The organism is Chryseobacterium taeanense, assembly GCF_900099685.1.
Lineage (GTDB): Bacteria > Bacteroidota > Bacteroidia > Flavobacteriales > Weeksellaceae > Chryseobacterium > Chryseobacterium taeanense.
Genome location: NZ_FNDW01000009.1, coordinates 115,344 through 161,652, shown reverse-complemented (window position 1 = coordinate 161,652; position 46,309 = coordinate 115,344). Strand labels below are relative to the sequence as shown.

Annotated in this window: 36 protein-coding genes (1 of these 36 running past the window's edge); 16 read left to right on the top strand and 20 right to left on the bottom strand. The window is 36.8% G+C overall.

Annotated features, from left to right (window positions below):
* Nucleotides 1–216: 216 nt before the first annotated feature.
* The 3 genes from BLR30_RS13195 to BLR30_RS13185 all read left to right on the top strand — a co-directional run bounded on the left by BLR30_RS13195 (nt 217) and on the right by BLR30_RS13185 (nt 5,499).
* On the top strand, nt 217–2,673 hold the full coding sequence (locus BLR30_RS13195) for a DUF5686 family protein (protein ID WP_089859671.1): 2,457 nt from the start codon (nt 217–219) through the stop codon (nt 2,671–2,673).
* 350 nt (nt 2,674–3,023) lie between these two features.
* On the top strand, nt 3,024–5,231 hold the full coding sequence (locus BLR30_RS13190; protein WP_089859668.1) for a hypothetical protein: 2,208 nt from the start codon (nt 3,024–3,026) through the stop codon (nt 5,229–5,231).
* A 31-nt stretch (nt 5,232–5,262) separates the two neighbouring features.
* Nucleotides 5,263–5,499 carry a hypothetical protein gene (locus BLR30_RS13185; RefSeq protein WP_089859666.1) on the top strand — a complete coding sequence of 79 codons (237 nt, stop codon included), beginning with the start codon at nt 5,263–5,265 and terminating at the stop codon, nt 5,497–5,499.
* A gap of 114 nt (nt 5,500–5,613) precedes the next feature.
* Here BLR30_RS13185 and folP read toward each other — a convergent pair whose 3' ends face one another.
* A complete protein-coding gene (gene folP, locus BLR30_RS13180; RefSeq protein ID WP_089859696.1) occupies nt 5,614–6,387 on the bottom strand; it encodes a dihydropteroate synthase in 774 nt (257 codons plus the stop codon).
* Nucleotides 6,388–6,691: 304 nt separating this feature from the next.
* Here folP and BLR30_RS13175 point away from each other — a divergent pair, with 304 nt between their 5' ends.
* From BLR30_RS13175 to tpiA, 4 genes are read left to right on the top strand one after another with little or no spacing between them, the layout of a single operon-like run.
* Nucleotides 6,692–7,255: a DUF1599 domain-containing protein gene (locus BLR30_RS13175; protein ID WP_089859663.1), complete on the top strand. Its 564-nt coding sequence runs from the start codon at nt 6,692–6,694 to the stop codon at nt 7,253–7,255.
* A gap of 4 nt (nt 7,256–7,259) precedes the next feature.
* Entirely contained in the window at nt 7,260–8,369 is a 1,110-nt protein-coding gene (locus BLR30_RS13170; protein WP_089859693.1) for a BT_3928 family protein, read from the top strand.
* A gap of 47 nt (nt 8,370–8,416) precedes the next feature.
* Nucleotides 8,417–8,767, top strand: coding sequence for a tellurite resistance TerB family protein (locus BLR30_RS13165; RefSeq protein ID WP_089859660.1), 351 nt, complete (start codon nt 8,417–8,419; stop codon nt 8,765–8,767).
* Between the two features lie 56 nt (nt 8,768–8,823).
* Entirely contained in the window at nt 8,824–9,582 is a 759-nt protein-coding gene (gene tpiA, locus BLR30_RS13160) for a triose-phosphate isomerase (RefSeq protein ID WP_089859657.1), read from the top strand.
* A 359-nt stretch (nt 9,583–9,941) separates the two neighbouring features.
* On the opposite strand, the gene BLR30_RS13150 is transcribed toward tpiA, so the two are convergent.
* The 3 genes from BLR30_RS13150 to dnaG all read right to left on the bottom strand — a co-directional run bounded on the left by BLR30_RS13150 (nt 9,942) and on the right by dnaG (nt 13,635).
* Entirely contained in the window at nt 9,942–10,490 is a 549-nt protein-coding gene (locus tag BLR30_RS13150; protein WP_089859651.1) for a type 1 glutamine amidotransferase domain-containing protein, read from the bottom strand.
* 367 nt (nt 10,491–10,857) lie between these two features.
* A complete protein-coding gene (gene clpP / locus BLR30_RS13145; protein WP_089859648.1) occupies nt 10,858–11,544 on the bottom strand; it encodes an ATP-dependent Clp endopeptidase proteolytic subunit ClpP in 687 nt (228 codons plus the stop codon).
* 111 nt (nt 11,545–11,655) lie between these two features.
* Entirely contained in the window at nt 11,656–13,635 is a 1,980-nt protein-coding gene (gene dnaG / locus BLR30_RS13140; RefSeq protein WP_089859645.1) for a DNA primase, read from the bottom strand.
* A 125-nt stretch (nt 13,636–13,760) separates the two neighbouring features.
* Here dnaG and tsaE point away from each other — a divergent pair, with 125 nt between their 5' ends.
* From tsaE to BLR30_RS13120, 4 genes are all read left to right on the top strand, one after another.
* Nucleotides 13,761–14,168 carry a tRNA (adenosine(37)-N6)-threonylcarbamoyltransferase complex ATPase subunit type 1 TsaE gene (gene tsaE / locus BLR30_RS13135; RefSeq protein ID WP_089859642.1) on the top strand — a complete coding sequence of 136 codons (408 nt, stop codon included), beginning with the start codon at nt 13,761–13,763 and terminating at the stop codon, nt 14,166–14,168.
* Between the two features lie 68 nt (nt 14,169–14,236).
* Entirely contained in the window at nt 14,237–15,430 is a 1,194-nt protein-coding gene (locus BLR30_RS13130; protein WP_089859639.1) for an alanine dehydrogenase, read from the top strand.
* Nucleotides 15,430–15,801: a hypothetical protein gene (locus BLR30_RS13125; protein ID WP_089859637.1), complete on the top strand. Its 372-nt coding sequence runs from the start codon at nt 15,430–15,432 to the stop codon at nt 15,799–15,801. Before BLR30_RS13130 ends, BLR30_RS13125 begins: the two co-directional genes overlap by 1 nt.
* A 305-nt stretch (nt 15,802–16,106) precedes the next feature.
* Entirely contained in the window at nt 16,107–16,952 is an 846-nt protein-coding gene (locus BLR30_RS13120) for a prephenate dehydrogenase (protein ID WP_089859634.1), read from the top strand.
* 433 nt (nt 16,953–17,385) lie between these two features.
* Here BLR30_RS13120 and BLR30_RS13115 read toward each other — a convergent pair whose 3' ends face one another.
* The 7 genes from BLR30_RS13115 to BLR30_RS13085 all read right to left on the bottom strand — a co-directional run bounded on the left by BLR30_RS13115 (nt 17,386) and on the right by BLR30_RS13085 (nt 24,435).
* The gene (locus BLR30_RS13115; RefSeq protein ID WP_089859631.1) at nt 17,386–18,804 is read right to left on the bottom strand and encodes an L-serine ammonia-lyase; all 1,419 of its coding nucleotides are present in this window, start codon (nt 18,802–18,804) and stop codon (nt 17,386–17,388) included.
* 315 nt (nt 18,805–19,119) lie between these two features.
* Nucleotides 19,120–20,463 carry an ammonium transporter gene (locus BLR30_RS13110; protein WP_089859629.1) on the bottom strand — a complete coding sequence of 448 codons (1,344 nt, stop codon included), beginning with the start codon at nt 20,461–20,463 and terminating at the stop codon, nt 19,120–19,122.
* Nucleotides 20,464–20,571: 108 nt separating this feature from the next.
* Nucleotides 20,572–21,213 carry an alpha/beta hydrolase gene (locus BLR30_RS13105; RefSeq protein ID WP_089859625.1) on the bottom strand — a complete coding sequence of 214 codons (642 nt, stop codon included), beginning with the start codon at nt 21,211–21,213 and terminating at the stop codon, nt 20,572–20,574.
* An 82-nt stretch (nt 21,214–21,295) separates the two neighbouring features.
* Nucleotides 21,296–21,931, bottom strand: coding sequence for a YceI family protein (locus tag BLR30_RS13100; RefSeq protein ID WP_089859622.1), 636 nt, complete (start codon nt 21,929–21,931; stop codon nt 21,296–21,298).
* A gap of 78 nt (nt 21,932–22,009) precedes the next feature.
* A complete protein-coding gene (locus BLR30_RS13095) occupies nt 22,010–22,576 on the bottom strand; it encodes a YceI family protein (RefSeq protein WP_089859619.1) in 567 nt (188 codons plus the stop codon).
* A gap of 131 nt (nt 22,577–22,707) precedes the next feature.
* Complete coding sequence (locus BLR30_RS13090) at nt 22,708–23,757, bottom strand: glucokinase (protein WP_089859616.1); 1,050 nt, start codon at nt 23,755–23,757, stop codon at nt 22,708–22,710.
* 114 nt (nt 23,758–23,871) lie between these two features.
* Nucleotides 23,872–24,435, bottom strand: a complete 564-nt coding sequence (locus BLR30_RS13085; protein WP_089859613.1) for a hypothetical protein — start codon at nt 24,433–24,435, stop codon at nt 23,872–23,874.
* Nucleotides 24,436–24,675: 240 nt separating this feature from the next.
* Between BLR30_RS13085 and BLR30_RS13080 the strand changes: the two genes are divergently transcribed.
* Together BLR30_RS13080 and BLR30_RS13075 are read left to right on the top strand one after the other, a co-directional pair.
* Nucleotides 24,676–26,055, top strand: coding sequence for a DUF1800 domain-containing protein (locus BLR30_RS13080; protein WP_089859691.1), 1,380 nt, complete (start codon nt 24,676–24,678; stop codon nt 26,053–26,055).
* A 46-nt stretch (nt 26,056–26,101) separates the two neighbouring features.
* On the top strand, nt 26,102–27,286 hold the full coding sequence (locus tag BLR30_RS13075; RefSeq protein ID WP_089859610.1) for a DUF1501 domain-containing protein: 1,185 nt from the start codon (nt 26,102–26,104) through the stop codon (nt 27,284–27,286).
* A gap of 58 nt (nt 27,287–27,344) precedes the next feature.
* Here BLR30_RS13075 and BLR30_RS18005 read toward each other — a convergent pair whose 3' ends face one another.
* The 3 genes from BLR30_RS18005 to BLR30_RS13065 all read right to left on the bottom strand — a co-directional run bounded on the left by BLR30_RS18005 (nt 27,345) and on the right by BLR30_RS13065 (nt 29,178).
* Nucleotides 27,345–27,473: a hypothetical protein gene (locus BLR30_RS18005; RefSeq protein WP_262484111.1), complete on the bottom strand. Its 129-nt coding sequence runs from the start codon at nt 27,471–27,473 to the stop codon at nt 27,345–27,347.
* A 47-nt stretch (nt 27,474–27,520) separates the two neighbouring features.
* Nucleotides 27,521–28,546, bottom strand: coding sequence for a helix-turn-helix transcriptional regulator (locus BLR30_RS13070; RefSeq protein WP_089859607.1), 1,026 nt, complete (start codon nt 28,544–28,546; stop codon nt 27,521–27,523).
* 299 nt (nt 28,547–28,845) lie between these two features.
* Nucleotides 28,846–29,178 (bottom strand): HopJ type III effector protein, encoded by a 333-nt coding sequence (locus BLR30_RS13065; RefSeq protein WP_089859604.1) that lies wholly within the window; start codon nt 29,176–29,178, stop codon nt 28,846–28,848.
* A 96-nt stretch (nt 29,179–29,274) separates the two neighbouring features.
* Between BLR30_RS13065 and BLR30_RS13060 the strand changes: the two genes are divergently transcribed.
* Nucleotides 29,275–30,657 carry an RtcB family protein gene (locus BLR30_RS13060; protein WP_089859601.1) on the top strand — a complete coding sequence of 461 codons (1,383 nt, stop codon included), beginning with the start codon at nt 29,275–29,277 and terminating at the stop codon, nt 30,655–30,657.
* A gap of 207 nt (nt 30,658–30,864) precedes the next feature.
* Here the strand turns inward: BLR30_RS13060 and BLR30_RS13055 are convergent, their stop codons facing one another.
* Complete coding sequence (locus BLR30_RS13055) at nt 30,865–31,641, bottom strand: zinc ribbon domain-containing protein (protein WP_089859598.1); 777 nt, start codon at nt 31,639–31,641, stop codon at nt 30,865–30,867.
* Between the two features lie 3 nt (nt 31,642–31,644).
* Nucleotides 31,645–32,742: a Nif3-like dinuclear metal center hexameric protein gene (locus BLR30_RS13050; RefSeq protein ID WP_089859596.1), complete on the bottom strand. Its 1,098-nt coding sequence runs from the start codon at nt 32,740–32,742 to the stop codon at nt 31,645–31,647.
* A gap of 61 nt (nt 32,743–32,803) precedes the next feature.
* On the opposite strand from BLR30_RS13050, the gene BLR30_RS13045 reads away from it, so the two are divergent.
* Both BLR30_RS13045 and BLR30_RS17790 read left to right on the top strand, forming a co-directional pair.
* The gene (locus BLR30_RS13045) at nt 32,804–33,631 is read left to right on the top strand and encodes an ion transporter (protein WP_089859593.1); all 828 of its coding nucleotides are present in this window, start codon (nt 32,804–32,806) and stop codon (nt 33,629–33,631) included.
* 40 nt (nt 33,632–33,671) lie between these two features.
* On the top strand, nt 33,672–33,830 hold the full coding sequence (locus tag BLR30_RS17790; RefSeq protein ID WP_175443665.1) for a hypothetical protein: 159 nt from the start codon (nt 33,672–33,674) through the stop codon (nt 33,828–33,830).
* Nucleotides 33,831–33,903: 73 nt separating this feature from the next.
* On the opposite strand, the gene BLR30_RS13040 is transcribed toward BLR30_RS17790, so the two are convergent.
* The 4 genes from BLR30_RS13040 to dnaE all read right to left on the bottom strand — a co-directional run.
* A complete protein-coding gene (locus BLR30_RS13040) occupies nt 33,904–35,874 on the bottom strand; it encodes a T9SS type A sorting domain-containing protein (RefSeq protein WP_089859590.1) in 1,971 nt (656 codons plus the stop codon).
* A 214-nt stretch (nt 35,875–36,088) separates the two neighbouring features.
* Nucleotides 36,089–39,295 carry a fibronectin type III domain-containing protein gene (locus tag BLR30_RS13035; RefSeq protein ID WP_089859587.1) on the bottom strand — a complete coding sequence of 1,069 codons (3,207 nt, stop codon included), beginning with the start codon at nt 39,293–39,295 and terminating at the stop codon, nt 36,089–36,091.
* A 312-nt stretch (nt 39,296–39,607) separates the two neighbouring features.
* Nucleotides 39,608–42,910, bottom strand: coding sequence for a fibronectin type III domain-containing protein (locus BLR30_RS13030; RefSeq protein ID WP_089859584.1), 3,303 nt, complete (start codon nt 42,908–42,910; stop codon nt 39,608–39,610).
* Nucleotides 42,911–43,251: 341 nt separating this feature from the next.
* A protein-coding gene (gene dnaE / locus BLR30_RS13025) for a DNA polymerase III subunit alpha (protein ID WP_089859580.1) crosses the window boundary here: on the bottom strand, nt 43,252–46,309 show its 3' portion. The gene runs 1,619 nt beyond the window's last position; 3,058 of the gene's 4,677 nt are visible here — the last part of the coding sequence; its start codon lies beyond the right edge, outside the window; the stop codon is at nt 43,252–43,254.

The following is a 46,309-nucleotide window of genomic DNA, read 5'->3' as shown; positions in this document are numbered from 1 at the left end:
TAAATGCAATTAGAAATAAAATCATACACAGAGTTTATGCTTTGATAAAAAATAATTCTGTGTATGAAAATAACTTGCAGATGTCATAGAAATCGTACTGACTGAGGTCGTACATTGGGATACAGCTGATTTTATTTTTAACAAAAGATTATATTTTCTTCAGTCGTTTTGTAACTTTCTTATCAATAGTTTTGTCTTACTATTAAAAAAGGACTAATGACAAAATTTTTATCGCCACTGTTTTTATTCTTTACAGCAATGGTTTTCGGACAGACTCAATTGAAGGTTTTCAATAAAGCCGACAAGCAACCGATCTATAATGCAGCCGTCTATTGTGATGATGCCCTGTTAGGGAAAACGGATCTCAATGGAGCGTTGTCCTTTAAAACGAAATGTAAAAAAGTAGAAATCCTGGCCAGCAATTTTGAAGATGTAACGGCAGATGTAAAGAAAAATATGGAAATTTCCATGCAGCCTTTATCAGAGAAAAGAGGAAATATTGACCGTGTGGTGATTAATGATAAAAGTGATCCGAGGGCACTGAAAATTCTTGATGAAGTCAATAAAAGAGCTAAAGAGAATTCTCCCAAATCCCTGGAATCTTACAATTTTAAGTCGTACGCAAAATATTCTATTGATCTGGATAAAGATTCCATTGATATTTACAAAAACTTTTTAGCCACAAGAAAAGACTCCCTTTCAAAGGTCGATCATAAAGATTTTAAGCAAAAAGAAAGCGATAAAAAGGATTCTCTGATTGCAGAAGATTTCATTGAAGCGTCGACGGAGGGACAAATGTTTCTTTGGGAAAAAGCCACGGAATACAAATATTCAAAAAAATACGGTGAGAAAACCAATATCATCGACAACCGAATGTCTGGATTTAAAAATCCGATCTATGAAGCGCTGGCTCTCAACGTTTCGAATCTCGACAGAACCCCGAGACAGCTGAGACCGGAAAACAGAAAGCTGTTTAATTATTACCTCACCGACACCATACAGCTTGACGGAAGAAAAACATACGTCATCAAGTTTAAAGAGATTACCGACAAAAAGAAGCAGAACCCGAGGAAATTCAACGGCAAAATCTATGTGGATGCCGACAGCTATGCTCTTAAAAAATTTGAAAGTATCAGCAAAAAGATCAATGAGGGAAATATTGTCTCGGTCTGGAAACCCATCAATAACAAATGGTTCCTGGATTATGAAGACCTGAAACTTAAAATGGGCAACACAAGCTTTGATACCTCGAAGAAAGACAGCCTAAAACCGGGAGACACCAAAAAATACAATCAGAAGAAATTCGGAAATTATCTGTACGTCAAAAACAGGTTCTTTGATTTTGAAATCGACCAACCGCAGAAAGCTTCCGATTTTAAAGGCTATTCCCTGGAAATGAAAAACTCCGACGGAAGCTTGCTACAGCAATACAGAACCGACAGTCTGACTACAAGGGAAAGCAATACCTATACGAAAATCGACAGTTTTGTTCAGAAACATGATTTCGAGAAAAAACTCAATACTTTGACGCAGCTTTTAAGAGGAAACATTCGCTATAAAATGATTGATTTTGACATTACCAAATTCATCAAGTATGACAACTACCAGGGCATCCGTCTGGGAGCCGGCTTAAAGCTCAATGAAAAGTTCAGTAAAACGTTTTCTCCTGACGGATATTTCGGATACGGATTTAAAGATCACCGCTGGAAATACGGGCTTGGACTGGATGTAAAGCTGTCTGACAAAAGAACTTCCATCTTCCGTGTTGAATACGTAGATGATGTTTTTGCGGCGGGAAGATTCAGCAACCATATGTGGGATATGATGATGAAAATATCGGATATTAATCTTGATCTTCATAATTCGACGTTCTACAGGAATCAGCGATACGGAGCTTCTTTCCTATATGATATTTCCAATTCATTAAGCATGAAAATTGCCCTAAACAAAGAGAAACAAAATGCTCTTTTTGACTACCAGTATAAAAACATGGGCAATGCCTTTGACAATACGAATGCGATTTTATCTTTAAAGTTTGCGCCTAATGACAAAAATATCATGACACCTTCCGGAAAATACACGTATGAAAAAGGATATCCGCAGGTATTTTTAAATTATGAAAAAGGATTTAAAACCTTAGGCGGAGATTTGGATTACAACAGACTTGACGCGTTAATTATCCATCAGTTCAGATCAAAATTGGGCTATACCAACATTAAGCTTTTCGGGGGAATTTCTTCGGGAACAGCTCCTATCTGGAAAAACTTTGAAATTGCGGGACAAAATGATGCCAATATCGACCACTGGTATTCCAATATAAGTACGCCTTCTAATTTCGGATTTGCTACCATGCCTTCGGGAACTTTCTTTGCGGATAAATTTGCAGGGTTTAAAATTTCACAAAGTCTTCCTTTCAGATTCAAAACTTTGGGTAAAAGATATTCAGATATCGAACTTGAATACCAGTCGGCTATCGGTGATTTTAAAAATGCAGCAGATCATCAGTTCCAGTTCCGTGCGTTGGATCATTATTACCAGGAAGCCGGTGTGATGTGGAACAGATTCTTAGGCACCGGATTCGGTGTAGGTTTTTCCTACAGGCTGGGCTATTATCAGACCTCAGAATTCAAAGAAAATATGGGGATCAAGATAAAGTTTAATCTTTTAAACTAAATTCCGTAATATTAAACTTGTTTAAAGTAATTTCAGAATTAACCACAAAAGTTAATTATAGCACAATGATTAGTATATTCAAAGTTCTCAAAATAATAAAAATCGGAGATTTTTAAGCTATTGTGATCTTTTCATTCATAGTCATCAACTTTAAATATAAATTAAACTCATCTTTTGCGACTTTTGTGGTTATATAAAAAGCTTAAACATCTTATTTAAAAAATGAAATACCAGATCCCGGAAATTCCGGGATTTTTTTGTGATTGATAATTCTTATGAAATAGGCAGTGAATATCAATGGATAAAAACTTTTACAGGAGAATAAATATTATTAATTTTGACCTGTTTTTATGAAAGGTGTTGTATTGATTATATGTTTCTGTATGGGTGTTTTTGGTTTTTCACAATCAAAAGTTACTTCTATTGAGGCTGTAGTCATCGAAGATAAAAGTGATCCCCGAGCGCTGGAAATTTTGAAAAAGGTCAATCAGCAGTTCAGGGAGAATTCTCCTAAAACACTGGATTCCTATTCTTATAAATCGTACGAAAAAATTTCTCTGGATATTGATGAAGACAGTATTTCCCAATACAAGCAGTTTTTTGAAAACTCTGAATTTTTCAGAAAAAAAAGAGAGAAAGATTCTTTGAACAACGTCTCAGCCAGAAAGATATTTTCAAAGAGTAAATTATTTTTATGGGAAAGGGCTCAGGAATTTTTGTACTCAAAAAAATACGGCGAAAAAATCAATATTCTTGACAACAGAATTTCCGGGCTGAAGCAGCCAATCTATGAACTAATAGCCCTTCAGCAAAGTAACCGCGATCAGCTCCCGGCTCAGCTCAAAAAAGAGAACAGAGGATTATACCGGTTCTTTTTAACCGATACTATTGACATAGACGGAAGGAAGAATTTTGTGATCCGTTTCAGGGAGGTTAATTACAAAAACCCTGATAAGAAGAGAAAATATCACGGTGCGATTTATATTGATACTGACACTTACGGTATTAAGAAAATCGAAAATTTCAGCAAAAATAAAAACGACGGCATCATTACCAGCACCTGGATCTATTTCAACAACAAATGGTTTCTCGCCCATGAAACTGTAAAGCTCAAAATGAGTAATATGGTGATGGAAGAAGATAAAAAAGAAGATCCTGACGAAAAACGTGAGAAAAATAAGAAACAGAGTTTTGGCACTTATGCCTTTCTGACTTCCCGTTACTTTGATTACCAGTCACCTGCTGAAAATGATAAAAAAGATTTTAAAGGGTACACTTTTTCTGTAAGAAATATTGGCGGAAAAACACTGGATCAATACAGAACAGATCCTCTGACAGAAAGAGAAAGAAACACCTACAAAACCATCGACAGTCTTGGAAAAATATACAATATTGACCGGAAAGCGAGAGTCTTGGGAGGCTTGCTGTTAAACGGACAGATAAAAGTAGGTGTTGTGGATTTTGCGGTGGATGAAATCGTTAATTACAATTTATACGAAGGCTTCCGGGTTGGTTTGAAAGCTAAACTTAATGAAAGCTTCAATCCGTATTTTTCTCCTGATTATACTTTTGCCTATGGTTTTAAAGATGACAAATGGAAATACAGAATCGGGCTCGATATTAAAACGACATTGGAAAAAGATTCCTATTTCAGGGCTGATTATTATGATGATGTAACCGCTTCCGGGGAATTTTACAGAAGACTCTGGAATTTCAAGATGAGAATGGCCAACTATGGAAATAATTTGAATAACGACCGCTATTACCGTTATAGAGGTGGTTCTGTTTCGTATTTAAATGATGTAACAAACGGATTAACATTGGTATTTGCGGCCAGAAAAAATCTTGAAGAAGCGATGTTCGATTATTCTTTCCGCGGAAGAGGCCCTTCTTTTGGAAATTTCAATACCTTATTTACGTTAAAATATTCTCCGAATTCTACCAATATCATGACTCCTCAGGGAAAATCCCTCATTGACCAGAAGTATCCCGAACTGTATTTTAATTATGAACAGAGCTATAAATTGTTGGGAGGAGACTTTAATTACACCAGATTTGATGCGCTTTTTATACATAATTTTAAGACGATGGCAGGTACAACCGGTTTTCGTCTCTATGGCGGAATGGTGTTCGGAGATGCCCCGATCTGGAAAAACTTTACCATGAACGGACTGGCTTCGCCAAGAAGAGATTTTAATTTTAACCTGACTTCATTTCTCGGATTTGCCACGCTGGAAGGCGGGAAATATTACAATGACCGATTTGTAGCATATTATTTTACGCATAAACTTCCTTTGTATTTCAAAAGTTTCGGACAAAATATCTCAAGTTTTGATTTCGTACTGAGAGGAACTATCGGAAATATGAAACATCCTGAATATCATCAATTCATGTTTCGCCCGCTCAATCATCTCTATCAGGAAGTCGGCCTTGAATGGAACAATTTCCTTTCAACTTATTTTAACCTGGGATTATTTTACAGGGTGGGTTATTATACCACCCGGAATTTTAAGCAGAACTTTGCCGTTCAGTTTAAATTAAAACTTTTGGAATTTTAAATATTTTAATCAAAAACAATACTACACCTACATGCAAAAAATCGAAATAAAAGCAGAGCAATTTTTCGAATTATTAAAATTAAAAGACACTTCGATGTGGGAAATTTTCGCCCAGATGATTGACGGAAATGAAAAGGAAATCATTTTCCTGGATAACGAAGACAAAATACTTTTCAACTATATTCTTCCTCAGAATCAGGAAAAGCTGGAAGAAGACCGTAAAGAATTTTCAAAGCAGTTTGCGGATAAACTTGCGAACCTGAATTGAGTTTGAGAGTGGGAGAGTTTGAGGGTCTTAGCGCATGCGAAAGAGCCCAACAGTTGTGGTATCTATACTACTTTTTGATAATAGATTAACGCTTCTACACTAAAACCTAAGACTCTAAAACGATCCACTTTTAAAAAGATCAACGGTTTTCCTGGCTTCTGCCACATCATGTACACGTAGGATTTTCGCACCCTGCTGCAATACTTTCAGGTGAAGCTTCTGGGTTTCTTCATTGATGTCAAGAGGAGATTTTCCTAAAGGTTTATAAATAAAAGATTTCCTTGAAATTCCGATCAATAAAGGAAATTTACCAAATCCAAGATATTTTACTTCATCGATCATCTTCATCTGATCTTCAACCGTTTTTCCAAAGCCAAAACCAGGATCAAGAATAATATCTTTAACGCCTTTACTTAATAACTCGTTGGTTTTTTCAGAAAAATATTGGTTAACTGAAAGAAGAATATCAGCGAATTTTATTTTATCATGCATCATTTCATACGAAGGATTTACGTGCATCAGAATATAAGGAAGTTTTGTTTCTGCCGCGATATCAAACATATTGGCATCATAATGCCCTCCGGAAATATCGTTAATGATATCAATACCTTCATTAAAGCCAAATCTTACCGTTTCAGCGTAGAAAGTATCAAGAGAAATCAGCGCTTCGGGAAACTCTTTTTTAATTGAAGAGATCATACCTCCTATCCTTTTGATTTCCTCTTCTGCACTCAGAAATTCAGCGTTCGGGCGTGTCGATTGTGGGCCGATATCTATAATTTCAGCACCTTCTTTCAACATTTTATATGTCTGCTCCAACGCCGATTTCTCGGTATTGAATTTTCCACCATCAGAAAATGAATCCGGCGTGAGGTTAAGAATTCCCATAATTTTCGGAAACGAAAGGTCTACCAATCTTCCATTGCAGTTGATTGAGTTAAAAGTTTGGAGGTTTAAAGTGTCCGAAAGTGAAGAAACCTGCGAGCCGGATAAATTATGATTAGACATGACGATATAAGCTGAAATTTATGGTACAAAAATAAAACAAAAATTCCTTCTTGTTTAAAAATTCTATAACGCTAAACCTACACTCTCAAACGTATATACTTTCCTACTTTTATACTCTAAACTCTCCAGTTCCAAAACCCTGCAACACACAAAAATTCGTATATTTGAAAGATTAAGAGAATTTATGTCAGAAACATCAGTACAGTTTGAGAAAATTATCAGTCAGTGCCGTGAACTTTTCAGTAAAAAATTACAGGATTACGGACCGGCGTGGAGAGTTTTGAGGCCAAGCTCTATTACAGATCAGATTTATATTAAAGTCAACAGAATCCGTACTTTGCAGATGACCGATAAGAAAATGGTGGATGAAAGCGAAGAGGGTGAATTTGTCGCTATTATCAATTATTCTATTATTGGACTTATCCAATTGGAAAAGGGCTTTTCAAATGATTTTAATGAAAACAAAGAAGAGATTCTCAATCTTTATGACAAGTATTCTACCGAAGCCAGACAATTGATGGAGCGCAAGAACCACGATTACGGCGAAGCGTGGAGAGATATGAGAATTTCGTCGATCACAGATCTTATTTATCAAAAAGTTTTAAGAACAAAACAAATAGAAGACAATCAGGGAGTAACGGTTGTTTCTGAAGGTCTGGATGCCAATTATTTTGATATGCTGAACTATTCTGTTTTCTGTCTCATCAAATTCTCTGAAAAGGAAAATAAGGTTGAATCCAAAAACTAATTATATGATTAAAGGTTTATTACGTTTCGTTATTGCGGTTATTTTTATCCTTTCGGGATTTGTAAAAGCGGTAGATTTGGTCGGTTTTTCCTTTAAAATGGAAGAATACTTCTCTCCTGCCGTATTCAATATGCCTTTCTTTGAAAAATTTGCACTGCTTTTTTCAGTGATTGTTGTAACGCTGGAACTGTTACTCGGATTTATGCTTTTGCTAAAACTCAAGCTTAAATTTACCATTTCGGCATTAATCGCACTTTGTGTTTTCTTTGGTTTTCTGACTTTCTATTCTGCGTATTTTAACGTAGTGACCGATTGCGGATGCTTTGGAGATGCGATTAAATTTACGCCTTGGCAAAGCTTCATTAAAGATATTGTGCTTCTGTTCGCTTTGATTATTCTCTTTATTCTTTACAGAAAAGATTTTAAGAAAAAAAACGAATACAGCTACAGTGAAAAAAAAGAATCAAATACAGTAAGATATATCCTCTTGGCCGTATTTTCCGTGATCATGATCGGAATCGGAACTTATGGAATTTTGTATGAGCCGGTGATTGATTTCCGTGATTATAAAATAGGAACCGACCTGAAGTCTGAGAAAGAAAAAATCAATAAAAATCCATCTGAATATAAAACATTCTATTCTCTTAAAAACGAGAAAACAGGAGAAATACTGAAAGTAAACCAGGATGATTATATTAAAGAAACAAAGTATTGGGCAGAAGGATCACCATGGAAAATCGAAGAAGGAAAAAATGAATCGGTTTTGGTAAAAGAAGGCTATAAATCAGAAATTGTAAAATTTAAGATCGAAGATCCTACAGGAATGGAAGTGACAGAAGAAGTCATCAACGCTCCGAAAGCCATTCTTGTATTTTCTTATCATCCGAAAGAAGTTTCCCCGGAATTGCTTAAACAAGTGGAAGCAAAAGTAAAAGCACAAAAAGCCAATGTTGTTTACGGTGTTTCCACAGATCCGAATACTTTTAAAACTATTAAAAATATGATGATGGATGGCACTGCTATTAAAACAATTGCAAGAAGCAATCCATTTGTTCTCGTTTTGCAGAACGGGAAAATCATAGATAAACAGCCGGCAAAAGAATACATTAAATAATTCTGTAGCTAAAATCTAAACACTAAACTTTAATTATATATTTACTCATGCAGAAATCAAATAAACCGATCGCAGGATACCATTTATTGATGATCTTATCGTCGGTAGACGGAGAATTTGCTCCGGAAGAAGGAATGCTGGTTCAGCAATATCTGGCAGACGAATTTCCTTTCAAAATGGATCTTGATAATGAACTTGAAACTATCGCTTTGCTGAAGCCCGAAGAATGGAAAGGACATTTTGAGTTTCATGCTAACTGTTTTTATGATGATTCTACGGAAGAAGAGCGTCAAAGTTTTATCCAATTTGCCAAAACTTTAATCAAAGCCGATAATAAGGTAACCGACGAAGAACATACCTTCTATACCCTTTTGAAAAAAATCTGGAATATTAATTAATTGAGATCTAAGAATTAGCTTTATCTAATCTCAACTCCTAAAAATAATAAGAAACTATGAGAAGAAAAATAGTTGCAGGAAACTGGAAAATGAACAAAAATATAATTGACGCACAACAGTTGATGGTTCAGTTATTAAGCTATAAAAACAACAATACAACCAACTGCGAAGTCTGGATCGCACCGCCGTCTTTATATTTAATGATGGCTAAAGATATTTTTGAAAAAGACGAAATCGGAGTTTTTGCTCAGGATATGAGCGAGCACGAAAGCGGAGCTTACACAGGTGAAATTTCGGCTGATATGCTGGAGTCTATCGATGCTACGGGATCTTTGATCGGACATTCTGAGAGAAGACAATACCATGGTGAAACAGATTCTCACTGCAACAAAAAAGTAAAACTGGCTTTAGATAAAGGATTAATTCCTGTTTACTGTAATGGTGAAACATTGGAGCAGAGAAAAGCAGGACAACATTTTGAAGTGGTAAAAAACCAGACGGAAGTTGCTCTTTTCACACTTTCTGCAGAAGAAATCAAAAAAGTAGTAATTGCGTACGAACCGGTTTGGGCAATCGGAACCGGTGAAACGGCAACTCCTGAGCAGGCACAGGAAATTCATGCTCATATCAGAAGTATTATTGCAGCAAAGTACGGACAGGAAGTTGCAGATGAAGTTTCTATCCTTTACGGAGGCTCTGTGAAGCCTGATAATGCCAAAGAAATTTTCTCACAACCTGATATCGATGGTGGACTGATCGGTGGAGCGGCCTTAAAACTGGAGGATTTCTCTAAGATTATTGAGGCTTTTAATTAAAAATAAGTGAAAAAGTTCGTTCTTTTATTTTTCGGAATCCTTTTATTTGATATTGTATATATGCTCGTGTATGATCAGTTTTTAATTGGTCTACAACAGGATTTTCTGCAATATCCTTTTATTTTTATAAAGTATTTTGTCAGTTCTCCGGCAGTTTTCTTTAACAGACTTTTGCCTTTTTATGCACCGATTCCAATGTATCTGTCGTTGCTAATATTTATAGGAAATGTTTTGATACAAACACTTTTGATCTATACTATTTTCTTTAGGAAGAAAAAGATAATAATGGACGAATAAAAATTATCGGCGGCATCTTTGATGCCGCCGATAATTTTACGATATGCTTTACCCAATTGAGTTTACAAAGTCTGTTCCTCATGTTTTCCTTCCTTAATCTCCTCTACCATTTTGGCATTGAAAGCCGGAAGATCTTTTGGAGTACGGCTCGTAACTAAGCCATTGTCTACTACCACTTCACTGTCTTCCCACTGTGCGCCGGCATTTTTAAGGTCTTTGCTGATGGAATTAACGGAAGTCATATTTCTACCGTCTACCACCTCAGCATTGATAAGAATTTGCGGTCCGTGACAAATAGCTGCCACTGGTTTATGCTGTTGAAAGAATTCTCTTACGAAAGATAACGCACTATCGTTAGTTCTCAATTGATCCGGATTAATAACTCCTCCCGGTAAAACCAATGCATCATAATCTGAAGCATTAGCTTCGTCTAGTGTTTTATCAACCTTATACTCCTGTCCCCAGTCTTTTTCAGCCCAAGCTTTGATGGATCCTGATTCAGGGCTGATGATGTGTGCTGTCCACCCCTGTTGTTCCAAATGTTCTTTTGGAGATTTCAATTCGCTTTCTTCAAAACCGTGCGTTGCTAAAATTGCAATTTTTTTTGACATAATTTTATGATTTAAGTGTTATGCCATTTTAAGTGTAAAAATGATGCCATGAGAAGGTCTAATTTTATAAAGTTTGTTAAAGTCTTTATTTCTGATCTAAAATATATCTGTATAAATAATGATGACAAAATTTTAAGGCTGACTTATATTTTAGCCCGGATTGCAGCAATTGTCTGAGCTCATTTTCTTTGTTTCGGCGCGGCAGCTTCGCTGCCGCGCCGAAACAAAGAAAATAGCGAGTGCGAAAAGCCGGAAAAGCTTCAAATAAAAATAAATACTGCTTGTCTAAGTAACCCAATTGCTCCTGATAAAAAATAAGAAAACCGCACCAAAACTGATGCGGTCTATTTTTTCTGTGAATAGAAAATTATTTCTTGTCTTTTGATCTCTGTAAAACTTCGTCTACCATTCCGAAACCTTTGGCTTCTTCTGAGGTCATCCAGTAGTCTCTGTCAGATGCTTTTTCCACCCAATCGTAGGTTTGTCCTGAGTGTTCGGAGATGATGTCATACAATTCTTTTTTAAGCTTTAACATCTCTCTCAAGTTGATTTCCATATCGGAAGCAACCCCTTGTGCCCCTCCTGACGGCTGATGAATCATCACTCTTGAGTGTTTCAACGCAGAACGTTTTCCTTTTTCACCGGCAACAAGCAAAACAGCCCCCATTGAAGCGGCAATACCTGTACAGATCGTAGCTACATCTGGTTTGATAATCTGCATCGTGTCGTAGATTCCTAATCCTGCGTACACACTTCCCCCCGGCGAGTTGATATAGATCTGAATGTCTTTTGAAGGATCTGCACTTTCTAAGAACAGAAGCTGTGCTGTTACAATATTGGCAACCTGATCGTCGATACCTGTTCCTAAGAAAATGATTCTGTCCATCATCAGACGGGAAAATACATCCATCTGTGCAACGTTTAATCTTCTTTCTTCCATGATGTACGGCGTAAGATTCGTAGGACCATACATTCCCATATACTGATCGGTAGCCAGACCGCTATTTCCTAAATGCTTTACAGAGAAATCTCTGAATTCTTTTTTAATGTCCATATTTCTGTTATGTATTATTAAATTTTACGAAGTTTAAATTACAACTTTTATTCCTAAAATATTATAGGACTTTTTGTCACAGACTTTATTTAAACAGAAAATAATTGAGCGTTATCTGTCAGAATAAATCCCGGTAATTGCCGAATAATTCAGAATTTTGGATAATTCGACTGATACAAGGGTAAGCATCTGGATCTTTTTGATGAGTTCAAAATATTTACCTTCATCAGAATCTGCATGATCTGCGAGTTCTTTTTTAGTTTTTAAAATTAAAAAATTAACGTATCTGAATTTATGGATCAGGATATCACCAGCCACCTGCTCAGGAATTTTATCCCCATAATTGGGTGAGAAAATATTCCGGGTCGCCCAGTCATTCAGCTCGCTATAGATATTCATGGAATTAACAGCCGCTTTACTGAGTTCCTCATCCATTAATCCGAAAAAGAAATTTCCTTTTCTAAGCTCCTCTTTTTCTATTCCTTCTTTAATATAATCGACAATCCTTTTGTTGAGTTCCACCTGAAATTCGTAGCCGTCTTCTTCAAAATGATGAAGAATTTCCTCGATCACAGTAATTTCATATTTCTGCTCGTCAGGAGTGGTTCGCTGCAAAACGACATCACCGTAATTCAGCATATGATTGATAAGTTCGTTCTCCAGCTTTGTGACGTTAAAAATAATAGGATCTACCTGATCTCGCGGCTCATCAACAATCTGAAGTTTTGCCGGCTGTTGCGTTTCGGTTCTTGCCTGTATTTTCTGCGTCTGGTTCTGGGTAATCTGCTTCTGAACATCAAGTTCATTGAAAAGACTTTGCTCAGATAGTCCAAACTTATTAGAAACTTCCTTCAGATACACTTCCCTTTTCAGGGCATTCTGAACAAACGATACCGATTTTACAATATCACGGATGGCTTCAGCTTTTTTAATAGGATCGTTTCCGACTTCTTTCAGGAGAATTTCTGCCTTAAAGTCTATAAAGTCCATAGCCTGGTTTTCAATAAACTTTTCTACATATTCCTGCGGGTGCTTTCTGGCAAATGAATCTGGATCATCTCCGTCAGGAAACAAAAGGACACGAATATTCATTCCTTCTGTAAGCAACATATCGATACTTCTGAAGCTGGCTTTTATTCCTGCATTATCACCATCGAAAAGAATGGTAACATTTTCCGTAAGCCTTTTGATGAGCTTGATCTGCTCTGTCGTAAGAGATGTTCCTGAACTCGCAACAACATTCTCGATTCCCGACATATGAAGGGAGATCACATCCATATATCCTTCCACTAAAAGGCAGACATTTTTTCTTGAAATTGCCTGCTTACTTTGATTCAGGCCGTAGAGAACATTGGATTTGTGATAAATTTCCGTTTCCGGAGAATTGAGATATTTTGCCGTTTTGACATTATTCTTCAGAATTCTTGCTCCAAATCCCAATACTCTTCCGGAAAAACTGTGAATCGGAAAAATTACCCTTTCACGAAAACGGTCAACTCCTGAAGGTGTATTCTCAGGAAAGATAGAAAGTCCTGATTTTTCGAGGATTTCCTTTGCGTAGCCTTTTTCCAAAGCATATTCTGTGAATGCATTTTTCTTTTCAGGAGAATATCCGAGCTGAAATTTTTTGATGATATCATCCCTAAGCTCACGCTCTTTAAAGTAGGAAAGTCCGATAGATCTTCCTTCATCTGAATCCCAAAGTATTTCCTGGAAATAATTGTTGGCCACTTCATGGATCTTGTAAAGAATATCTCTTTCGGTGTTTGCCTGTTTGGCTTCTTCTGAAAACTCGCGTTGATCTTCCTCAATCTCGATTCCGTATTTTTTTGCCGCATGACGCAACGCCTCAGGATACGTGAAGTTTTCAATTTCCATGAGAAAGGAAATTGCAGTTCCTCCCTTTCCTGTTGAGAAATCTTTCCAGATCTGCTTGCTTGCAGAAACTACGAAACTTGGTGTTTTCTCGTCATGAAACGGACTGAGACCTTTATAATTAGACCCTGCTCTTTTCAGCTGTACATATTCGCCTACAATCTCTTCTACCCTGATCGTGGAAAATATCTTGTCTATGGTCTGTTTGGAAATCATGATGTAAAAATAGGTATTTTTAAGAACAATTCTGACATAAGTATCTGGATGTACTATCAAGAATATTGCTAAAATTTTAATTATTAAATCACTTACATTATCTATTTTTGCATTAAAATAAAGCTATGCAGTTTACAATAAAAAGTATCGACGACTGGCAGGAGATTGTTGACAAAATCGTTCCCGAACTCAAATATAATATCCTCCTTCTAAAAGGCAATCTCGGCGCTGGAAAAACTACTTTTACCCAGTTTCTTATGAAAAAGCTGGGAAGCGGTGACGAAGTAAGTTCTCCCACATATTCTATTGTAAACGAATACAACACCCCACAGGGAAAGGTCTTTCATTTTGATCTGTACCGTTTAAAAAACATCGACGAAGTCTACGATATCGGTATTGAAGAATACCTCGACAATGCTTTTTTATGCATTATTGAATGGCCTGAAGTGTACGAAGATGATCTGTACGGGCTTAAATTCCATGAAATGAGCATTATAAATACCGGTGAAGAGAGAGAAATCTCATTCGACTAAATATTATGTATCTTTGTTTCTGAAATTGAATGTAAATAACGATCTGTAAGAATTTAATTATTTAAAGGATGAGTACTACAAATATTTTTACTCCTTTTACCGAAGAGGAACTGATGCCTAAAGAAGAAAAACTTGAGGTCATCAAAAAAGGAAAACAGTTCAGTATAGGAATTCCGAAAGAAACTTCCCTGAACGAAAGAAGAGCCTGTATCACACCGGATGCTGTACAGGTTTTGATAGAAAGTGGTCATGAAATTATTATAGAATCAGGTGCCGGCCTGGGTTCTTTTTTTACAGATCTGCAGTACTCCGAATCCGGAGCAAAGATTACCAATGATCCGAAAGAAGCTTTTTCTCAGGATCTGATTCTAAAGGTCAATCCGCCCACGGATGAAGAAATCGACTATATGCGTCCTAATACGTATTTGGTGTCTGCGCTTCAGATCAATCTCAGAGATAAAGATTATTTCCTCAAGCTGGCAGAAAAAAAAGTAAATGCCATCGCTTTCGAATTTATTGTTGATGAATATAAACAATTGGCACTGGTACGACTTATCGGCGAAATTGCAGGAACGGTTTCCATTCTTTATGCTTCGGAACTTTTAGCTTTATCAAACGGACTGATGCTTGGAGGAATCACAGGCGTAAGACCTGCAGAAGTTGTCATTCTCGGAGCCGGAATCGTAGGAGAATTTGCCACCAAAGCGGCGATCGGTCTTGGTGCAAGTGTAAGGGTTTTTGATAATTCATTATCCAAGCTGAGAAGACTTCATACACTGGTTGACAGCCGTGTACCTACTTCCATTATTGATCCTAAAGAACTTAAAAAAGCGTTACGAAGAGCCGATGTCGTTATCGGAGCATTACCAAGACTCAATATGACACCGATTGTGACCGAAGATATGGTCATGAAAATGAAAAAAGGCAGTGTCATTATCGATATTACCATCGACAACGGAAAGGTGATCGAAACTTCTGAGCTGACAACAATGGAAGATCCTTATATCATTAAACATGGAGTGATCCATTGCGGGCTTCCCAACCTTACGTCAAGAATGCCGAGAACAACCACAAAAGCTATTTCCAATTTTTTTCTTTCCTATATTCTGAATTACGATGAAGAAGGAGGCTTTGAAAATATGCTTGTCCGCAAAAATGAAATGAAACAGAGTCTTTATATGTACAAAGGGCGACACACAAAGAAAATCATCTGCGACCGTTTCGGACTTACTTACCATGATATCAATCTTTTAATCTTCTAATGAAAAAACTTAAATTCTATATGATAGGCCTTATTCCGGGTCTTATTATCGTATTTTTTATCTTAAACAAAAAAGGAGCAAGCTGTAGCGGATATCTTCCCAACAGCCGCGTAATAGCAGAAACTTTATCAAAAGATTTCACCTATTCCGATCAGTTCAAATCAGAAATGGCAGCATTGAATGTCAATGAAAAATTTCTGAAAGACAGTATTATCACCAAAGGAAAAATTGATTTCGATAAAAGTCACGCTCAAAAAAAGCCTTGTCCGGATTATCTTTTGACCTATCCTGAAGAAAATCCTGCTTTTCAAATTACATTCGAGAAATGTGAGGAAAAAGCTACCATGCTATCATTAAAGAAACTGAAATAATTTAAGTGAATAGTGAATTTTGCTTCGCAAGTGAATGACAAACTTAAAGACAATAACTTCGTTGTCAATTTGCTTTGCAGTCAATAATTTCATGTAAATTTAAAAATTGACAATTGACGTACGAAGCAAAATTCACCATTCACTATTTAATTTCATTAAAAAAAATTCTCTATCTTCGCTCTGTGATTACAAACATAGAAACATATTATTACGAAATTTTTAGCTCAGATATGGGATAAGGATTTCGTTGTATAAATACACTAACCTCGTCCTTGGGCGGGGTTTTTTATTTTAAAATTTAACAAATGAAAATAAGTATTGTAGGAGTAGGTTTGATCGGCGGATCGATTGCTTTAAAACTAAAACAGAAAGGAATTGCCGATTTTATTTACGGAATAGATAACAGCACAGAACACCTGAACGAGGCTTTAGAATTAAAAATTATCGATGCTAAGGTGGATCTCGAATATGGGATTAAAAATTCCGACTTAATTATTATTGCGATTCCGGTAGATGCTGCCAGAAAAATTTTGCCGCAAATTCTGGATCTCATCTCGGAAAATCAGACCGTCATGGATACAGGATCGACCAAAGCAGGAATCGTACATTCCGTAAAAGATCATCCTAAAAGATCACGTTTTGTCGCGTTTCACCCGATGTGGGGAACCGAAAACAGTGGTCCAAAATCTGCTATTTCAGACAGTTTTTCGGGAAAAGCCGGCGTTATTTGCAACAAAGAAGAATCTGCGGAAGATGCCCTGAAATCAGTTGAGAAAATTGCTGAAAGTCTGGATATGCATTTAATTTATATGAATGCAGAAGATCACGACGTTCATACCGCGTATATTTCGCATATTTCACATATTACTTCCTATGCACTCGCCAATACTGTTCTAGAGAAAGAGCGTGAAGAGGAAACTATATTCCAGCTGGCAAGTTCGGGGTTTTCGAGTACCGTACGTCTGGCGAAATCGCATCCGGAAATGTGGGTTCCTATTTTTAAGCAAAACAAAGAAAATGTGCTTGATGTTTTAAATGAACATATTTCGCAGTTAAGAAAATTCAAATCGGCTTTAGAAAAAGAAAATTATGATTATCTGGAAGAACTGATCTCCAATGCCAATAAGATCAGAGGAATTCTGGATAAATAAACGTAAACAACCAAAGTACAAGAAAACCCGGCAGTAGTAGAGCAAAACTCGAGGTCAGTAAGGTTTTACCCAAGGAAAGTGGACTTATACTCAAGGTCAGTGAAGCAATACCCGAGGTCAGTAGACTTATACCCGACAGTAGTAAGGTTTTACTCAAGGTAAGTAGACTTATACTCGACATTAGTAAGCTTTTACCCGAGGTCAGTAGACTTATACCCGAGGTCAGTAAGGATTTACCCAAGGTAAGTAGACTTATACTCAAGGTCAGTGAAGCAATACCCGAGTGCAGTAAGCTTTTACTCAAGAGAAGTAAAGTAATACAGCCAGCAGTAGAACAAAACTTAAAAGACACCGCCTAAAAAGTGTCTGTATTTGACAAACCCTTAGAATTTATTACTCTAAGGGTTTTTATGTAAATCAATGAATATTAATATTAACATTCCGGAACGTTCACCGCAATAGCGAGACCTCCTTCGGAAGTTTCTTTAAATCGGCCATTCATGGAAAGAGCGGTTTCCCACATCGTCTGGATTACCTGATCGAGACTTACTTTGGCTTTGGCAGGATCACTTTCAAGGGCAATATTTGCAGCGGTTATTGCTTTGATAGCACCCATCGTATTTCTTTCAATACAAGGGATCTGCACCAAGCCTCTGATAGGATCACAGGTCATTCCCAAATGATGTTCCATTGCAATCTCAGCCGCCATTAACACTTGGCCTACATTACCCCCGAGGATTTCCGTAAGTCCGGCCGCTGCCATTGCTGAAGAAACGCCAACCTCTGCCTGACAGCCTCCCATCGCTGCAGAAATGGTTGCATTTTTCTTGAATAAAGTTCCTATCTCCCCGGCAACCAGTAAAAAGCGTATGATATCATCATCGCTGGTAAATGGCGTAAATGCCTGAGCATACATCAGCACTGCCGGAATCACACCGCTCGCTCCATTAGTAGGCGCTGTAATAATTCGCCCGAAGCTTGCATTTTCCTCATTTACAGCCAATGCAAAACATGAAATCCATTTGTTGATATTGGTAAAATTTACTTCTGCATCGACTATCTGCTGAAACCATTCATTTTTATTTTTATAGACCTTATCGCCTAATAATTTTCTGTTGATTCCTGCTGCACGACGCGACACATTTAATCCACCCGGAAGAACACCTTCTTTATTAACGCCTTTATAGATGCATTCTTTGATCTGCTGCCAGATGTACAACGCTTCCTGCTTCGTTTCCTCCTGAGACCTCCAACTTTCTTCATTCATTAAAATCAGATCAGAAATTTTCTCAAGGCCAAGCTTTTCGCAATATTTTACAATGTCAGAAGATTTATGACAAGGGTATAAAGTACGGATACAATGTTTTTCGATAGATTTTTTTTCCTGACTCATGATGAAACCTCCTCCCACGGAATAAAAGTCCTGAACAAGTTCAGTTCCATCCTCAAAAATTGCCTTGAAAATCATTCCATTCGGATGATAATCAAGAGACTTTTGCATATTTAAAACGAGGTGATATCCGTAGATAAAAGGAATTTCTTTTTCACCACCGAGATTAAGTATCTGGCTCTTTTTTATTTTATCTATTTTTTCATCAATTTTTGTTGTATCGATGGTTTTAAAATCTTCACCATTCAGTCCCAGCATTCCGGCAATGTCCGTTCCGTGCCCAATACCCGTTTTGGCGAGTGAACCGAAAAATTCCAGAAAGACTTCTTTCACCTCAGCAACTGATCTCTCTCTATTTATAATTCTAATAAATGCAGAGGCCGCATTCCATGGTCCCATTGTATGAGAACTGGATGGGCCAATTCCTACTTTTATAATTTCAAAAACCGATATTGATTCCATATAGAAATTCTTCCTTTTTTCCTTAACACAAAGATACACGATAAATCCAAATGCAAAAGCCGGAGGTGAAAAATCAGCTCCGGCTTTTCAAATTAAAACTATATGAACACTTGTAGATATTTTATGTCAATCGTCAATGGTGAATTTACTTCGCTTGTCAATTTAATTATGCCTTGATAAAATTCACTTTTGACAATTGACCTTTCACTCAATATGTCAATGCTGAATGGTCAGTCCGGTTCTCTTGTCAATTAAATATGATTTAACAAAAATTCACTATTGACCATTGACCATTGACAATTCACCATTCCCTTCTCAGCACAGTCTTTCTTCATGTTGGGAAATGTCTAGCCCAAGCTCTTCAGATTCTTCGGAAACTCTTAATGTGATGATTCTGTTGGTTATTTTATATAAAATCAATGATCCGAAAAACGTAAATACTGATACCAGAAGCAATGCAGCCATATGATGGGCAAATACTTCCAGACCACCGTGGAGCAGGCTTGCATTTTCACCGTGGGCAAAAATTGCCGTAAGGATCATTCCCATAATTCCGCCAACGCCATGACAGGCGAAGACATCCAGCGTATCGTCGATTTTCTTTAATGCTTTCCAGTTGACCATCAGGTTTGATACAATGGCAGAAATAAATCCGATAAAAAGGCTTTCCGAAATAGAAACGAATCCGCAACCGGGAGTGATTGCCACTAGGCCTACCACCGCACCTATACACGCTCCAAGAGCAGAAACTTTTCTTTTATTGATGCGATCGAAAAATATCCAGGTCATCATGGCTGAAGCAGATGCGATGGTTGTTGTCCCGAAAGCTGTAGCAGCCGTAGCATTCGCACTAAGCGCCGAACCTGCATTAAAACCAAACCATCCGAACCAAAGCATTCCTGTTCCCAGCATCACATACGGAATGTTAGATGGGTCATGATGTGGCTTTTTCCTATTTCCCACGACCATTGCACCGGCCAATGCGGCAAACCCTGCACTCATATGAACCACTGTTCCGCCTGCAAAATCTTTAACGCCAAAATATTTGTTGAGAAGTCCGTCCGGATGCCAAACCATATGGCAAAGGGGGGTATAAATAAAGATGCTGAAAAGCACCATAAATAAAAGATAAGATATAAACCGTACACGTTCGGCAAAAGATCCCGTAATTAAAGCCGGAGTAATAACTGCAAATTTCATCTGAAATAAAGCAAAAAGAATAAAAGGAATAGTGGATGCCATATATTTATGCGGCAACACTCCTACTCTATTGAAAAACGGATAACTCAGCGGATTTCCGATAATTCCGTAATGCTCATCATTGATGGTGAAACCAATTGAGTCACCAAAAGACAGGGAAAAGCCAACCACAACCCATAAAATTGAAATTACGCCTAATGCAATAAAGCTCTGAAGCATGGTAGAAATTACATTTTTCTTTCCCACCATTCCTCCATAAAAGAAAGATAAACCGGGAGTCATCAGCAATACCAATCCTGCTGCTGCAAGAATCCATGCGACATCTGCACCAACAATTTTATCCTCGCTGAGAAATTCACCGGTATTGGGAAAGTCTGCAATAGGACTCCAGAATAATCCGCCAACGGCAACTAATGTAATGATACTAAAAGAAACGATCCATTTTAAACCGACTGTCATAAATTTATGTATTTACCCCCTCAAAATTAAGTATTAATTTTTAAAACACAATTAAAACTCAAACAAACCCCTTTAAATTTAACACAAAATAAATATTTATATATCAATTTATTCAAACAACCCCTTCAAAATACCGGACACTTCTTTTGATTTTGTTGCGGGAAATAAATGAGTACCTCCTTTTATGATAAAATCAGGGCGGGAATTTTTGATCGGGAAAACAATATCTTTATCCCCAAGAATCTGGATAACATCAGGATTTTCATCGAACTTCCATTCTGATATTTTTTCGATAGACCATTTAAGGTAATAAGGATCTCTTACCTGAAAATATTGTAGGACTTTGGGGTTTTTAGGATCAAAAAACTTTCTGAACATGGAATAAATATTGGTAGTTTTTTCATTGAAAAACCGCACAGGAAGAAACTTAGGAATTCTGGTGATCTGGCCTGTTTTTATTAACCTGGATTTTTCTCTGTCGGATTTTATACTTCCCATAATCACTACTTTCTGTGCAGGTTTAAGTTTGTGTATTTCCTGAACCATTATTCCTCCAAAAGAATAACCCAGCAGATAAAACGGCTCTGAATCATCTATTTTTTCGGCCATTCTCTGTACGTAATGCATGAATTCTTCATTCTGCTCGGGAATCAACCAATCCAAAAAAATAACTTCATGATGCTCCGGAAATTTAATCTTTTCAAGCACTTTAAAATCTGCACCAAGTCCGCTTACTACATATATTTTCATACTACTAAAATAAAAAAAAGCAGATAAAAAAATGAGCAACTTCCGAAGAAATCGCTCATTGGTTTATTGAAAGACTAATGTCTTATTTTCTTTTTTTAACAGAAGTTCTGTTTTCATTGTCTAATTTTTCAGTAGACAGCTTAAACTGGATATCCATTTCGTTTTTAATGAAATAATCTTTTAGCGACGACTGGTAGAATACTTTAAAATCTCTTCTGTTTAAAGAGAATTTAGCCGATTCTATTACAACCGTGAACTGAGTGATATAAACATTTGCAGGGAACGTAATTGTTTTTCTTACACCTTTAATCGTTACATCTCCATAAACCGTAGAGTTATAATCGCTGTTTGCCAAAGGAATAATCTTCGTTAAATGAAATTTTGCCAGCGGAAATTTTCTAACCTCAAAGAAATTTGTACTTTTCAGATCGTTGGTAAGCTTTACCATATCTTCATCCTGGCTTGATACATCACCTGCCATGATCGACTTCATATCAATCACGAATTCTCCGTCTACCAGAACTGTTTTATCAAAAGTAAATTTTCCGCTTTTCAGTTTTACTGTTCCGGAGTGTGTTGTAGGAACCGTTTTCACTACTTTATATCCCCACCATCTGATTTCAGACGATGTTACTTTTACCACTTTATCTCCTTTCCTCTGACCGAAAACGAATGATATGCTAACACACATCATAGCAAACAATAGTAATCTTTTCATTCTTTTTTATTTACAATTCAACAAAAATAAAAAAAAGTGTAGAACTTCTACACTTTTAACAATCTTTTTTTGATTAAATTATTTTGCCGTTACTTTTACAAGCAAATCCATGTCATCTTTCACAAGAACATCCTGCATGGTAGATTTGTAAGCAACATCAAATTTTTGTCTGTCGATAGCGAATTTGTTCGACATCAAGTTTACTGTTCCGTTGGCATAAGTAATTTTTGCCGGGAAAGAAATTGCGTTGGTTTTTCCTTTTACTGTAAGATTACCAGTTACCAAAGAATTGTACACCTTATCATTGTTTTTCTTCACCCCGGTGATCTTGAAAGTTGCCGTAGGATACTTTTCAACTTCGAAGAAATCTCCGTTTTTAAGATGCCCGTTAAGCTTTTGCTGATATTCGCCGGAAAGATCTGTCGCATTGATAGAAGTCATGTCTAAAACAAAAGACCCACCAACCAACTGGTTTCCTTTCATTACCATATTACCCGACTTTACTTTTACTGTTCCATTGTGAGAACTTGCTTCAGATTTTGCGATCTTATACCCCCACCACTGAACATCAGAGCTTACTACTTTTTTTGCTTGTCCGAATGCTAAACCACTAGCTAAAACGGCTACTAAGAATATTTTTTTCATTAGAATAAAAAATTATTTGCTTGTTTGTTATTTACTGGCGCAAAAGTAGTCAACCAAAACGATAGATTTCGTTGATGTATATCAATTAATGCAATTTTAAAATAAAAAACTCCGGAGATCCGGAGTTTCAGTTAGTCTTGATAATAAGCAGTGTAAAGGGCTGCGCCATTTAAAGCTGTATTTTCATTTTTATTCAGATAAATCGGAATGTTTCTGAGCATTTCCTCCATCTTATCGCTGATCTTAAATTTCTCATAGAATTTATCTTTATCAATATATTCTCTGATTGCCTGAGGAATATCTCCTGAAATAAGCAAGCCTCCTGTTGCCTTTAATTTTAAGGTAAGGTTATTAGCTTCTCTGGCGAGGAATTCAATGAAAGTGTCTAATGCGATTTTGCAGATCAAGACATCGTCTTCCACAGCTGCTTTGAATAATTCCTGAACAAAATTTCCTTCTGCAAGCCTTTCTGCAAGCCATTCCGGTTCCGGATGTCTTTTTACGTCTCTTAAGAAACGGTAAATGTTGAAAAGTCCTCCTTTAGATAAAACATTTTCCCAGCTTACAATTCCATAGATATTGTTTAAGAACTGATAAAATTCTACTTCTACATTAGTTCTTGGAGAAAATTCTGAATGACCTCCTTCTGTTGCAAAAGGTCTTAAATATTTTCCGTCAAAAAAATATCCTGCTTCCCCAAGACCATTTCCCGGTGCCAGAATAGCTACATTTCCTTTTTCAAGATGTCCGCTGGTGTAGATTGCATCAAGATCACTATCTTCCAAAATACCCATTCCATAGGCTGATGCTTCCTGATCATTCAGCATATCGACTCTTTCAAAATCAAAATCTCTTTTGAAATCTTCAACATCAAGATTCCATCCAAGTCTTGCAGGATTACTTTTTCCATTAAGAACAGGTCCCGGAACAGCCATCCCGAGTCTTTTTACATTATCCAACTGATTATCCTGAATAAACTTTCTTAAAATATCTGTAAAAGAAGCATAGTCTTTGGTTGGATAATTATGTTGTATTTTAACTTCTACGCCTTCGTTTTCGGAAACAAAATAGCCCAAAGTTGTAATATCTTCACGAAGGTTGGCGCCAATGATAGAAACATTATCATTACCCGCGTTTTTTACTCCTGGTAAATAAAGTGGAAATTTCGGATTCAAAATCATAACCTCAAATTTTATCAAATATAATAATAGTTTTCGTAAATTTTCGTTAGAAATAAAAAACCTTTTCAAAAATTCGAAAAGGTTTGGTTAATAATTGCTTATATTTAAATTTAACTACTTTCCTAAAGGAATATTGTAAGAGAATCCTACACCAAGGTTACCCACATTGTAGTCCTGATTTGGCAAATCTCCTTTGCTTCCTACAAATACTTTCTGATACTGAACGAAGAAATTCCAATCCTGGTTGTGATATCCGATCTCCGGCTTGATATAAAAACCGCCATCAGGTCTGTCAAGAGAAGCATTAGATGCTACTTTATTATCACCCACTAAGAAACCATATCCTAAGTCAGTTCCGAAATAAAAACCTGTTTGCTTCGGATAAATTCTAATCAATGCACCTACCGGCACAACACCTACATCGTTATTGCTGTATCCGTTGTTATCTTTTCCAAAATAATGCGTATATCCTGTTGCAATACCTAATCCGAACCCCGGAGTGATCAAATTCTGATAAGCTACATCCACACCTACTGCCATAGAAGTATTATCAGAAGGAACTGCTAAACCAACATTTGCTCCTACCTTAATCATATTATTCATTTGAGCGCTCTGTGCACTTAATGCTCCAGCAGTAAAAATTCCGGCAAATAAAATTGCTTGTTTTAACATTTTCATAACTCTGATTTTTTAATTTTACTGAAGTGGAAGATGTAAAAACCGTGCCAATCAATGTCTTAAATTTCACCTTAGCTGCTTATAAAATTATAAATAAATGATTTTCAATTTATTAAAATCATCTCAAATTAAATAAGCGTTTAATTAAAAATAATAAGTTTAGATTAATATTAACAATTCTTAACCGTTGTTAGTTTTAACTTTATTATTATGTAAATATCCAAACTACAAAATATGAATATGCCCACTTCATTACTCATTAATAATAAACATCTTCTCTGGCGAGCTGGTTTTGGTGCCGGAATTAACCAGTTTGAAAATCTGAAGAATAAAGACACGAAAACATTATTGAATGATCTGCTTAAAGAAGGAGACTTCACTTATATTGATTACCAGACTCCGGATACGGAGACTCTGGATTATATGAATGACAAATCTCCGGCCGAGAAGAAAAAGGAAATACAAAAGATCAACCGACAGCAAAATGAAGAGCTTAACCTGAATTTTCTCTATAAAATGGTCACCGGCAATGAACAATTAAGAGAAAAAATGGCTTTTTTCTGGCATGGGCATTTTGCTTCAAGAGTACAAAATCCGAAATTCAACAGACAAATTCTGAATGTGATTCGTAAAAACTCTTTAGGAAATTTCAGGGATTTACTGTTTGAAGTAAGCAAAGCGCCTGCTATGCTGAATTTTCTCAACAATCAACAGAATAAGAAAGACCATCCCAATGAAAATTTTGCACGTGAAGTAATGGAATTATTCACAATGGGAAGAGGAAATTATACCGAAAAAGATATCCGAGAAGGAGCCAGAGCTTTTACAGGATGGGGTTATGATAAAGAAGGAAATTTTCTCGAAAGAAAAAAATTCCATGATGAAGAAAGTAAAACTTTTCTCGGTAAAACAGGAAACTTTACAGGAAATGATGTTTTAGAGATAATTCTTGAGCAAAAAGCAACCTCAAGATTTATCACCACAAAAATTTATAAATTTTTTGTGAATGAAAATGTAAACGAAGCTATTATCGATAAGTTATCTGATGATTTTTATCAATCCGGCTACGATATCAAAAAACTGATGAAAGATATTTTCTCAAGCACATGGTTTTATGATAAAAAAAATATCGGGAATAGGATAAAATCACCGATCGAACTGATGGCCGGAATGATGCGGACATTGCCCATGAATATTCAAAATCCCGAAAATCTTATTGTGTATCAAAAGCTTTTAGGTCAAATGCTTCTCTATCCTCCGAATGTTGCCGGCTGGCCTAATGGAAAATCCTGGATCGACAGCTCTACATTGATGCTGAGACTTCAGATTCCACAGATATGGTCCGGGCTACGCCCGCTTGATTATCGCCCAAAAGCCGACGATGACCTTGATATGGGACTGAAAAACAACACGAATACGCTGACTAAAAGTTTCAAAAATCCCAATATTACAATCGACTGGGCAAAAGTAGAAACAGTTTTTAACGGAAAAAATATAGAAGAATATCTGATACAAAGCGCAACATCTTTGGATATGAATTCCGTGAAAAGCTTTTCGGACAAAAGTGTAAAAATGAATGTCATTAATTTAATGTCTACTCCTGAATATCAGTTGATGTAGTTTTTAAAAACGATCACCTGCAATCTTTAACCCAATACCTAATCGTATGTTAATCAAAAGAAGAGAATTCCTCAAAATAAGTTCACTGGCAACCGCTTCACTCCTAATGCCGAACTTTCTCAAAGCCATGACGCTTGATGAAGCACTGAATCCGGATCAGAAGATTTTAATTGTTCTGCAATTTACAGGTGGAAATGATGGGCTGAATACGATAATTCCCACCAGAAATGACATTTATTTTAAGGAAAGAAACAGCATTGCAATCAAAGATTCTTTACAACTGAACGATGAAGCGGGAATTAATCCTGCTCTATCCTATTTTAAAGAACTTTATGACAATGGTGAACTTTCGGTGATGAATAATGTAGGATATCCTAATCCGGATAAATCCCATTTCAGAAGTATGGACATCTGGCACTCTGCAAGCAAAAGTGATGAGTATCTGGAAACAGGCTGGCTCGGAAGATTTCTGGATGAAGAATGTTACCGCTGCGAACATCCCACTCAGGCACTGGAAGTGGATGATATGCTAAGTTTAGCTTTAAAAGGTGAAAAAAATAAAGCTTTTGCCTTTAAAGATCCAAAAAGGCTTTACCAGACAAGTCAGGAAAAGTATTTCAAATCTTTATATGACCATCATCATGATGATGAAACGGTTTCATATTTATACCAGACGTTAGGTTCTACCATCAACAATGCCGATTATATTTTTGAAAAAAGCAACGCAAAAAAAAGTACAGAGTCATACCCGAATTCTCAGCTGGGAAAAGACTTTAAAACAGTTGCTTCTCTCATCAAATCTGACATTAACACCCGAGTGTATTACCTTTCTATAGGAAGTTTTGACACGCATGTCAATCAAAATGAAAGGCAGCGAAAGCTTTTTAGTGACATCAATGAAGCGGTGAAATCATTTGTCGCAGATATGAAAAGCAATGGACTTTTTGATGATATTTTACTTATGACGTTTTCAGAATTCGGCCGCCGAGTTGCCCAAAATGCCAGCAACGGAACCGATCATGGTACGGCCAATCAAATGTTTTTCATTGGTGGTGGATTAAAGAAAAAAGGAATTTTAAATCCGCTTCCCGATCTTACAAAACTAAATGAAGGAGATCTTATTTATACGGAAGATTTCAGAAAAGTCTATGCGACAATTCTAAAAAACTGGCTGAAAGCCGACTCTTCAAAAGTACTGGGCTGGAAAAACGGCATTTATGATTTTATATAAACAGAAAAGAGGCGATTTATTTACGCCTCTTTTCACAATATACGAACTACTTTTAGTTTTATAAGGGAAGCTGTTTTTTATCTTCCGCAGGTTTTTCGTCAAACTTTTCAGCGATTTTCTTAATAATAAATTCAATCACCAAAGGTGCTACCACTGCTACCACAGCTTTTAATATTCTCGATTTCATACTATTATTTTTGTATTTTGGGTAATACAATTTCCAAGCCATAAAGATTATTGTGATCTCTGATTTTCCTCAGCATCGAGATTCTGATAATTTTTAAAACTTGTCCGGAATTTCTCCCGCATCCTTTCCCGAAGTCTTTTTGGTTGATGCACAATCAGACAGTCACCGAAACCTAACAAAAGCCTTTCCAGTTCATAATTGATCTGCACACAAATTCTGAACACCGTACTTTCAGCTGTTTCAGAAACTACTTCCTGACTTTTATGCAAAGGTTTTGTACGCACATAAGGAGCGTTAGAAGCGTCTACGGAAAAGACCACATACCTTGATTTTGTGTTAGAAACAGTAACACCAACAATATCTTTAAAATATTCATCTCCTTCCAAATTCTGATCAATATATTCTGTATTTTCTTCCTGCTCTATATGTTCCATCCGATCCAAAGCCAGATTATACATTTTTCCTTTATACAGACAGATAAGAAACCAACGGTTGTTATATTCCTTTAACAGCTGCGGATGAACGGTAAAAATATTTGCTTCTCGTGCCGTGAAGCTTTTGTACAAAATACGGAGTACTTTTTTGTTGATGATACTTTCATAAAGAATATCAATATGCTCAAGACCTTTCAGCTGCTCATTCTTATCGAGATGGATAATCGACTTTTGATGGGTAGAATGTATGGAATCTTCCAGCTTCTGAATCACACCGTTCATTTCTTTAAACATTGAAAAATCCTTAAACTGTTTCAAAATCTGAATGGCATTGTTCATCGCTTTCAGATCACTTTCGTTCACGGAAATATTATGAATACTGTAGTCCGGATCGCTGTAACGGTAATATTTCCGGTCGTACACTTCAATCGGAGCCTCGTATCCGAACTTTTCGCTCCGCATATTCTGCAGATCAAGTTGTACAGTTCGTTTGCTTACGAAAGACTCTTTGCCTTCAAATTCAAATAAAGCTTCGGAACATTCGTCGATTAAATCTTCCAGTGTATATTTCCGATATTTGTTTTTAAGGCATTTATCAAGGGTTTTATAGCGAATAAGGGCATTTTTATTGGATGACATATTTTATATTTTTATTTGGGCGTGTCCCTCTGCCTTCGCTCAATCTTTTCATCGGGCCGGGCTGCTGCGGGCTTCACTTTCGTTTCGGTTTCGGCTCGGGGCTTCGCCCCGAGCCGAAACTCCTCCTTTCAGTCAGACCCTCCGCATCCCTCACGCGAAAGAAGGAAATAGTTACATTTACTTTCGACATTAAAAACGAGATTCTTCACTACACTTCGTTTCTTTCAGAATGACAATTTCAGATATTATTAACAGTCTCAAGATTGCTTTGTCGTGATGTTCCTCCAATGACTTAAACATTATTTTCTCACCAAAGCCTTTCCTTCAAAAGAAATTCCTTCCCAACCAAATTCCATAAAGTTTCGGATATTCTGATGATCGGTGCCTTTAGGATTTTTCAAAACGTCTTCTCTGTAAAATTCTCCAAAAAGTTTGAGCGTTTCCTGCTTTGAGAGATCGTTTAATTTAGCAAAACTGAAAACTTTACACGAACCGTTATTCTGATTGGCTTCATTCACCGTATTTCCATTGGTGAATTTTGTGGGTATAAAATCATAATGTTGATCTATGAATGCAATAACATCTTTAAACATAATTTCTTCCGATGATTTTTCCAATTGTTCAAATAACATATTTTTAATTTATTTCAAAAATAATTAAAATAATTTCATCTGCGCAAAAAGACTGCACACTTTCATTATTACTTTGCATCAACAAAAAGAAAAAACATGGAATTTAACGGAAACAATTTAATTGAATTAGGATACAGACCTGCAAAATGGTTCAAGGAAGCCATCGAATTCATTAACGAAAATAATTTAGACGAAAATCAAATCAAAATATATCTTGAACAATTTAAGCAGCCGGAACTTATTCCACTTCATGAAATAGCAAAAGATTTTGTCATCAACATCAGAGCAGAGCATGAAAGCGAGAATGATAATGTGGAAAAAGTAATCAATACAATGGAAGTATTGATGAAAACACCGACTTTGATAAACGGCGCAATTATGCCTGATGCCTGTCCGACAGGCCCTGCAGGACATATTCCCGTGGGAGGGGTTGTTGTGGCAAAAAATGCCATTCATCCCGGATTCCATAGCGCAGATATCTGCTGTTCAGTAATGCTGACGGATTTTGGGAAAGCCGATCCTAAAGAAGTTTTGGACGCAGCCCATTCCGCAACGCATTTCGGATACGGAGGAAGACCAAGAGGCGAACAGATGCCAATGTCTCAGGAGTTGATGGATGCTTTCAGAGAAAATGATTTTCTGAACGATGAAAAACTTATCAGCATTGCCCGTTCGCATATGGGAACCCAAGGTGATGGAAATCATTTTTTGTTTGTCGGAATTTCAAAGAATACAGGAAATACGATGCTTGTAACACATCATGGATCAAGGGCTCCCGGAGCTGCCCTTTACGATAAAGGAATGAAGGTCGCCAATAAATTCAGAATGGAAATCTCACCGGAAACATTGAAAGAAAACGCATGGATTCCGTATGAAACTGAGGAAGGAAAATCTTACTGGGAAGCTTTACAACTAATCAGAAAATGGACGAAAGAAAATCATATCTCCATTCACGATGCTGTTTTAAATAAACTGGAAATTGAAAAGGAAGACCGATACTGGAACGAGCATAATTTTGTTTTCAAGGACGGAGATTTATTCTACCACGCAAAAGGAGCAACACCTTTGGATGATAAATTCATGCCGGATATTACGGGACCAAGATTGATACCACTGAATATGGCAGAACCGGTTCTGATTGTAAAAGGAACTACCAATGAAAGAAATCTTGGCTTTGCACCTCATGGGGCGGGAAGAAACTTCAGCAGAACACAGCATAAAAAATCTTTGGCGCATAAAACCATCGAAGAAGTCTTTGCCGAAGAAACAAAAGGATTAGACGTTCGTTTCTTCACGAATGAAATTGATATTTCCGAGCTTCCAACGGCCTATAAAAGTGCCAGAAATGTTCGTGCTCAGATTGAAGAATACGGTTTGTGTGAAGTATTGGATGAAGTAATACCTTACGGTTGTATCATGGCAGGCGATGTTCAGAAAAATGCGCCTTGGAAAAAAAAGAAGAAATTTAGAAAGGCTTAATATTAAAATAGGATCAAAACTGGAAATGAGGTTTTGAATACAATGCAACCGTCATAATATCAATTAGAAGCGATTACAGAATTATAATAGTAAGAATAAAATTCATCCAATCCGGCTATTTCTATTTATAAATTTAAAGATATATCCAAAACTAAAAAAAGCTGCCTCAAATGAGGCAGCTTTCATATTTTAAAAATGCAATTAAAATTAAAACTTAATTACAGATTTCATTTTTTCGTTTTCTTCCATTACCAACTCGTCGTCAACAAGGATTTTTCCTGAGTGCTCATCAATAATGATTTTCTTTCTTTGAGCAATCTCCATCTGCTTCTGTGGCGGAATGGTGAAGAAAGATCCTTTCGGAGCACCTCTCTCTAATCCTACTACTGCAAGTCCATTAGGAGAATTGGTTCTGATTCTGTTATAAGAAGCCAATAATCTTTCATCAATTTTCGCAGCAAACTCTTTAGACTGCTCAATTAAATAGTCTTCTTCTTTTTGTGTTTCAGAAACAAGGCCTTCTAATTCTTCTTTTTTAAATTTCAGGTGATTTCTAAGATCATCGATCTTTGCATTCAACTCGTCCAGCGTTTCGTTCTTATGAGCGATTTTAGCACCGAATTCTTTAATTCTTTTTTCAGCAAGTTGAATTTCAAGTTCCTGATATTCAATTTCTTTACTTAATGCTTCAAACTCTTTATTGTTTCTTACATTATCCTGCTGAGATTTGTATTTTTCAATTAAAGTTTTTGCATGGTTGATTACTTCATGCTTTGTTTTGATCTGATCGTCCTGATCTTTTATGTCTGCATGAAATTTTTCAGCTCTTTTTTCAAGACCTTCGATTTCAATTTCAAGATCCTCTACTTCGATTGGCAATTCTCCTCTTGTATTTCGGATTTCGTCCAATCTAGAATCAATGATCTGCAAATCGTATAAAGCTCTTAACTTCTCTTCAACTGAAATATCGTTGGTTTTTGCCATATTTTAAATGAAATAATTTACCGGGTTTGTTTTCTCAATAGATTTTGAGATTGCAAATGTACTAAATTTTTGTGACAAAATTTCAAATAATTGTTGAGTTACAAATTGTTCTGACTCGAAATGTCCTATATCACAGATCATCATTTTAGATTCTGCCAGAAAAAAATCGTGATACTTCACATCTCCGGTTAGATAAGCATCACATTTTTTGGAAATTGCAGATTTTATCCCGCTTGCTCCAGATCCGCCTAAAACCCCTACTCTTTTAATTTTTTTATTAGTAAAATCCGAATGCCTGATGACTTCAAGACTGAATTTATCTTTAACTAATTTTAAAAAATCCTTTTCATCCATAGCTTCCTCAAAATCGCCATACATCCCAAGCCCCGTGTAATGATTGGCATTATCCAGACTATAAATCTGGTGCGCAACTTCCTCATAAGGATGTGTAGACTTCATCGCTGAAATAATCTGCCCTTGATTGTATCCTTCAAAAATTACAGAAATCATATCTTCATCTGCATTTTCCCGTACATTTTGCTGCCCCGAAAAAGGATTCGAACCTTCCACCGGTCTGAAAGTTCCGTTTCCGTTTATGGTAAAACTGCACTCATCATAAAAGCCTATACTTCCGGCTCCTGCCTCAAAAAGTGATTCTTTTAACTTTTCTGAATATTCTTTCGGAACAAAAACCGTCAGCTGTTTCAAATCATTCTTCTTTGGCTGAAGAATTTTAAGGTCTTTCAGACCGAGCTGATTACAAATTCCTGCATTTACTCCAAAGTAATCATTATCAAAAGCGGTGTGGATAGCATAGATGGCAACTTTATTTTCAATAGCTTTGATGACCGCTTTTTCTACGTAATTTTTACCTGTTAAGGATTTTAACCCTGAAAAAATAATAGGATGAAAACATACGATGAGATTACAATTTTTCAGGATTGCTTCATCAACTACATTTTCGAGTGCATCATGACATATCAATATTCCACTTACATCGCGGTCGTATGAACCGCACAACAGTCCGACATTATCAAAATCCTCCGCTTTTTGTAACGGAATTCGCTTTTCTATCTTTGAAATAACATCTCTAATTTTCATTTTATTCTGTATGTTTGTCACGAAAATAAGGATAATTTGTTATATTTAAAAAAACATTAAAATGGATAGAGAACATAATCTTGTTCCGGAAGATACCTGGTGGAAAAGATATCTCTACAGAATCATTTATCGCTCAGATACAAAACTTGGAAAGCTTTTCGATATTATTTTGCTTTTATTAATCCTGATAAGCACGGCTATTATCATGATGGAAAGTATTCCGAAACTTGACAAAAGATTCCACTACACTTTTATTATTCTGGAGTGGGTTATCTCTATTTTATTTTCCGTAGAATATGCTTTCCGAATTGCTGTTGTGAAAAATAAACGCCATTATATTTTCAGCTTTTTCGGTATCATTGATTTTTTGGCGCTGATTCCTTTTTATCTGAGTTTTTTCTTTCCGGTTACCAAATATTTTCTCATTTTCAGAATGCTGAGAATGCTGAGGGTTTTCAGGGTTTTTAATCTCCTGGATTTTATGAATGACGGTTTTGTCATAGTAAGGGCATTGAAAAACAGCTCAAGAAAAATTTATATTTTCCTTTTATTTCTCATTATTTTTTCCGTGATCGTTGGTTCTCTGATGTTTATGGTGGAAGGAGGTAGGCCCGGTTTTGAAACTATTCCGCAATCGATCTACTGGGCAGTGGTTACGGTAACGACTGTTGGATACGGTGATGTTTCTCCAATAACACCTATGGGGAAATTCTTTGCGGTGGTTCTTATGCTGGCGGGTTATTCAATTATCGCTGTTCCAACCGGAATTGTAACTGCGGAAATGAGGAATAAAAGACAGAATCTGGAAAAAGTATGCGATCGTTGCGGGAATGAGGATATTGATGATGATGCGAGATATTGTAAGCAATGTGGCAAGAAATTAGCTTAACGTAAATTATTCAATTTCTATTAACCAAATAATATATCTCATGGAACCAAAAAAGAAAAATAAACCTAATTCTTTAGTAGTGATTCTATTTTCTTTAGTTGTCTTAATAGTCATTATTTATTTTGTTCTTGTTACTTTTTTTCCTGCTGTTTTTGAAAGTCTTAATACCGGAAATTTACAGCCAGTCCCTGACAAATAATATGATTTAAAATCTACTTAATGAAAAAAGGCGGTCTTTTTTAAGACCGCCTTTCATTGTTATAATTTTGCTATTATTTCTTAATAGTTTTTATGGTCTGTTTAGAACCATCTTTCATTACAAGTGTCAACAGATATATCCCTTGTCTCAATTCTCCTAAATGGATAGAAGATCCAGGATTATCAATCACTCTTATCAATCTTCCTGAAACATCAGAAACAGAGACCGATTTAACATTAGCTGGGTCCGAAATATTTACAACATCAGAGAAAGGATTAGGATAAACTTTGATATTTTTCTTCTCAGACTTCACATCAGAAGTTCCTAATGTACCTTTATTTATATCTATGGTAAATGTTCCTTCCGGTTCATCATAAAAACCACTGTAATATCCAACGTTTACGTAATAAGTATTTCCGGAAACTGTTGATATAGAAAGTGTTTCAGCACCTCCTGCCCCTGCATCATCTACAGTATCTTCGCATGACAGAGCAGAACATGTTCCGCTGTACACTCCGATCCGTGGATCAAAATCGCTTCCTGCAGGCATTGTTACGGTAATATTAAATGTGTCACCATCACCAACGAAAGTAAACCAAGTACCATCATTCATAGAGGCACTGCTGCACACATCTATCATTCCGGCATTATTAGTAGCTCCGGCTCCGTCGTTCTGAACATAAGTATATGGAAAAGATGTTGCTGCAATAGCTCCGCTGCAATCATCATTAGCAGGTGGTGGCGGGAATGTACCGACACAAACATCAAAACTTTGATTACTGCCAGTACCATAATAACTATAAACTCTTACCAGATAAGTTTCTCCTGGCGTAAGACCACTCACAGTACCCGATGCCGGATCTGAGCAATAAATACTAGACAGCGCACCACATCCTCCACTAAATACTTGGAAATAAGTATCGGTATCATCTGTAGTACTTCCTACTGACTGTATATTTAAAAGTGATATTTTGTGAGTTGTAGCAGTTGCAACAAATTTAAACCAAACATCATCATCAGGATCTCCATAGCAAGGATCTGGTATTGTTCCAGAATCAGTAGCTCCAACAGTATAACCAGCGGTTACAGTACCACAATTCATATCCGGATTTACCGTTAATGTAATTGCTGTGGCGCACTCGTCATTAACAGGCGGCGGAGGTGCGGTTGTAAACATTACTTCAGAGCATCCTGCCGATTCACCAGCTGAGTTTACTGCAATAACTTTGAGATAAAGAACAGTATTAGGAGCAAATGGTGCTGCAGGTGTAAAGCTGTTTGTGGTAACAGAAACCTGATTAGCCACATCTGTTCCACCTGAAGTTGTACCAATGGAAACCTTGTAGCTTGTGGCACCAGCTGAATTATTCCATGTTATATCTGGAGATAAAGGAACAAAAGAAGAATTATTTAGAGGATAGGTAACAAGAGGACATGCAGCTGTAGCACTCATCGTTAAACCTTCAAAAGTGGTAACAGATTTATAATCTCTACGTACTCCGTCCGGAGGAGAAGCAGGATCCGGATCTGTACTGTCATCTCTGTAAGTGATCGTTGAGTTTACTGCTCCAGAATAAACATACATTGCTTCAGCATAATCATTATCATCATAACCTGCCGAATTTTCTTCAGCCGCGACTACCAGGTTATCTACATTATTATAAGGATAAGGTGTCGCAAAGGTAACTTCAATTACTCCATTCGTATTAGTTACTGTCCCAGAAAACACCTGTGTAAGTTGTGAAAGCGGAATCCAATCTGAATCTGAAGTAAAGTCGGTTTTGGTAGTTTGCCCCAGATACACAACCCATTGAGACGAATTTGCAATCGACATTGAAGGATCAATATAAAATTTAAGCCCCGTAATATTTCCCGCTGCATTTGCATTAATTTCCTGTTTGGTAAAAATCTGCTGTGTGTACGAATAACCGAAATAGGTACTTATCGGAGCAACTCCGACATCAGTGCTTCCCGAACCCAATGTGATTTGGGCATTAAGCATCACGCCTAAAAAGAATAGGCATGAGAGTAGAAATTTTGTCATAAACTAGTTTTTATAAGTTATAAACTAAATTAATAATAATATTTTTAAATTAATTATAATAATACCATTTTTTTTAATAAAAACTTCTATATCATAAAAAATTATTCATATATAATTAAATAACCTTACAATGTTGAAATTATTTTTACAACAAACAAAATAGAGACTGCCCTTTCAAACAGTCTCTAACTTATTTTATGATAAAAGCTTAAAATTACTTCTTAATAGCTTTAATTGTTTGTTTAGAACCATCTTTCATTTCTAAAGTCACTAAATACATACCTTGTTTCAGTTCTCCCAAATGAAGTTCAGATCCCGGATTAGGAATTGTTTTCATCAATCTTCCTGAAAAGTCTGTAACCAAAACATTTTTCACATTAGTAGCATCAGAAATATTTAGTACCTCACTAAATGGATTAGGATAAACATTAAGTGATTTTTTTGTCTTTACTTCATTTGTAGCTAAAGCAAGTGATGAATCATATGCTGAAATCTGGAATTGTCCATTTGTACTTACACCTCCCGCAGTTCCTGTATATCTCCATACACTAAAGTATAAGGTTGATCCCGGAGTTTGTCCTGTCAATGAAACTATTGAATAAACTCCCCCGGCAGGGTTATCATCATTACAAGCAATTGATGTTAATGATCCACATGTTCCACTGTGTGCAGAAAGAACTGTATCTAATAATCCCGATCCTGTAACTCCTTTTGTTTCTACTGTAACATTTCCACTTGCAGGAACTATTACTGAAAACCAAACATTGTCTCCTCTATTGCTTTGGCATGATGTTGTACCATCCGTTGTAGCACCGGCATTTGAAGTTGTTAAAGCATTATCTGCAAATACACCTCCTACAGTTAAAGAGATTGCTCCAGAGCAAATGTCGTTTGCTGGAGGAGGGAAAGGTATTGTATATGTCACAGGCCCAACCCATGTACTTTGACTTGAAACAGAACAATTTGATCTTACCCATACATAGAAAGTAGATCCTGAAGTTCCGGGAACATTCTGCATTGTCCCTGTAATTCCAGTATATTGTGGAATAGTAGACCCTGTAGGCGCAGTATTATTTGAGCTATAATACACATCATAGCCCATAGCCGGAGGAATAGTTGGAGCCATCCAGTTAATATCTGCCCCTGTAGAAGTCAGATTACTAAAAGCTAAAGAATTCGGAGAAAGGCACGAAGGAGCTTCTTTTATTTCCACATTATCTAATAAAATATCATCGTAGAAATAACCATTACCCGCTACATCTTTATCAACCGAAAATCTTAATTGTACAGTTGCTCCTATATAATTTGATGCCAAAACAATTCCTTCACTTCTCCACAATTGAGAATTTGTAGTACCCGTGAATATTGTCACCCATCCATTGCCATCATTTATATCAAGAGTTAACTTATTGTTATCATAACTAGAAGGAGATACCGTTGTCGACGTTGAAGTGGAGTGATTTTTAAACCATTCGAATGACACATAAGGTACAGCTAAGCCTGTTAAATTAATAGATGGAGAGAGTAATTCTACATTATGTATTCCTGTATAGGGAGAACTTGCATCTACCCAGGCATAAGTACCCGAAGCCCTGCCATTATTTGCCAAGCTAGCACCATAATCTGCATTTCCTGTAAATTTCCATTTTACATTAGGATCTGTTGATGTCGATGTAGGGTTTTGAGTACTCCAACAATTGGGTAGTATTCCTGATGAAAACGTTTCTGAATAAGGAGCTGACAAAACAGAACAAATCGTCGTAAAATCTCTGACCGTACAAGTTGTTGCAGCTGTATTTGCTGTGTATCCACTAACTGTATAATAATATTTAGTAGAAGTATTTAATGGAGATGCAAAAGTATATGATGTTCCAGTAACATCAGCATTATTTACAATATCATTACCTCCTGAGGTTGTTCCAACATTCACTTTATATCCTATAGCTCCATTAATCGCAGTCCAGGTTATTGTAGGTATAGTACTTACGCCGGTAGCACCTGCCGCCGGAGCAGTTATCGTCGGACATAATGAAGGCGTTGTAAAACTTGCCGAACTAGACCATACTCCTTTATCAACACCATTACAATTCGCTCTTACCCAATAATTATAAGTTGTATTTGGAGTCAATCCTGATAAATTAGCAGTAACCACACCTGCTGTAGTTGATCCTGAAGGTGTCACACTATTTAAAGGTGTTGTAGCCGATGTACTGTAATAATATTCATATCCATTTCCCGGAGGAGTTGTAGAAGCCGTCCAGCTTATAGTTGCGGCATCAGGAGTTATTGCAGATGAAGCGAGACCGGTAACTGTGCTTGCACAATTTGCTAATGTTGTAAAAGAACCAGCCGTAGCGTAACCATTACCCGTACCTGCTAAATTTGGTATATGGGAGTACATTGCCTGTAATCCTCCATTCAGAGCTTGCACCTGAACCTGATACGTAGTATTTTGGTTTAATCCTGACAATGAAGCCGTTGTTGTTGAAACAGGATTACCTGTAAAATCAGTCCAGTCACAGCTTCCCAAAGCTCTATACTGAACATTATATGCAGTCGCACCCGTCGGAGCCGTCCAGCTAACAGTTGCTCCGTTTGTTGTAACTGCTGTTGTAGCCGCAAAAGTTCTGACTGGTAATTGGGTTCCTGGCATCCATGAGAATTGTAATCCATTCGGAATTTTAACGCTTGCGTTTGTAGTTCCTGAAAAAAGCATTGTACTTGCATTTGAATTTCCAGTTACCGCTTTAGACCAATCGCAACTTGTGCCTGTAGGTACATTACCAATCATTAGCGGGCTTACGTTACTTGCAAATGTTGTACTATTTCCTCGTATCCCTACCTGGGGTGTAGTTCCACTAGTACTTGCCGTTCCTGGATCTGTGCAGTTTCCATAAATAATCTTTATTTCACCAGTACTGTACACTAATCGGATTTGAAAATTCAACCTTTCCGTTGATCTGTTAAAATAATTCGCATGATCCTGCCACTGAACAACAAATTCAGTTCCTAAATCTTCATATCTTACTTCATGATTTCCTGAAGGCTGTACAGTATCTGTTGATGAAAAGCCTCCATCCTGTCCAAAAGCAGAAATAGCTCCGGTTGTTGATCCCAATGTTGAAAGAGGGGTATAATTTGTTCCTCCAGGTGCAGCTCCAAAAGTTATAAATCCATTTGCACTGACATAAACACTATTCATTGCAACACCACCAAAAGTAAATGGGGAAGACAAAGGAATTGCAGCCGAAACATCGTTATCATACGTTGTATTAGTCCCTGAGGGAAACAATTTCGTTCCTCCAGTAATAGGAGTATACGTGACGCCCGTACTCTTGACAAAAGAATAACTAGCGACATTTGTCTGTGCAAATGTACCTATTCCTAAGGCCATCATGCACGCCAGTAAAATTTTTTTCATTCGTTAGTAAATTTAAAATTAGGGGATAAAAGTATCAATAAATTACATTATATGAAAATTTTAATCCATTTCATTATTTAAAAAACAATTAAAAACCAAAATAAATACTAAAAATTAAATATTTGTTTAGTTTTTAAATAAAACTCTCAATTTAATGAGTTATTTTAAATATTCATTCTCAGGTAATTATAGTAACTAAAATTCATTCATGAGTTTCTTAAAATAACTACTTAACATAAAAAAATATTTATGTTCAAATAAAAAATAGCGGCTAAATTTAGCCGCTATCCAATTGTAGTTATTAATTAAGATTTATTTTTTAATTGCTTTAAGCGTTTGCTTAGAGCCATCTTTCATTTCTAATGAAATTAAATACAACCCTTGTTTCAATTCACTTAAATAAATTTGAGCACCAGGATTAGCAATAGTTTTCACCAATCTTCCTGAAAGATCTGTAACTAAAACATTCTTAACATTCGAAGCATCCGATATATTCAATACATCACTGAATGGGTTCGGATATACTTTAATACTGTCTTTTGATCTAACATCATTAGTAGACAAGTTTGTATTAAGTTCATAACTAACATCATCAATTAAAACACTATTAGCAGGAACTCCGGTATGTCTTAAAACCAGTTTATTAACTCCGGCCGGAATTCCGGTAATGTCTAATGAATAATCATCTACAGTTGTTGTACTGCTAGTGGTATATGATCCTATAGAGACAAAAGTAGATGTATCAGAAGGATTCGACAAGTATCCGATTTCAACAACACCTCCTGCCGTAAAATTAGCTCTTCCTTTAAACTTAAGAACATAATTACCAGACTGCAGGTTAGAAATTTCTGGTGTTGAAGCCATACCTACTCCGGTACTTGTACCATCATTGTAAATATATAAAGCATTAGGCGAACTAATTGCGGTAGAAGCATAAGTTCTTGCGTAAGAAGCATTTGTTCCGATACTTGCCCAACAAGTAGGAAGAGTACCTACTGCTGTAGTATCAAAATTCTGAGTCAACGTCTGTACCGCCACACAAGCAGTCGTAAAGCTCGCCATATTCGACCATTCACTGGTAGTAGCATTAGAACATTGAGATCTTACCCAAACATAATATGTAGTAGCCGGTGCAAGATTACTTATAGCCTGTGAAGTTCCTGTAATATTTAAGTAATTAGGATTCGTAGCAGCTATAGGAGCAGCGTTTGATGTACTATAATAAAGGTCATAGCCATTTGCAGGATCCGTTGCAGGAGCCGTCCAAGAAACTAAAGCCTCAGATGAAGTTACATTACTTACCGTTACAGCCGTTGGCTCTACACAAGTAGGACTAAGCATTACACTAAAGTCATCAAATCCCATATAATAAGGAGCTGTTGTCGTTGCCGTGGATTTGATTCCAAAGCTGTAAGAACCAGTAGTATTAGGAACAAAAGTCACTTTAACTTTTGTATAATTGGTACTGTTTGAACCTCCTGTTGAGGTCTGCGAAGAGGTAATGAAATTCGTCAAAGTAGTAGCCGCTGTAGAAGATTGCGAGTCATTCACAAGAACATCACCTTCCCATCCTGAAGTACCATCACCTACCCAATAGAAACTAAAGTCGTAAGACTGCCCTGCAGTAAGAGTCATTAGAGGAGTCCAAAGATATGCAGCCGTAGTAGGGTAATAAATCGTCATGTAATTTGGTGCAGACCTAGGATCATTATACGTTTGAGAACCTGCATTTTGAGTGGTAAACATATAAGATGCACTAAGCCCACCACTTGTTGACCAACAACTTGGAAGTATTCCGTTACCAATGGTAGTCATGGCATCAAAATTTTCAGTCCATGGGAAACTCGTTACCGGAACACATAATGTTGTAAAACTTGACATATTCGACCAAGGACTAACATCACTGGTAGAACAGTGAGATCTCACCCAAACATAATATGTAGTAGCTGGTGCAAGATTACTTATAGCCTGGGAAGTTCCTGAAATATTTAAATAATTAGGGTTCGTAGCAGAATTAGGAGCAGCGTTCGATGTACTATAATAAAGATCATAGCCATTAGCAGGAGCTGTTGCAGGAGCCGTCCAAGAAACTGAAGCCTCAGATGAAGTTACATTACTCACCGATACAGCCGTTGGCTCCGTACAAGTAGGAGTAAGCATTACACTAAAATCATCAAATCCCATATAATAAGGAGCAGATGTCGTTACAGAAGATTTTATTCCAAAACTGTAAGTACCAGTAGTAGTAGGAACAAAAGTCACTTTAACTTTTGTATAATTGGTACTGTTTGAACCTCCTGTTGAAGTCTGCGAAGAGGTAATGAAATTCGTCAAAACAGTAGCTCCGGTAGAAGATTGCGAATTATTCACAACTACATCACCTTCCCATCCTGAAGTACCATCACCTACCCAATAGAAAGTGAAGTCATAAGACTGTCCTGCAGTAAGAGTCATTAGAGGAGCCCAAAGATATGCAGCCGTGGTAGGATAATAAATTGTCATATAATTCGGCGTAGATCTAGGATCATTGTAACCTTGAGAACCTGCATTTTGAGTTGTAAACATATAAGACGCACTAAGCCCACCACTTGTTGCCCAACAACTTGGAAGTATTCCGTTACCAATGGTAGTCATTCCATCAAAGTTTTCAGTCCAAGGGAAAGAAGAAATCGGAGCCGCAGGCCCTGATACACTTACAGGAGTTGAATTTGTTGTAGCACCCGAACACGTAACAGCACAATAAAAGCTATTCGCAGCACTTACAGTCGCTGTATACGATGAACCTGTAGCACCTGAAATAGCACCGGAGTTATCGTACCACTGATAAGTAACACCACTTCCTAAAGTAGGATTCTGCAAACTTAAAGTTGTTGAATACGGGGCTGAACAAGGTGTACTTGTTGCCGTAGCCAATGTATTTCCTGGTGCAGGTGTACCCGTACAAGCTGGTGCAGTAAAAGTAACCTGAGTTTGGTATCTGCGAGAATATGTAGTGTAAGAAGTTGTAGTAGCAGGTATACTGGCAGAATTACTCGTTCCTATAGCCTGCACAGCACTTGTACTGTCGTATTTCCACTGAAAAGCGCCCCCTGTGAAAGGAGTAGACAACGATCCCGAAGGAACCCAATCAATATATACTTCTATAGCTCCTCCTGTATAGGTAAAAGCATTCCCCGTATTATTCGCAAATGTAACCCAACCTGCCGCAGAAGGAAAATTGTTGGAAGCATCAATAGTGGCAGAATAAAATAAAGTAGCCCCTGTCGTCATTGTAGTCCAGCTGGTACCTGAAGCCAATGCAGTAGCCGAACTGTTTTTCAAATAAACATTTAAAGTCCAGGCATTCGATCCCGAAACATTATTAGCTGTTGTTTTGTAATATCCTATACTATTAATCGGATAGGAATTAAAAATACCCGCCGCACTTAAATCCGAAGCTGTAAGTAACTGTACAGACTTAGAATAATGATACGAACTTGTGCCGCTGGATCTGTATATAGGATCCCCATTAGTCCCCGCAGAAGCTGTGCTGGCTCCCGCGCCAATGGTGACGGTCGTTTGTGCCGTAACTCCTATACTAAGGAGAACCATGCACCAAAGTAAAAACTTTCTCATATTATGCAAATTAAAATTAGGGAGTAAAAATATCAATTAATTACATAATATCAAATAAATTATTAATTTTCATTATAAAAAATCAAAAATAAATGAATATTAATCAATAAAAATAGATAAATATTAAATTATATATAAAATTTCTCTTTTTGATGATATATTTTAAAAAACTGTTTTTCAACAAATTACGCTACATTAATTTAATATTAACAACTTTAAAAAATTAATATATTTTATGAAAAATTTAACATGAACTTACATAATTTATATTCATTTAAAATAATATATGAAAAAACCATCTCTAATTTGAGATGGCTTTGATTATAAGACAAAGTATTCTATTAATTTAAATAAAATTCATATTTATTCAGTAATTGAATTTCTTTAATGAGTTCGCCGCTGAGGTTCACAGAATGCTTCATAGACTGTACTTCAAGATGCTCAACTCCGGAATCCTCATCTGTGTTTTTGATATAAAATTTCAACTTCTGATTTCCCTGATTTCTTTCAAGAACCGTTCTGAAAAACATAAGATCTTCGGGCCTGAAATCCATCACATCCATAACGAGAGAAATGCTTTTTGCAAATCTTTCAAATGCTTCCTGAAGTTCTATCACATCATTCACATTTACGAAAACCCGACCGTCTTTTACCTGGGCAAATTTGATCTTGAAAATCACAAAACGCTGCACTTCAAGCTTTTCTTTTAAGCGCATATAGTCACGGTCACCAAGTCTGAAAGAATAAGATCCCGAATAATCTTCAAGTGTCACAAAAGCCACCTTCTCACCACTTCTGAAACCATCCTGAACACGATATTCCGTAATAAGACCGGCAACGGTATATTCTTTTCCGCCACCGCCATTTTCTCTTTCCTTCTGCAACGTTTTCCAGTCCTTTTTCTTCTCCTCAAACAATTCTTCCTGCTTATTGGCAAAAGCCTGTTCTTTATATGCATCTACCTCATCAAGGTTAAGAAAATGAAAAACGCCTTTCGGTTCTGCTTTTTTAGTAACTTCTTCAATGATTTCTTCTTCACCCGTCAATAATTCATCAGACACAATTTCTACAAGATCCGCAACATCTTCAGGAGCATCCTGCTCAAGAATAGGAACTTCATCAATTACTATTTTTACTTCTTCTTCTTTTTCCAAAACAGCTTTTTTAGACAATTGCCCCTGCATAAACTGATACTGATACTTAAATTCATCCAGCGGATGTGCAGAAAGATAGAATCCGATGGTTTCTTTTTCTTTATTCAGCTTGTGCATATTCGGCCATTCCGGACATGGCGGAAGTTTCGGCTGCTCGATCTGAACTTCTTCTGCGAAATCTGCGAACAGGGAATTTTCCATTTCATTTTTACTTTCCTGAAAACTCTGCCCATATCTTATCAATCTTTCCAGATTGGTTCTTCCTGCCATATCAATATCAAAATATTGTCCTCTGTGAAAGGAACCAATCTCGTCAAAAGCGCCAGCCAATACCAAACTTTCCGCCACTCTTTTATTCATTTGAGAAGGAAGAATCCTTTCAAAGAAATCATAAATATTTTTAAATCTTCCGTTTGCTCTTTCTCTGGTAATCGCTTCACTCGGCCCTTCACCAATTCCTTTGATAGCTCCCAAACCAAAACGGATTTGCCCTTTTTCGTTTACCGAGAATTTATATTGTGATTCATTAACATCCGGCCCTAAAACATCCACTCCCATACTTTTACAGTCTTCCATGAACATGGTAATAGAATCGGTATTGTTGATGTTATTACTCATCACACTCGCCATATATTCTGCAGGATAATTGGCTTTTAAAAAGGCCGTCTGATAGGCAATAAATGCATAACAGGTAGAGTGAGATTTATTAAAGGCATATTCTGCAAAGGCTTTCCAGTCGTTCCAGATTTTTTCTAATCTTTCTTCATCAAGGTTATTTTTTCTTCCGCCTTCGATGAACTTCGGATACATTTTATTAAGAACATCAATCTGCTTTTTACCCATCGCTTTTCTCAGCGTATCGGCTTCACCTTTTGTAAAGTTGGCCAGTTTCTGAGACAAAAGCATTACCTGCTCTTGATAAACGGTAATCCCATAGGTTTCCTTTAAATACTCCTCGGTTTCAGGTAAATCGTAAACGATCTCTTCGATTCCATGTTTTCTGTTGATGAAATTCGGAATATATTTAATAGGACCCGGACGATATAACGCGTTCATCGCAATAAGGTCAGCAAAAACAGTCGGTTTAAGTTCCCGCATGTACTTTTGCATTCCCGGACTTTCATACTGGAAAATCCCAATCGTTCGGCCTTCTTTAAATAACTGATAAGTCTTAGTATCATCCAAAGGAATTTCGTCAGGATCAATATCTACCCCATGTCTTTGTTTAACGAGCTTAAGTGCATCTTTAATGATCGTCAATGTTCTCAGACCTAGGAAGTCCATCTTCAGTAGACCGGCACTTTCCGCCACAGAGTTATCAAACTGGGAAACCAGAATATCTGCATCCTTCGCTGCAATCGTTACCGGAACAAGATTACTCACATCTTCAGGTGTAATGATTACACCACAGGCATGAATCCCGGTATTCCGGATACATCCTTCCATTTTTCTCGCACTTGCCAACACATCATGGCGGGGATCCGAAGGACTATCGAGAACAAATCGCATTTCGTCAACGAGCTGCTGTTCTTCCGGCTTTAATTTATCATATTTTGCCAACGCTTTAGCAATATTCATCCCGGGCGTAGAAGGAATCAGTTTGGCAATATTGTTCGTATCAGGAATCGGAACATCCAACACTCTTCCTGCATCTTTAATCGCAGATTTCCCACCCAGAACAGAATAAGTAATAATCTGTGCGACCTGGCTTTGTCCGTATTTATCAATTACCCATTTGATAATCCGGTCACGACCTTCATCATCAAAGTCAATATCGATATCGGGCATGGAAACCCTTTCCGGATTAAGGAAACGCTCAAAAAGGAGATCGTATTTAATTGGGTCTACATTGGTAATTCCGATACAATAGGCAACTGCTGAACCTGCTGCAGATCCACGACCTGGACCCACCCAAACTCCCATTTTACGGGCTTCATTACAAAAATCCTGTACAATGAGGAAATATCCCGGATATCCGGTGTTGGCAATTACCTCAAGTTCAAAATCAAGACGCTCTTTTATGTCGTCGGTGATTCCATTCTCTCCATACCTTTTTTTCGCACCTTCATAAGTAAGATAGGTAAGGTAGGCCATTTCACCGCGTTTTCCTCCATCAATTTCATCTTCTGCATGAACAAACTCCTGAGGAATATCAAATTTTGGAAGAAGAACATCTCTTTTCAGCGTATAAGGTTTGAATTTCGCCGTAAATTCTTCGTAAGCATCAAAAGCATCAGGATATGCT

Bases quoted from the DNA above. Each gene is read 5' to 3' on its own strand.
- BLR30_RS13065 (WP_089859604.1), bottom strand. From the start codon at position 29,178: ATGTTATTTGAACAATTGGAAAAATCATCGGAAGAAATTATGTTTAAA.
- BLR30_RS13055 (WP_089859598.1), bottom strand. From the start codon at position 31,641: ATGGCAAAAACCAACGATATTTCAGTTGAAGAGAAGTTAAGAGCTTTA.
- BLR30_RS18005 (WP_262484111.1), bottom strand. From the start codon at position 27,473: ATGAAATCGAGAATATTAAAAGCTGTGGTAGCAGTGGTAGCACCTTTG.
- BLR30_RS13175 (WP_089859663.1), top strand. From the start codon at position 6,692: ATGTCAGAAACATCAGTACAGTTTGAGAAAATTATCAGTCAGTGCCGT.
- BLR30_RS13115 (WP_089859631.1), bottom strand. From the start codon at position 18,804: ATGGAATCAATATCGGTTTTTGAAATTATAAAAGTAGGAATTGGCCCA.
- BLR30_RS13075 (WP_089859610.1), top strand. From the start codon at position 26,102: ATGTTAATCAAAAGAAGAGAATTCCTCAAAATAAGTTCACTGGCAACC.
- BLR30_RS13130 (WP_089859639.1), top strand. From the start codon at position 14,237: ATGAGTACTACAAATATTTTTACTCCTTTTACCGAAGAGGAACTGATG.
- BLR30_RS13170 (WP_089859693.1), top strand. From the start codon at position 7,260: ATGATTAAAGGTTTATTACGTTTCGTTATTGCGGTTATTTTTATCCTT.
- BLR30_RS13040 (WP_089859590.1), bottom strand. From the start codon at position 35,874: ATGACAAAATTTCTACTCTCATGCCTATTCTTTTTAGGCGTGATGCTT.
- BLR30_RS13190 (WP_089859668.1), top strand. From the start codon at position 3,024: ATGAAAGGTGTTGTATTGATTATATGTTTCTGTATGGGTGTTTTTGGT.
- BLR30_RS13080 (WP_089859691.1), top strand. From the start codon at position 24,676: ATGCCCACTTCATTACTCATTAATAATAAACATCTTCTCTGGCGAGCT.
- BLR30_RS13050 (WP_089859596.1), bottom strand. From the start codon at position 32,742: ATGAAAATTAGAGATGTTATTTCAAAGATAGAAAAGCGAATTCCGTTA.
- BLR30_RS13085 (WP_089859613.1), bottom strand. From the start codon at position 24,435: ATGAAAATGTTAAAACAAGCAATTTTATTTGCCGGAATTTTTACTGCT.
- BLR30_RS13030 (WP_089859584.1), bottom strand. From the start codon at position 42,910: ATGAGAAAGTTTTTACTTTGGTGCATGGTTCTCCTTAGTATAGGAGTT.
- dnaG (WP_089859645.1), bottom strand. From the start codon at position 13,635: ATGATTTCCAAACAGACCATAGACAAGATATTTTCCACGATCAGGGTA.
- BLR30_RS13045 (WP_089859593.1), top strand. From the start codon at position 32,804: ATGGATAGAGAACATAATCTTGTTCCGGAAGATACCTGGTGGAAAAGA.
- BLR30_RS17790 (WP_175443665.1), top strand. From the start codon at position 33,672: ATGGAACCAAAAAAGAAAAATAAACCTAATTCTTTAGTAGTGATTCTA.
- BLR30_RS13195 (WP_089859671.1), top strand. From the start codon at position 217: ATGACAAAATTTTTATCGCCACTGTTTTTATTCTTTACAGCAATGGTT.
- BLR30_RS13095 (WP_089859619.1), bottom strand. From the start codon at position 22,576: ATGAAAAAAATATTCTTAGTAGCCGTTTTAGCTAGTGGTTTAGCATTC.
- BLR30_RS13035 (WP_089859587.1), bottom strand. From the start codon at position 39,295: ATGAAAAAAATTTTACTGGCGTGCATGATGGCCTTAGGAATAGGTACA.
- BLR30_RS13060 (WP_089859601.1), top strand. From the start codon at position 29,275: ATGGAATTTAACGGAAACAATTTAATTGAATTAGGATACAGACCTGCA.
- BLR30_RS13120 (WP_089859634.1), top strand. From the start codon at position 16,107: ATGAAAATAAGTATTGTAGGAGTAGGTTTGATCGGCGGATCGATTGCT.
- BLR30_RS13110 (WP_089859629.1), bottom strand. From the start codon at position 20,463: ATGACAGTCGGTTTAAAATGGATCGTTTCTTTTAGTATCATTACATTA.
- tpiA (WP_089859657.1), top strand. From the start codon at position 8,824: ATGAGAAGAAAAATAGTTGCAGGAAACTGGAAAATGAACAAAAATATA.
- folP (WP_089859696.1), bottom strand. From the start codon at position 6,387: ATGGGAATTCTTAACCTCACGCCGGATTCATTTTCTGATGGTGGAAAA.
- BLR30_RS13150 (WP_089859651.1), bottom strand. From the start codon at position 10,490: ATGTCAAAAAAAATTGCAATTTTAGCAACGCACGGTTTTGAAGAAAGC.
- clpP (WP_089859648.1), bottom strand. From the start codon at position 11,544: ATGGACATTAAAAAAGAATTCAGAGATTTCTCTGTAAAGCATTTAGGA.
- BLR30_RS13100 (WP_089859622.1), bottom strand. From the start codon at position 21,931: ATGAAAAGATTACTATTGTTTGCTATGATGTGTGTTAGCATATCATTC.
- BLR30_RS13185 (WP_089859666.1), top strand. From the start codon at position 5,263: ATGCAAAAAATCGAAATAAAAGCAGAGCAATTTTTCGAATTATTAAAA.
- BLR30_RS13090 (WP_089859616.1), bottom strand. From the start codon at position 23,757: ATGATTTTGAATCCGAAATTTCCACTTTATTTACCAGGAGTAAAAAAC.
- BLR30_RS13165 (WP_089859660.1), top strand. From the start codon at position 8,417: ATGCAGAAATCAAATAAACCGATCGCAGGATACCATTTATTGATGATC.
- BLR30_RS13125 (WP_089859637.1), top strand. From the start codon at position 15,430: ATGAAAAAACTTAAATTCTATATGATAGGCCTTATTCCGGGTCTTATT.
- BLR30_RS13105 (WP_089859625.1), bottom strand. From the start codon at position 21,213: ATGAAAATATATGTAGTAAGCGGACTTGGTGCAGATTTTAAAGTGCTT.
- BLR30_RS13070 (WP_089859607.1), bottom strand. From the start codon at position 28,546: ATGTCATCCAATAAAAATGCCCTTATTCGCTATAAAACCCTTGATAAA.
- tsaE (WP_089859642.1), top strand. From the start codon at position 13,761: ATGCAGTTTACAATAAAAAGTATCGACGACTGGCAGGAGATTGTTGAC.